Raw genomic sequence first — 57,671 nt, forward strand, 5'->3', positions numbered from 1 at the left:
GCTCGATGCGCATTTTTTGGCCTTTATTCACCTCGCCGCAACTGTCTTGTGGCTGCGCGACTGTTAACACTTCCTAGCTACCGTGCTGGGGGAAATTCCAAGCTTCCGGGCGATGTAACCGTTAGACTTCCCCTCCCCTTTCAAGGCTTGCGCTTGAGCTATTACGATAGTTGATTTAGTTGGGGCACCCAGTTTCATACCGGCGGCCTTCCTCTTGGCCAGCGCTGACTTGGTGTTTTCTGAAATCTTTATCAGGCCCTGTCAGCGATGGTGGCCAGCATCGAGACAATTATGTCGCTGAAGGGCCCGAGGCTGTCGAGGCAGGGCTCGGTGAAGGATTTGTAGTTCACACCGTGGTCGCGCAGCTTCTTCCGCTATTTGAGCGTGGGCAGGGCCCCTTCCCGGCTGAAGCGGTCGAGCCGCCAGAACACCACCAGGTCGGGCTTCTTCTGGTAGGCTTCGAGCAGCTGCTGCTTGAACTGGCTGCGGTCAGGCTTACCGCCGGATACTTCTTCGATGAAGACTTTATAGATGGTGCCGTGCTGCTCGGCGAAGCTGCGCAGCACGGCACCTGGTTTTCCGGGTCCCGGCCCTTATCATGGGTCGATACTCTGGCGTAGATAGGTACTCGCATGGGCGAAATTGCCTACCAAACCCTTGTAAGTATATTTCACTCATTTACTGAACAGAACCGAATCAGCGGAGTACCTTTCGCTAACCGTTGTATGCCTTTCCCCAACGGATAGCCTAATGAAACGCATCCTCTTCGGTGCCGGGTGCTCCGGCGTGGCCTTGGTCGGTCTTTCGGCCGTACTGGCCGCCCAAGCCCCCTCCGGCAATACCATTGCGCTGCTGGCCCTCAACCAGCCCCCCTGCGCTACCCTGACTCCGCAGTCGGTGATTCGGGCGAAGCTGGCCTACCACCTGGCCGAGACAGAGCAGTCGGCCTACGGCTTTGCCGTGTCCATCAAGTTTCAAAGCACCACGCCAGGGATGACCTTCTCTGATGGCGTACAGGGCCAAGCCACAGTTACGGCCCGTCACGACACGCTCACCTTGAGCTACCCCGTGGCCGCCATCCGGCGCAACGACCGCCTCCAACGCCCCGTGACGTGCTATTTCTATCTGCACCGCAACACCGGCCCCAGCCGTAGCACGGTCCTGGCCAAAACCACGGCCATTACTTTTCAAGAGTGCCAATAAGCTTTGAGCGCTAAACCATTCCTGATACTGAACGGCACGGGCTTAAGCCACAACCGTTTCGCTAAACCAGCTTACGGGGTCTTCAGCGGCTCTTGCGGTTTGCGGTTTGCGTTGCCAGGTTCTGACGAGGCAGTAGCAGGCGCGCCGGCACAAGCACCGAGCGCCCCCCGCTGCACCCTGACCCAGCCGATGCACGACTGGCCCTCCGGCAACTGGACCAAGCGGTGTTCGCGCAACACAAATTGATGGCGGGACTGCTCGCAACTGATAGTAGAGCCCGGGTCAGCGGTCAGCAGCAAGGTATCGCCCCGGAACCGGTAGGTCCCGCGGGTATTGATGTCGCGTTCGAGTTGACCATAAGCAAAGGTGCCGTCTTGGTAGAGGCCTAGCCAGATGCTCCCCAGCGCGGCCTCGCGGGAAGCGGCCAGGCACAAGCCCACTTTGGGCGGGTCGTCGGTGAGTTCGGAGACGGTAATCGAGGCCACAATTACCAGCGCCAAGCCCACGAAAACGAGGACCAGTTTGCGCACCACCAAGAGGAGTGTTCGCATCGGTTAGGAGATAATTTGATGGAGCAGCCCTAGGAGGCTGTGAAAATAACGCTCGGTTTACTAAGCTACTCCAGCTGGCCGGCAAAAGAGCGTTATGTTTATTTCATGAGTGCATCACCGGTTAGCCCTATCATCGTTTTCATTACGGGTGCTGTCGTCACGTCGGCGAGTTGGGATAACTGGAAGGCGTTCTTTGAGAAGGAAGGCTACACCTGCTATGTTCCCGATTGGCCCCACAAAGCAGCTCCGGCCGCCGAACTCCGTACCCACCACCCGCACTCGCCCATCGCCCAAAATGGCCTGGCCGATGTGCTGCGGGTGTATGCCGACTTCATCGCGCAGCTGCCCGCCAAGCCCATTGTCATCGGGCACTCCTTCGGCGGGCTCCTTGCGCAACTGCTCCTGCAGCAAGACGCCGTGGCCGCCGCCGTGGCCATCGAGTCGGCGCCGCCGCTGGGCGTGGTGGTGGCCAACTGGTCGCTGGTTCGGTCCGTGCTGCCGATGCTGGGCCTGTTTTCCTCCCTGAAAACGACGTTTCTGCCCACCTTCAAGCAGTGGCAGCAGGCCATTGCCAACGGCCTGCCCGTAGCCGACCAGCAGAAATACTACGACCAGCTGGCCGCGCCCGAATCCAAAAAGACCATTCGCGGCGCCCTCGGCCTGGGCGCCCGCGTCGACTTCCACCGCCCGCACGCGCCGCTACTGTTTCTGGCCGGCGGGGCCGACCGCCTCATGCCCGCTGCCCTCAACCGCGCTAACCACCGGCGTTACCGGCATCCGGCGTCCGTGACCGACTACCAGGAATTGCCCGGCCGCAGCCACGCCATGCTGGGGCAGTCCACGTGGCGCGAAGATGCCGCCTTCGTCCAGCGGTGGCTGGCTGCGCTGTCATAAGCCTGGCAGCTGCACCGGTTGAACGCGCTGCGCACGCCTCCCCGGATGGGGATACATTTCCGGTGCTGTAACCTTGAAAGGCGCTCAGGAAAACGCTACTGCCGTAAACGCGCATCGTTCAAAAACAGGAGGGAGAAAACGCGGCTTTAAAACCGTCACTACTTCTCTTTACTGTGTCGGTTACCAGAGCGTTACCGGTGGTGCCTGTCACGCCTGGCGCCGGGCAGGGTGGCATCAGGCCGGAACAGTCCAGTAAATGGTAAACGTGGTGCCCTCGCCCAAGGTGCTGGCCACGCGAATGTGGCCGCCCTGGCTCGTGACGATGCGCTGCACCAGGTAGAGGCCGACGCCCGTGCCCTCCACGTGGGTGTGCTGTCGCTCAAACAACTGAAAGATGGGCGACTGCGGGTTGGCCAGGGCCATGCCCAGGCCGTTGTCCCGCACTTCCAGCACGGGTTGTTGGTCGGCCGTCAGGTAGCTGCGCAACCCCACGTGCGGCGGCCGGTCGGGGTGGGCAAACTTCAGCGCGTTGCTGACCAGGTTGTGGATGACGGAGCGCAGATTGGCCCGCCCATACAGCAGGCCGGGCGCGGCTTCCACGTCCACGTCGAGGCGGGCCCGGAGCACCTGTGCCTGAGGCCGCAGTCCCAGCAGCACCTCTTCCAGCACGAGCGCCAGGTCCAGCACTTCGGCCGGCTCCTGTTGGGCCCGCTGCGTGCGCACCGTGGCGGCCAGGTCGTGCAGCGTGGTATCGAGCTGGCCGAGGGCTTCGTCCACCATGCCCAGAATTGCCGATTCGTCCGGGTCGGCAAAGCTGGCCGTGAATTGCAGCTCGGTGAACAGCCCGCGCAGGTTCAGGGCCGGCTGGCGCAGGTCGTGCGAGGCCGCGTAAACAAAGGTATCGAGGTCGTGGTAGGCGCGGGCCAGCTCATCATACTGCGTTTGCAGCACTTGCTGCAGGTTGTACTGGTCGTCGACATCGGTGCAGGCACCAAACCACCGCAGGCCGGTGTGGTCGGCCAGCTGGCGGGCGCGCACGAGGTGCCAGCGGTAGCTGCCGTCGTGCCGACGCATGCGGTAGGTGCCGTCGAAGGGCTCGCCCGTCGCAACGCTGTGCACCCAGCGCCGGGCCGCCAGCGCCTGTTCCTCGGGATGCAGCAGCGCCACCCAGCCGGTGGGGCCCAGCGCTTCTTTGGTGAGGCCCGCGTAGGCGGTGGTGTTGTGGTTGTAGTAGTCAATCAGGCCCTGGGCCGTGGCCGTCCAGATGAGCTCCGGAATGCTGTCGGCCAGAAAGCGCACTTCAGCCTCGCCCCGGCGCAGGGCTTCGGCCAGTTCGCGCTGGTCGTGGATTTCCGTGAGGGCCCCGTGCCAGAAAACGGGCGGCTCGGGCAGATGGACTTCGGGCAGGGCGCGGCTCAGGTGCCAGCGGTACTGCCCGTCGTAGCGGCGCAGGCGGTACTCGTGGTTCCAGCCCGTGCCGGTCTGGCGCGCCTGCTCGGCCTGGTACAGCACCTGCAGCCGGTCATCCGGGTGGATGAGCAGCGGCCAGATGGCCGTGAGGTCGGCCGTGGGCGGCTGCCCCGTGAAGCGGTACCACTGCGGGCTGGCGTAGATGCAGCGCCCCTGCGCATCCGTTGTGAAGGTGATGAGCGGGGCCGTTTCGGTCAGCACCCGCAGGCGGGCGTCCAGCCGCCGGGTGGCCAGGGCCAGCTCGTGCGCCTGCTGGCGTGCCGCTTCCTGCTCGCTCACGTCGATGGCCAGCAGCAGCAAGCCGGCCACCGGCTGGTGCTCGTCGCCGTAAGGCTCCAGGGCCAGGTCGAAATAGCGGCAGGCGGCGGTTTCATCGCCGGAAGCCGGGGCGCACATGCAGGCTTTGGCCACGTAGGGCTTGCCGGAGTGATACACCTGCTCCAGCACCTCCAGCAGCGCAGCCGGCAACGCACCGGGATGCGCTGCAATGCGCTGGCCGGCCGCGTCTGCTCCTACCAGCGCTTCAATGGCTTTATTAATGAATCCATAGCGCAGCTCGGGGCCTTCCAAAGTGGCAACGCCAGCAGGCAGGTGGCGTAACAACTGGGAAAACGGCGGGTGGGACATCGCAATGTAGACAAGCCGGAACGACTTGCGAAGGCAAATAAATAGAAGGAAAGTGACGAGCAGGCAGTCGGCTGCCGTTATGGGGCATCTTTCGTGCTGGCCTGCTGCGGAGCGTCGAAAAAAGCTTCCAGAGCCGTAGTAGTGGGCGTCCCTAACACCGCGCGCCGGACCAACTCTACCAGGAGGGCATCCGCGATGTTCATCGAGGAGGGCACCGGCGGCAGGTGGTCGGGCAAGAGGAACCCTTCCAGCGCCGCAAAGCCATTGGGCTCCAACGGATGAAAGGCCATGGACCACTCCGCAAAACTGCGGTGGGCAATCGGTTTGTCGATGAGCTTGACGACGTGTGAATGCCGGCCATCTTGGGCAATGCGCTCAAACAGCGCATTGGCAATTGCCTCCTCTCCTTCGAACAACTGGGCAATGTTGCCGTGGCTATAAAACAGAACCCCCGTAATGCCGTGCCGGGTATTATCACGGCGGGACTGGGTCAGCAGCTCCTGTAACTGGGTATCAGAGAGGGGATGGACGGCCCGGCTGAGATAGGCAATATGCTTCATCGGCGATATGTTTCGCAAGTCAACAGCTACTACTACGAAAGCAGTGCTTTACGCGCTTTGTTGGGTTTGGGGTTTTCGCCGCTTGGCCAGCCCCCTGTTCGCAGCTTGTTGGGCCGGTTTCTGGTAATTGCTCGTGCGCGTTCGGCTGGTATTGCAGCAAAACGCCCGTGCTGACGGTGCCATGGGCAACTACCGAGCGCCTGGTTTGCCAAAACGGGTGTTCAATTCAACGCCAGGCATGTTCAAGGTAGATTCTTTTTTTTAACACCCTTGCTCCCCCACGCAAAGGCTCCGAAAACGCGGTTTTCGGGGCCTTTGCGTGGGGGAGTAATTTGAACACCCGTTCTACGCCCGCATGCCGTTCTCCAGCTGTACTTGCTTGCGCTCGCTCAGGGTGTCATCCAACTCGCCCAGGTGCAGCGCCACGATGAGCCGGTCCTTCCACTCGCGCACGTCGGCCAGCTGCGCGGCTACTTCGAAGGCGGCGCCACCGGGGGCGGGGCCACGCTGCCGGCCACGGCGAAGCCCGAGTTGTCGACGAGCTTGCCGTTGGCGCCCACCGCCAGGCCCGACATCTCCAGCAACATCCTTGTGCGACACAGCACTGGCGACTATTACGAGCGCCAAGGCCACCGTATCAGCAGCCAAGGCCGCATGGGTAGCCGCTGCTTTCAGTCTGCTTAGCATTGCTGTATCTGTTTTTGCCCTTTGAAAAACAAACCAGCAGGAAGAAGCACAAGCGCGCGTTACAGTGTTGCAACCCCAGACAGAACTTTTGAAGGCAAGGAAACAGTGTCAAAGTGCTGTAAGAAAATAGTCGTTCGTTTCTTGCACTGTTAAAATGAATATTATCCGCCTGCGCAACGCCCAACCGCGCCCCGGGCCCGCTCACGGCCGACGGGCGCGCCTACCTCAGCCGCTGAGCGAAACCTGAGCTGCGGCCTCTACAGCCGCTTTTCACCCTTCCTTTCCCCATGAACCACAAGCTCCTCTCCCTGCTGCTCGCCGGCAGCCTGCTGCTCAGCACCCTGGGCTGCTCCAAAAAAGACGACCCGGCGGACCCGCCCAAGGGCACCCCCGCCAGCTACCTCAACGATGGGCAGCCGGTCGCCTGCACGGCAACGGCAGACAAGGCCACCAATTCCGGGAATGATTTCCTGACCGTAGACCTGACGACCACTCCGCAGCCGGCTGCCGGCCCCGAAAAGCTCCGGCTCCTGTACCAAAAGTTTACGTCGGAGCCCGCGTCGGCCTACCTGCTCACGCAGATGCAGCTCTTTCGCAACGACGCCATCACGGTCCTCTATAATCCGGCGGCCTACACCCTTACCACGACCAGCGGCGGCGGCTTCACCGGCACCTTCTCAAGCGGCACCTCGTACCCCAACCCCGGAATCACGGCCCACACCGTCACCGGCGGTGTTTTTACCGACTTGCACCCCTAAGCCCAACCGCGCCCCGGGCCCGCTCACGGCCGACGGGCGCGCCTACCTGCAGCCGCTGAGGGCAGTAGCAGCCGTTGCCTGGCAGTGGTTGGCAGCGTGACGCCAGGAGTATATTCACGGGTCCTTACGCAGGGGCTATCCATGGTTCCACACCGACTCCCTACGGCCCTGCTTGCCGCCGGCGCGTTTGCCCGGGTGCGTCCGTAACTCCCGCCGCGATGCCCCCTTTCGCAGCGGCCCACCGGTGGCCCGGCTGCTGGCGGGCCGCAATCCGCCCCTGCGCATATCTCGTTTGTCAGTTATGCTGGGCCATCCGCAGCCCAGGCCTTCTCACCGTCCCATGCCCATCAATCACCTGCCCACCAGCGAGAACTACGAACACAAGAAAGAGCTGCTGCGCGCCTACTATGCCGATTACGAGCGCCTGCTACAGGAGGCGCCGGAACTGGTCGGCAAGCTCCGCTTCGATTCGTTTATCAAGTTCTCCTTCGACCTGGACCGGCAGCAGCAGCTCATTGCCCGTCGCCAGGAGCGCAACTTGTGACCTGTGCCCACTGATTCCTTCTCCCCTCACCCCTCAACGATGAATCTACTGCTACTGCACGACACCCCCATCGTTTCGGTTTACTTCGATGCGCAGAACGACTGGCTGTACTCGGACTGGCGCGGCAACCTCTCGCTGGCCGACGTACAGGCCGGCTGCCTGACCATCGCCCGGTGCTTTCTTGACCGCACCTACCCGCGCATCCTCAACAGCAACGTGGACGTGACGGGCATGAGCCCCCAAGCCCCTAAGTGGCTGGCCCAGGAGTACCTGCCCCACCTGGGCCTGGCCGGCATCGAGTACCTGGCCTGGGTATGCGCCCCGAGCCTGCTGGTCAAGCACCTCACCAACGAGTCCGTGCGCCAGCTGCGCGCGCCCATGGTGGCCACCTTCGACCACCTGGCCGACGCCTACGCCTGGCTGCAGCACGCCCACCCCACCCAGCCCGGCGACGAACCCTCCGACCGCGACCCCGAGCAGCAGGCCCGGCTGGCCCGCCGCGTGGCGGCGCTCTCACAGGAGCTGGCCCACTACAACCAGGCGGCGGGCCGGCCCATGGTCCACGCCTGAGCAGGGCTGCCTGACACGTTTTCGGGCTGCTTTTCTACCTTGCGCCCATGCTCGGGCGAGAAGTGCGCCCCCACACACTGGCACCCCAAGCGCGAGGAAGTCAAGCCCGTGCCCGGCAACTTCGCCGCCGACACCAACCTCGTGCTCGAGCGCTACACCCAGGCTGCGATGGCCGCCGAACACGCCGCCATCGATACCCGCCAGCGGCTGGCCTGCTTCATCCCCCTCCTTCGACGACGACGTGTTCAAGCCGGTGGCTCTGGTGGAGAAATATGCCCCGCTGCACCTGCTCACCTGCCTGCCGGTGGGGCACGGGGCCCGCACAGTGGGCAAAAAGCCGCCGGGCACGGCAGCGGTCGCGGCCTGAGGACACTGAATTTCTCGCTTACTTGCACGCCAACCATTTCCTCTCTTTCCATGCTCACCAAGTATTCCCCCAAGCTCCTGGCCTTTCTCCTGGCGCTGCTCATCGGCGGCGGCCTCATCGCGGCCAAAGAGCCGACCGGGCCCAAGCAGTACGATTACGTTTCGCTGGTACAGCAGTACAACATCGTTTACGTCACGCAGGGCACCACCAGGTTTGAGCGGACCAAGGTTGACTCCGAGGGGGGCAGCAAATCGTACAACCTGGAGCCGCTGTTTGCAAAGGTTGGGGAGTTTGAAGCCCAGGGCTACGAACTGGTCAACAGCAATATCTTCGCCGAATCGGCGGGCCAGGGCTACTCGTATGTGCTGCTTCGCCGGCCCAAATAGCGGTATTCTGTGGCAAAACCTGTGGCACGGGTGTGCACAACGCTGCTTACCCCGGCCAAACGTCACCGCGCAAAACGGCGACTCGAGTCATTCAGGGCACTTTTAGTAGGCGTGAATAAACCGCATGACGTTCCGTCCAGACCGCAGACTTTTGCTAAAAAGGCCATTTCCAGCACGGAAATGGCCTTTTTTTATTATCCAAACAAAAAAGGGGGAAAGTTGAGCTAGAAAGGGTGGGCTCGACATGGCCCGACCATGATACACGGAGATTTACCTTCTTGATAGCCTGATTTTCCAAGCTCAGGTCGGCGAACATCTGCTTGAGCTTGCGATTGTCCTCTTCTGGGTGTTTGCGCCGGGTTGGCTCCGCTACGCTGGCCCCGGCATACTTGCTTTTCCACGCATAAAAGGTGGCTTCACCTAAGCCCTGCTCACGCACTATCCGGGCCACGGTTTGCCCGCTGGCTTGCTGTTGTAGCATGGCCACAGGCTGGGTTTCGCTGAGTCGTCCGTTTTTCATTCGTCAATCGTCAGACACTGTAATTTTCAGCATTCTCTACTCACAGCCGGCGCCCGGTTTGGGGCAGCGTACACGAAACCAATGCATCCAGCGCGCCGCGCACGGCCGGCGTGCGCGCCTATCTCAGCCGCTGACGCAACCACCGTCGCCGGGCGGCGGTCATCGTGCCATATCTTCCGCTCCTCCTTTTTCTTTCAGCCATGAGAAGTCTTTCTTTCCTGTTGCTCACCGGCGCGGGCCTGCTCGCCTCCCGGGCCCACGCCCAAACCTCGTTCAGCATCGGCCCCCGCGTGGGCCTGAACCTGGCCACCTACCACCTGACCGAACCGGAAGTGTTCGACCCGCCGCAGTACCGCGCCGGTCTCGAAGCCGGTGTGGCCAGTGCCCTGAGCCGGGGGCATTTCGCCCTCCAGGGGGCCCTGCTCTACTCCCAGAAGGGCTACAAAACGCGCACCACCGTGGATATCCGCTCGGTCAGCAACAGCTACCTCGGCACCGGTGAGGTCGAGTACGCCGAACGGCTCCACTACCTGACCCTGCCCCTGGCCCTGGCCTACACCCAGCGCAGCGATGGGCAGGGCTTCCAGGTATTTGCCGGCCCCTACGTCGGCCTGTTCCTGGCCGGCAGCTTCACCAATAGCACCACGCCCCAGAACGGGCCCAGCTCCTTCGCCAGCGGGTCGCTGACCGCAGCCCCGGAGGCGGCCTACGATTATGGCTCCTTCGTGCGCCGCTACGACGCCGGCCTGCAGGGCGGGCTGGGCTACCGCTACCAGCAGCTCCTGTTCCAGGCCGGCTACAGCCTGGGCCTGCGCAACGTATCGGCCGAAGCCTTCCAGCTCCTGCGCGCCCCCCGCTACAACCGTGCTTTCCAGGCCTCGCTCAGCTACCTGCTGGGGCCTAAAAAAGGGTAGGAAGCCGGCCAAAACTGCCTGCCGGGCGCCCTGCCCGCCGTGGGCCCGCCCGCGGCCGACGTGCGCCTGCCTCCGCCACTGATTGCCACTGCATGAAACTCCTGCGCCACCCGGCCCCCGGCCTCCTTAGTCTGCTGCTGCTGCTGCTGGCCTCGTGCCACGCGCAAGACCACGAGCCGACGCTGGTGGGGACGTGGGCTTCGCACAGCGAAACGGATTATGCGTATCCGTCGGCCAGCTTCAGGCAAGTTCCCCGCCGCTACGGCCCCACTGCCGTTATCGGCAAGTACCGCATGGTCATCACCCCCGATTCCTTTATTCATTTCAGCACCCGAGGCCCCTTTCCCCGGCGCGTAGGGGCACACTCCTACCAGCACATGGGGGCGGTCGTCTTCGTGCCGGAGAGCCAGCGGCAGTTTCAGGTGAAAATCCTGACCGCCGATACCCTGGAGCTGGTTTACGCCCGCCCTACCCCCACGGGCACCCAACTCGACTACGGCCACGTGGATACGGGCTTTACCTATACCCGCCTCCCCGCCGCCAACGCACTCGAAGCCACGGTACAGCGCTGGGCCGAACGCCTCCAGCGGTTCTATCATATCCGCTGACGCATGCCGTAGCCTTCCCATGCAGGCCGCCGTCCGTCCTTATGCTTCCCCTGATGAGTGCCGCCGGGGCCTCAATTGGCGGCGCCGGGAGCGTCTCTGTCGGGTGCCAGCGCTGCAAACGACAGGTGCTTGCTTGAAAAATATAAGCATTGGTTTGAATTGTGATTTTGAGGCGGATGCAGAAGGCCGACCTTTACATCAGCTGATTCGGCCGGCTTAGCGGCAGGGCTTCGCAAGCCCCCGGGGTCAGCGGCATCACCCCGTTGCTCATTTCCCGTCCGATGTCTTCCCCCCTGGCTACGCGGCCGGCCGATGCTGCGCCCGTTCTCAAAGGCTTCAAAGCCTTTGAGCTGAACACCTCCCGCAATCCGGTGCCGTCCTACAATCGGCTGGACTTTTACAAAGCCAGCCTCGTCACGGGCCACATCGTGGTGCAGTACGCCGGCCAGCGGCTGGAGCTGAATGGCACGCACCTGTTCTTCGCCGCCCCGCACCTGGCGTACACCACGCTGCTGCTCTCGGCCCGGGTAACGGGGTATGCCTGCCTGTTTACCGAAGCGTTTGTGCAGGCCAATGGCTGGTTTGATGGCCTGCCACGCTTCTCCTTGTTTCAGCGTGGCGGCCTGTGCGTATGCGAGTTAGCCCATGAGCAAGCAGCGTACAGCACAGGTATTTTTGAGAAAATGCTGGCGGCGCAACACACGGACTACCTGTTCAAGGGCGAGCTGGTGGGCTCGTATCTGCACCTGCTGCTGCACGAGGGGTTGCGGATTCAGCGCCGGGAAACCCGGCCGGTGCCCGCTCCTACCGCCAGCGGCAACCCGTCGCTGCTGCCCGGGTAATCCGCCACGAAAAGCCGGCGCGGTGGCGCGCGGCCTGGCCAACCCGGCGGAAGCTGTTTGAAATTTATAATAATCGGTTTGAATCGTGATTTCCAGGGGCAGCTCCTTGCCGGACCTTTGTAGTGCCCGGAGCAACCCGCTCAACGGCAGCAATAACAGGCCCTGGGCGCGCGGCCGGGGCCAACCATTGACGCGGCCCGCGAGTAGACTCACGGTGTAAACCCGGGCATTCGGGGTGCTTGAAATTCCGCATTGCTTTCAGGCACTCTTCCATGCAACCAACCAGAAAACCATGCAAACCGTCACGTTGAATAACGGCGTCGAAATGCCCCTGCTGGGCTTCGGCGTGTACCAGATTGCCGATGCCGCCGAGTGCGAAGCCAGCGTGCTGGCCGCCATCCGGGCCGGCTACCGGCTGATTGACACGGCCGCCGCCTACGGCAACGAGGAAGCCGTGGGCAACGCCATCAAAAAGAGCGGCGTGCCCCGCGAGGAGCTGTTCATCACCACCAAATTGTGGGTGGCCGATGCCAGCTACGAGGACGCCCGGCCGGCGTTTGAGCTGTCGCTGCAGAAGCTCGGGCTCGACTACCTGGACCTGTACCTCATTCACCAGCCCTTCGGCGACGTGTACGGCGCCTGGCGGGCCCTGGAAGAGCTGTACCAGGAAGGCCGCGTGCGGGCCATCGGCATCAGCAACTTCCCGCCCGACCGGGTGATGGACTTCATCGTGCATCAGAAAGTAGTGCCGGCCGTGAACCAGATTGAAACGCACCCCTTCCACCAGCAGACAGAAGCGCAGCAGTTTCTGACCGAAAACAAAGTGCAGATTGAATCGTGGGGGCCGTTTGCCGAGGGCCGGAACGGCATGTTCACCAACGAGCTGCTGGTGGGCCTGGGCCGTAAATACCAGAAGAGCGTGGCCCAGATTATCCTGCGCTGGCTCACGCAGCGCGGCGTGGTGGTGATTCCCAAGTCGGTGAGCCCAGCGCGCATCGCGGAGAACATCAACGTGTTCGACTTCGAGCTGAGCGCCGGGGATATGGCCGCCATTGCCACGCTCGACACCAAAGCCAGCGTCTTTTTCGACCACCGCGACCCGGCCATCGTGAAGTGGATTGGCGAGCGGGGGCGCAAGCCCAAAAAGTAGCCCGGCAGCTCCGCGGGAAGCGTTGCCCAGGACAAGTTTTTTTTACAAAACACCTATCATTCAACAACATGAAAAAGCGACAATTAGGCACGAGCGGCCTGGAAGTATCGGCCCTGGGCCTGGGCTGCATGGGCATGAGCCACGGCTTCGGCCCGGCCGCCGACACCAGGGAGATGATTCAGCTGATTCGGACCGCCGTGGAGCGCGGCGTGACGTTCTTCGACACGGCCGAGGTGTACGGCCCCTTCACCAACGAGCTGCTGGTGGGCGAGGCCCTGGAGCCCCTGCGCGACCAGGTGGTGATTGCCACCAAGTTCGGCTTCAACACCTCGGTGCCCGGCACGGGCGGCGGGCTCAACAGCCGGCCGGAAAATATCCGGGCCGTAGCCGAAGCTTCTTTGAAGCGCCTGCGTACCGACCGCATCGACTTGTTCTACCAGCACCGCGTGGACCCCAGCGTGCCGATTGAGGACGTGGCCGGCACGGTGCGCGACCTGATTGCCGAAGGCAAGGTGAAGCATTTCGGGCTGAGCGAAGCCGGGGTGCAGGTCATTCGGCGGGCGCACGCGGTGCAGCCGGTCACGGCGCTACAGAGCGAATACTCGCTGTTCTGGCGCGAGCCGGAAGCCGAGATTCTGCCCGTGCTCGAAGAGCTGGGCATTGGCTTCGTGCCGTTTAGCCCGCTGGGCAAGGGCTTTTTGACGGGCAAGATTGACGAGCATACGCAGTTCGACAAAACGGACTTCCGCAACACGGTGCCGCGCTTCAACCCCGAGAACCGCAAAGCCAATCAGGCGCTGGTGGATTTGCTGGGCCAGATTGCCCAGGCGAAGCAGGCCACGCCCGCCCAGATTGCCCTGGCCTGGCTGCTGGCCCAAAAGCCCTGGCTGGCGCCCATCCCCGGCACCACCAAGCTGCCCCGCCTCGAAGAAAACCTCGGGGCCGTTGACCTGGCGCTGACGGCCGACGACCTGCGCCAGATTGAGGAGGCCGCCGCCCACATCACCATTCAGGGCGACCGCTACTCCCCGGCCGCGCAGCAGATGATAAACCGCTAACGGATTGGGGCGGGGAGCGGGCAAGCCCTGGCCACTCCCCGCCCCGATTTCGATTCGAAACGCATGAAAAACGTACTTGTGCTGGGAGCGAGCGGCACCATCGCCCGCCAGGTTATCGACCTGCTGGCGAAATATGACAGCCTCGCGCTAACCCTGTTTTTGCGCAGCGCCCGCCGCCTGGGCAGCGGCAATGCCGCCAACGCCCGCGTGGTGGAAGGCGACGTGCTGCACTACGACCAGCTGCAGGCCGCCGTGGCGGGCCAGGACATCGTGTACGTGAACCTGGCCGGCGACCTGGCGCGCATGGCCCAAAACGTGGTGCGCGCCATGACCGAAGCCGGCGTGAAGCGGGTCATTTTCATCAGCTCCATCGGCATTTACGACACGCCCCTCAAGCCCGTGCTCAGGCCCTACCGCCAGGCCGCCGATGCCTTCGAAACCTCGGCCCTCGACTACACCGTGCTGCGGCCCGCCTGGTTTACGACGGCCAACGAGGTGGACTACGAAATCACCCGCAAGGGCGAGCCGGAGCGCGGCTCCGTGATTTCGCAGAAAAGCCTGGCCACGTTTATCGCGCAGCTTATCGCGTCGCCGGAGCGTTACGTGCGGGAGAGCCTGGGCATCAACAAGCCCGGCTCCTGAAGGGGCGCGGGCCAGGCCCGCCGGTAGCTGGCCAAACCTGCAGGCGGTGAAGTACCTTGCGGAAGCCCGGCGTTGGGCATTTCGCGGTTTCACGGGCCGCCCCATTCCATGCAAAACCTCTTCTCTGAGTTCTTATTTCTGGTGCTGATTATTCTGGCGCTGGTGATGGTAGCCGGCAAGCTGCGGCTGGCCTACCCCATTGTGCTGGTGCTGGGCGGGCTGGCGCTGAGCTTCACGCAGGTGTTTGCCAACATCAAGCTCGACCCGGAAATCGTGTTTCTGGTGTTTCTGCCGCCGCTGCTCTACGAGGCGGCCTGGCAGGTGTCGTGGAAGGAGTTCTGGAAGTGGCGGCGGGTGATTACCAGCTTTGCGTTTCCGGTGGTCATCATTACCTCGTGCATTGTGGCAGTGGTGGCGCACGCACTTATTCCGGGGTTCACGCTGGCGCTGGGGTTTCTGCTGGGCGGCATTGTGTCGCCGCCCGATGCCATTTCGGCTACCACCATCATGCGCAACGTGAAAGTGCCGCGCCAGATGGTGAGCATCATTGAGGGCGAAAGCCTGCTGAATGACGCGGCCTCGCTGATTGTGTTTCGGTTTGCGCTGGCGGCGGTGCTCACCGGGCAGTTTGCGTTCAGCGAAGCGGCGGGCAGCTTTTTCCTGGTTATTGGGCTGGGCACGGCCATCGGGCTGGGCATTGGCCTGGTGTTCTACGCCATTCACCGCTACCTGCCCACCACGCCCAGCATCGACACGGTGCTGACGCTGCTCACGCCCTACTGCCTCTACTACGCGGCCGAGCATTTCCACTACTCCGGCGTGCTGGCGGTGGTGAGCGGCGGCCTGCTGCTCTCCAGCAAGCGCCACACCATGCTCAGCTACCGCAGCCGCATCGAGAGCGTGGACGTGTGGTCGGTGCTGAGCTTTGTGCTCAACGGGCTGGTGTTTCTGCTCATCGGGCTGGAGCTGCCCACCATCACGCGGGAGCTCGACGGCGGCCTGGGCCCCGCCATCGGCTACGGGCTGCTTGTCTCGCTCACGCTGGTGGTGGGGCGGCTGCTGTGCTCGTTTGGGGCGGTGCTGTTCACGATGGCGGCCAGCCGCTTCATCACCGTGGCCGATGCCCGGCCGGGCTGGCGCGGGCCGCTGGTGCTGGGCTGGGCGGGCATGCGCGGGGTGGTGTCGCTGGCGGCGGCGCTGTCCATTCCGCTGCTCACGCCGCAGGGGCAGCCCTTTCCGTACCGCAACCTCATCCTGTTCATCACCTTCGTCGTCATCCTCGTGACGCTGGTTTTCCAGGGCCTCACGCTGCCCTGGCTGATTCGGAAAGCAAAGCTGGAAGACAAGTACCAGACTTTTTCGGAGCAGCAGCAGGAGCTGATTCTTCAGAAAAAGCTGGCCCTGCAGGCGCTGCGCTACGTGGATTCGACGACCGGCCCGGACGGGCAGCCCCACGGCTACCTGCAAAACCTGCGGGCGCGCCTCCAGCTCGACGCCGCGTTTTTTACCCACGAGCTGGAAACCCCGACTGGCCCGCCCGACGACACCCTGCACCACTTCCACCAGCACTACCTGGCGCTGCTCGACCAGCAGCGTACCCTGCTGCACGAGATGAACCACCGCATGGAATTCGACGAAGAAGTCATTCGCAAGTACCTGACCATTCTGGATTTGGAAGAGTATAAGCTACGTGAAAAGCAGCTGCCCCTGACCGCCGAATAGCAGGCCGCAGCGTCCCTCCCATTGTATTGCAGGCCAGACCGCCGGGCGCATCCGGCAGGTGCCTGCCGCTTTTTTTTCAACTGCCCGCCCCATGAATACCGAACCAGTAGCAGCGCCCCCGGCCCGCCTCATCGGCACCCACCAGGACCTGAGCGCCCAGGAATTGCAGCTCAAAGGCTTCAAGGCTTACGAAGTGGACACGGCCGTGAACCCCGGCCCTACTTATCGCCGCCGCGACTTCTACAAGGTGGCCCTGGTCACCAGCCACTGCTCGGTGCACTACGCCGACCGGAGCGTGGAGCTGAACGGCACCTGCCTGATGTTTGCCAACCCGCACATTCCGTATTCGATAGAGCTGCACGCCCCGCGTCTCACCGGGACGTCGTGCCTGTTCACCGAGGCATTTATGAAGGAAAACGACCGGTCGGAAAGCCTGCAGCAGTCGCCGCTGTTCAAGGTCGGCGGCACGCCCATCTTCCACCTCAGCGCCGAGCAGGCCGCCTACGCCGGCAGCATCTTCCAGAAGATTCTGGCCGAGCAGGGCACCGATTACCTGTTCAAGAATGACCTGATTCGCACCTACATCCAGCTGCTCATTCACGAGGCGCTGCGCATGCAGCCGGCCGAAACCTTCCTGCAGCACAAGAACGCCGCCTCCCGCATCACCACCCTGTTTCTGGAGCTGCTGGAGCGCCTGTTCCCCATCGAAAGCCCTTCGGCGCCGCTGCCCCTGAAAACGGCCCAGGATTTTGCGGCCCAGCTCGCCATCCACGTCAACCACCTGAACCGGGCCGTGAAGGAAGTGACCGGCCGCTCCACCACCGCCCACATTGCCGAGCGCGTCATCGGCGAAGCCAAAGCCCTGCTGCACCATACTGACTGGGACGTGGCCGCCATCGGCTACAGCCTGGGCTTTGAATACCCCTCGTATTTCAACAACTTTTTTAAGAAGCACACCGGTAGTACGCCCCTGGCTTTTCGCAAGGCCGGGTAATACGCACGCCTGCTTCGCCTATTTGATTTGCATACCTTTGCCGGATGCAAAGCACCGAAACCGTCGACCAGTTTTTTCAGCACCAGGGCAACCCGCAGCTGGAGTTTGCGCCGCAACATGTGTCGGTGGCGACAACGGGCCGCTTCAACGTGTACGACCGGGAGCAGTTCTGCAACCGCCAGATGAGCTACAGCCGGCGCGACTTTTTCAAGATTTCGCTGATGACCGGCGCGGGGCGCATCAACTACGCCAGCCGGGGCGTCTTGATTGACCGGCCGGCGCTGGTGTTCTCCAATCCGCAGGTGCCGTTTTCGTGGGAGCCGCTTTCCGAAGCGCAGGGCGGCTACTTCTGCTTGTTCACCGAGGACTTTTGGGGTGGCAGCGAGCGGGCCAGCAGTCTGCACGAGTCGCCGCTGTTCAAGGTCGGCACCGACCCGGTGGCTTTTGTGAATGAAACGCAGTTTGAGACGTTTGCCCAGCTCTACCGCAAAATGCTGCTGGAGCTGGAGTCGGGCTACGCCTACAAGCAGGATTTGCTGCGTACCTACCTCCATCTGCTCATTCACGAGGCGCTGAAAATGCAGCCCCAAACCACCTACTACCAGCACCCCAACGCGGCGGCGCGCATCGTGTCTCTGTTTCAGGAATTGCTGGAGCAGCAGTTCCCGATTGATGCCCCCGACCACGGCATGAAGCTGCGCACCCCCGGCGACTTTGCCCGCCACCTCTCGGTGCACGTCAACCACCTCAACAAAGCCGTGCGCGAGCTGACGGGCCAAACCACCGGCACCTACATCGCCGCGCGCATCGTGAGCGAGGCCAAGGCCCTGCTGCTGCACACCGATTGGAGCACGGCCGAAATTGCCTACGGCCTGGGGTTCGAGTACCCTACTTACTTCAACAACCTTTTCAGGAAACACACCGGCCTGACGCCCTCGGGCCTGCGTGCCCAACTGGCCGCTGAGGCCGGCCGCGCCAGGGCACAAACGCAGGCGATTGATTGATTTGCTTACTGAATGGATTGATTTGTGTTGGCCGGCCGGCTCCCGGCCGCAGGACCTTTGTGCTGCTTCCAACCGGAAGCTGGCACACTCTCACCACCGCCGGCTGGCCCCGCTACCCGGCAACACAGAACCAACCCATGACGGATAAAAAAGTATGGCTCATCACCGGCGCCGGCCGGGGTATGGGCGTTGATATCGCGAAGGCCGCGCTGGCAGCGGGCCACGCCGTAGTGGCCACCGGCCGCACCACCGAAAAGGTAACGCAGGCCCTGGGCGAAGCCGACAACTTGCTGGTAGTGAAGCTGGATATAACCCAGCCGGCCGATGCGACGGCCGCCGTGGCCGCCGCCATCGAGCGGTTTGGCCGTCTGGATGTACTGGTAAACAACGCGGCCAATTTTTACGCTGGCTTCTTTGAAGAGCTGAGCCCGGCGCAGATAGAAAAGCAGCTGGCTACCAGCCTTATCGGGCCGATGAACGTAACGCGGGCCGTGCTGCCGGTGATGCGCCGGCAGCGGGCGGGGCAGGTAATAACCATTTCGTCCACGGCCGGGCTGGTCGGGTTTGAGTTTGGGGCGGCCTACGCCGCGTCGAAGTTTGGGCTGGAAGGCTGGATGCAGTCCCTGCAGGCCGAGGTCGCGCCCTTTGGCATTGATGCCATCGTGGTCAATCCGGGCTTCTTCCGCACCGAGCTGCTCACCGAGGAGTCCACCAATTTCGCCGCGCCCGCCATTGCCGATTACGACGAGCGCCGGGCGGCGCAGATGCAGTTCTGGCAAGGCTACAACGGCCAGCAGTCGGGCGACCCGGCCAAGCTGGCCCAGGCCCTGCTCACCATCTCGGGCGAGGCGAAGCCACCCCGCCGCTTCCTGGCCGGGGCCGATGCCATTGGCACCGCCGAGCAGGTAGCCGCCGGGCTGCAGCAGCAGCTCGCTGCCTACCGGGAATTATCGTCGTCGCTGGCTTACGACGAGCAGCTGGCGGGCGCTGATAATTAATATTTTATAGCAAAGCTGATTCCAGCTGCGAACGCAAGCAGGGACTCAGCCGATGGCGGCCTTGTTACCCGCCCGCCACGTGCCCCCCCCGGCCGACTGACTTGCAGGCACTCGAAATGGCTGTTGCCAAGCTTGAGGAGCACGGCGGGCGGATGAGTAAAATGCAGACGCAGGTGGTGGAATAAGGACGCCACTCCCGACCTCGGCGGCGAGGATTCGCCGCACTTCAACAGCCTTGTGAGAAGCTCTCTGGATGTTTTTCGCAGGGCTGTTTGATTAGTGTAAGTATTCGTTTGAAAGCTATAACAATTGGTGAGTGGTCGGTGAAGACCTTTGAATCGGGCATCCGTAAAAAACAAATTTCCAGGCAATTCCGTGGTCTTTGGCCGCTTGAGGCCGCCCATATTCATCCTTCAAATTCTCCTTAGCATGGCCGCCGATTTATTCACTACGCCCGATACGCCCGGCGAGGCGCAGCCCGCCAACGACTCACGTCGCACCTTTATGAAGCAGGCTGGCGGCATCTTCGGCCTGGCGCTGACTTCGCCGCTGGCCGGCCAGGCCGAGCGGCTGACGACCTATTCCAAAACCATTGAGGGGGCCACCGACCTCACGCTGCGCATCAACGGTCAGGCCCGCGTGGTGCGCGCCGAGCCCCGCGTGACCCTGCTCGACGCCCTGCGCGAGCGCCTGGATTTGACGGGCACCAAGAAAGGCTGCGACCACGGCCAGTGCGGGGCCTGCACGGTGCTGGTCGACGGTCAGCGCGTGAACGCCTGCCTCACCCTGGCCGTGATGGCGCAAGGCAAGGAAATCACCACCATCGAAGGCCTGGCGAAAGGCAACGAGCTGCATCCCATGCAGGAAGCTTTCCTCAAACACGACGGCTTTCAGTGCGGCTACTGCACGCCGGGCCAGATTATGAGCGGCGTAGCCTGCGTGCAGGAAGGCCACGCCAAAACCGACGACCAGGCCCGCGAGTGGATGAGCGGCAATATCTGCCGCTGCGGGGCCTACGCCAACATCCTGGCTGCCGTGCGCGAAGTGGCGGGCAAAGCCTGAGCACTTCATCACCCTGTTTTCCCGATTACAACGATGAACGACTTCAGCTATACCCAGACCACCTCGGCCAAAGAAGCCACCAGCATCCTGAAAGACAAGCCGGCCGCCGCCTACATCGCTGGCGGTACCACGCTGCTCGACCTGATGAAAGCCAGCCTGGCGGAGCCACCCCAGCTGGTGGATATCAACCTGCTGCCCTTCACGGGTGTGGAGCAAACGGCCGACGGGCTGCGCATCGGCACGATGGAGCGCATGAGCAAGGTGGGCGAGCACCCCTTGGTGGTGCAGCAGTTTCCGGCCGTATCGCAGGCGCTGCTGCTGGCCGCCTCGCCGCAGCTGCGCAACATGGCCAGCATTGGCGGTAATCTGCTGCAGCGCACCCGCTGCGGCTATTTCCGCGACGCGGCCTTTCCGTGCAACAAGCGCGTGCCCGGCTCCGGCTGCCCCGCCATTGCGGGCGACAGCCACAACCTGGCTATCCTGGGTGTAAGCGACAGCTGCATTGCTACCGCTTACCCCGGCGACCTGGCCGTGGCGCTTACCGCCCTGGACGCCATGCTGACGCTGGAAAACGCGAAGGGAAAACAGCGCCAAGTGCCCGTGACCGGGTTTTACCTGCTACCGGGCAAAACGCCCCAGAAGGAAACCGTGCTGGAACCCGGCGAGCTGATTGTGGCCGTGACCATTCCCGTCACCGCCCACGCCCGCCGCTCGACTTATCTGAAAGTGCGCGAGCGTAGCAGCTACGCCTATGCGCTGGCCTCGGCGGCCGTGGGGCTCGATATCCAGGCCGGCATCATTCGCGCGGCGCGGGTGGCGCTGGGCGGGGTGGGCGCGCAGCCCTGGCGCTCGCACGAGGCCGAGAAAGTGCTGACCGGCGCCCCGGCCACGGAGGCCACGTTTCGGGCCGCAGCGGCGGCGGCTTTGCAGGGGGCGCAGCCGCAGGCGCACAACCGCTTCAAGGTAGAGCTGGCCCAGAACACGCTGGTGCGGGCTTTATCAGCGGTTAGCTCTTAGCTCGCGCCAGAAAAGTCAACGCCGACAATTCCAGACAACAAACCAAAAGCTACTAGCTAGCTGCTACTGGCTAACCGCTTATATATCATGGATACCGAACCCCAATTCTCCCAGACCAACGCCACGCCGGTTGCCGTCGGGCAGCCTTTGAGCCGCGTCGATGGCTTTGCCAAGGTGACCGGTCAGGCCACCTATTCGGCCGAGTACAACCGGCTGCCGGGCCTGGTGCATGCCGTGCTCCGCACCAGCGACGTGGCCCGGGGACGCGTGGTGAGTATCGACACCAGTGCGGCGCAGCGGCAGCCGGGCGTGCTGGGCATTTTCACCCACCAGAACCTGCCCAAGCTGGCCCGCGTCCCCAGCACCCCGGAAGAAAAGACGGCACTCAACGCGCCAATGGGCTTTTTCCCGATGCAGTCAGACCGGATTGAGTACGCCGGCCAGCCGGTGGCCCTCGTAGTGGCCGATACGCTGGAGCGGGCCCAGTACGCCGCCAGTCTGCTTAAAATCAACATCACGCCCGAACCCCCGGTAGCCTCCTACCTCGACCCGAAAACGACCCGCTTCGTGCCCAAAGTGGTGAAGGGCGCGCCCGGCGTGACCAAGCGTGGCGACGCGCAGGCCGCTTTTGCCAGCGCTCCGGTGCAGCTCACGGCTACTTATACCCACGCCATCAACCACCACAACCCCATGGAGCCGGGCGCGACCATCGCCCACTGGGAAGCGGCCGACCGCCTCACCGTGTACGACACGACGCAAGCCATTGCCTGGACCCAGAAAACCCTGAGCCAGATGCTGGGGCTGAAAATCGAGCAGGTGCGGGTAATCAACAAGTTTCTGGGCGGCGGCTTCGGCTGCAAGGCCTGGGTGTGGCCCCACGTGGCGCTAGCCCCGCTGGTGGCCCGCGCCGTGGGCCGGCCGGTGAAGCTGGTGCTCACCCATCCGCAGATGTTTACGGGCATGGGCCACCGCGAAGACCAGGAGCAAACCCTGCGCCTGGGGGCTACCAGGGAGGGCAAGCTGCTGGCGCTGGTGCACGAGAAAACGTCCACCACCTCGCCCTGGGACGACTACGCCGAAACCAATCACAAGATTCTGGACATGCTCTACGCCCTGCCGGCGTTCGAGTCGACCTACCACCTGGCCCACGCCAACGTGATGACGTCGACCTCAACCCGCGCCCCGGGCGAGATGCCGGGCTCCTTCGCCATCGAGTGTTCGATGGATGATTTGGCCGCCCAGCTGAACCTCGACCCCATCCAGATTCGGCTCCTTAACCACGCCGACCAGGACCCGGCCACCGGCCACCCCTGGAGTAGTAAGAGTTTGAAAGAATGCTACCAGCGTGGGGCCGAGCTATTTGGCTGGAATAAGCGCAACCCCAAAGCGGGCCAGACCCGCGACGGCAATCACTTGGTGGGCTGGGGCATGGCCACGGCCGCCTACCCCGTGCACAGCGGCAAGGGCAACGCCCGCGTGCGCCTCTACGCCGACGGCCGGGCCGTGGTGCAGGCCGGGGCCACCGACCTGGGCACGGGCACCTACACCATCAACACCCAGGTGGCAGCCGATGCGCTGGGCATTGCGCCCGAAAACGTGCGCTTTGAACTGGGCGACAGCACCCTGCCCACCACGGCGGCCTCGGGCGGCTCAATGGCCGCCGGCACGGTATCGTCGTCGGTGTACCTGGCGGCGCAGGACGTGTGGCGGCAGCTCATCCGGGTGGCCGTGGCCGATAAGAAGTCGCCCCTTTACCGCGCTCAGCCCGCCGACGTGGTGATGGAAAAAGGCCGTTTACAGCTCAAAGCGGACCCCGGCAAAGGCGAGGCCTTCGGCGAGCTGATGAAGCGGGCCGGTTTAAACGACGTGGAAGGTAGCGCCATTGGCCGCTACGGCAGCGGCTACGAGGAGGCCCGCGCCACCGATGATAAAGCGCCCCAGCACGCCATGCACGCCTTCGGGGCGCATTTTTGCGAAGTCCACGTCGACCCCGAGCTGGGCACCGTGCGCGTGACCCGTTGGGTAAGCGTAGTGGCCGGCGGCCGCATTCTGAATCCCAAAACGGCCCGCTCGCAGGTGATGGGCGGCAGCATCTTCGGCATCGGGGCGGCCCTGATGGAGCAGACCGTGCGCGACCCGAACCTGGCCCGCTACACCAACGCGGACCTGGCCAGCTACCATGTGCCCGTGAACGCCGACATTCCGGCCATGACGGTTGAATTTATCGACGAACACGACCCCTACATCAATGCTATGGGGGCCAAGGGCATTGGGGAAGTATCGGTGGTGGGCGTCACGGCGGCCGTGTCCAATGCGGTGCTTCACGCCACCGGCCGCCGCCTCCGCTCCCTGCCCATGACGCCCGATAAGGTGCTGGCTGCGCTGCGAGAGCCGGTGTAAGGCTTATTATTTGAAATGCATAAGCATCGCTTTGAAAGACCCTGATACCCAGGTGGCCCCGGCGCTAAGGAGCGCGGAAGCCGGCAGCTGACAGCACCACCGGCCAGTTCCCGGCACTGAGCAGCCGGCCGGTGGTGCATCGAGCTGACTAGCGGCCGAAATCGTCCTGCACGCGGACAATGTCGTCCTCATCGGAGGGCTGATGGGCATCGGTGTGCTGCCAGATTTCGGCCAGAATGCCCCAGCCCGCCAGGCCGACGAGGCGGTGCCGCTCGCCCTGGCGCAAGGTGATTTGCTGACCGGGTTGGTAGGTCTTTGGTTCGCCTTCGGCATCGGTGTCGCTGGTTACCACGCCCACGGGCCCCTGCACGACGCGCCAGATTTCGGCCCGGCGGTGGTGGTACTGCCACGAGAGGCGTTGCTGCGGCGCGACAATCAGGATTTTGGGGCTCAGCTTGCCGGAGATGCGCAGCTCCTCCACCGACAGACCGTCGAAATAGGCATCGGCAAACGCCTGCGCCTGCGTCTCGTCGATAACGAAAAAGCCGCCCCAGGGCCGGGTCTGGTCCTGCGTGGCAATGGTGAAGCCCTGCGCGTGCAGTTGGGCGGCGGTTTGCTGGAAAAGGCTCTGTTTAACGGATGGGTCCTCAGGCATGGTGGCGGGTAAATGATTGGAATTGAAATGAAGAAAAAACCGAGCGTTCTCGTGCGGACTATTTCGTGACCCGGAACCAGTCCACGTCGGCGTAGCCGCCAATGCGCGTTTCGGGCTGGGTGCTGGCGCAGAATACGCCCACTTTGGCGCCCGTCCATTTATCTGGCTTCGCCGTGAAGGGCTGGCCGATGGGCTGGAAGGTCCGGCCTTCGTCGGTGCTGAAACTAAAGCGGCAGGTAGCAGCGGGGCCACTGACCTGCACGCGCAGCTGCACCTCCGGGCCGGGAATGCTTTGCTCCGCCACCACCTGCTCGGCCGCGCTGCTGGGCGCATCGAGGCAGCGCATCTGAGCTACGTGGTAGCCAGCCGCATTTTTAGTGAGCGCCAGGTACGCATAGTCGTTGCCGACGATGAGCAGGCCGGCTTTTTTGCCCTGCCAGACTTCCCATTCGATGTTGAGCTTGACCTTGGCGGTAGCGGTAAAGTCAGTGGCCGGAAACTTCTCGAGCAGCAGGTTGGGCACGGGCCAGAGGTTGGCGGCCCCCTTGGGCACCGGTACGGCAAACAAGCGCAGAAAGCTGTTGCCGCGCAGCAGGGCGCTCCACGTCACTTTCGGGTTGGCCTGCCACTGCCATTGCAGTCCCAGGGTGTCGGAATTGAATTCGTCGTTTTCGGGCGGGGTGGCGATGGGGTACGGGTGCCCCACGTTGGGCTTGCGGTAGCTGAGCACGGGCTGGCCCTTGCCGTCGCCGTCGGAGTCCTCGCCAATGACGGGCCAGTCATTTTTCCAGACCATGGGCTCCAGATGCAGCACCCGCCCGTAAGCCCCGCGGTCCTGAAAGTGCAGAAACCAGTCTTCTTTGCCGTCGGGCGTATCGACCCAAGCGCCCTGGTGCGGGCCGTTGATGGCGGTGGTGCCCTGGTCCATTACGACTTTCTCCTCCCACGGCCCGTCCAGGTCCCTGGCGCGGAGCACCAGCTGCCAGCCCGTGGCCACGCCGCCCGCCGGGGCAAAAATGTAGTAGTAGCCCCCGCGCCGGTACAGCTTGGGCCCCTCCGTGGTGTGGTTATGGTCGTGCCCCGAGTAGATGTTGCGGCCCTCGTCCAGCACCTGCGTGCCATCGGGGCTGAGCCGGTTGAGGGTGAGCAGGCTGTTGACGCCCGCGCGGCTGCCGGCCCAGCCGTGCACCAGGTAAGCCCGCCCGTCGGTGTCCCAGAAGGGCGCGGGGTCAATCAGCCCCTGGCCGGCCAGCACCAGCACCGGCTTGGTCCAGGGCCCGGCGGGGTTATCGGCCTTCATCTGGTAAATGCCAAAGTCCGGGTCGCCCCAGAAGAGGTAGAACTGCCTGGCGTGGTAGCGCAGGCAGGGTGCCCACACGCCGAAACCGTGCTGGGGCACATTGAAAAAAGCTTCCGGCAGGCGCGGCAGGGCATTGCCGATGAGCTGCCAGTTCACCAGGTCGCGGGAGTGCAGAATGGGCAGGCCCGGGCAGGCGTTAAAGCTGGAGGCGGTGAGGTAGTAATCAGCGCCCACGCGCACCACGTCGGGGTCGGAGTAGTCGGCATTGAGGACTGGGTTCTGGTAGGTGCCGTTGCCCTGGTCGGCCACCCAAACCTGCGAAACAGAAGGCTTCGAGGCCCGCGCGGCAGCCGGATGAACCGCCGACGTGCTGGCCGGGCCGCCCGCCCGGCAACCGCTGAGCAATAGCGTCAGGCCCCCTACTCCTATTAAAATGGGCCGCCAGCGGGACGATTGGGCGCTCATCTAGGCCACCAGGTAAGCGGCGCCAAACACGCCCGCGCTGTCGCCCAGGCGGGGCTTGACAACCGGCGTTTCGAACACGTGGTCGAACACGTAGTGGGCTACTTTGCCCACGCCTTCGGTGTAGAGGCGGTCGACGTTGCCCACGCCCCCGCCAATAACAATGACGTCAGGGTCAATCATGTTGACAATGGTGCTCAGGGCGCGGCCGAAGAAATTGACCATGCGCTGCATCGTGTGCTCGGCCATGGTGTCCTGACCTGTCGCGGCCCGCGCCACGATTTCCTTGAGCGAGCGGGCTTCCCCGCCCAGCTCCACATAGTAGCGTTGCAGGGCGGGGCCGGAAAGAATGCTTTCGTTGCAGCCTTTTTTGCCGCAGAAGCACTGCTCGCCGTTGTGCTCGCTCAGGTAGTTGTGGCCCCACTCGCCGGCCAGGCCGTGGAAGCCGCCAAGCACCTGCCCGTTCACGACCAGCCCGCCGCCCACGCCGGTGCCCATGATGACCCCGAACACGACCTTGGCATTGGGAAACTGCTGCTTTACGACCCCCAGCCGGGTTTCGGCCAGGGCAAAGCAGTTGGCGTCGTTGGCCATTTCCACGCGGATGTCGAGCAGGCGCTCCAGGTCGGTCTTCATGGGCTGACCGTTGAGGCAGGTGGCGTTGCTGTTCTTCATCAGGCCGGTGCGCGGCACCAGCGTGCCGGGCGTGGCCAGCCCCAGACTGGAGGCCTTGTAGCCCACGGACTCTTCCATGTGCTGCACCAGTTTCTGAATCTGGGCCAGTACGTGCTGATAGCCCTTGTCGGCTTCGGTAGGCACCCGGTCGCGGAAGAGGACTTCCGGGTCCTGCGCCGATTTGAGGATGATGCCCTCGATTTTGGTGCCGCCCAGGTCGAGGCCCCAGAGTTTTTCGTCGCGCAAAAAGCTGTTCATGCGGGTGGGAATTGACCGGGTGGGCGAGGACAATGCTGGACCTGCCCGGTGGTAGGATAATTGGAATTGAAAACTACTTGCTGCTATAAGTCACTTCCAGCGGCGAGGCCAGCCGCCGGGCGTATTCGGCCAGGTATTTATCCCAATCGGCGGCCGTTTTGAACTGGCCGCTTTTGGTCCACCCAAAGCCGGCGTAGTACACCAGCTTGTTCTCTTTCGGAGTGGCCATCACCAGCAGGTGGCTTTGTTCTTTCGCTTTGGTGCGGTGGTCTTGCCAACCCTGCACCGCTTGCGGGGCCAGCACCACGCCGGTGCCCAGGAAAGCATCATCCATGGGCTCCCAGTAGCGAAACCAGCCCTGTTTGGGTTCCCCTTTCACCTCGCCCCGCACGCCCTTGGGCTCGGCGTGCAGCGTGGTGCCGATGGTGACGTTGGGCAGCGGCTTATCGGCCGAGATATGCTCCTCGAAACGAGTCAGGTTAGAGCCCAGGTCGATGCTGAGAATTTTCTTCTCGGTCACGGTGCGGCCATTGGCCTGCCAGGGCGCGTAGCTCAGCTCAAACAGCGTGCGGATGGGCCCGTTGGCCAGCGTCTTGTAGCCGGTGAAATTGCGCGAGACGTAGAGCGAATCCCGGTCCCAGATGCCGATGCCGGCGAAGCCCCGGCTGTCGCCCACGTGGTAGGGGTCGTAGCCCTCGCCGTGGTCAATGTGGTAGTAGCCCACTTCCTTCACGTTGGCGGCATACCACTTGTCGATGATGGAATAGGGCACGCGCTTCAGCCAGCAGTCCATGCCGCTGGTGAGGGTGCCGCCAGGCTGCCTGGCCACTACCAGCCGCTCGGCCTCGGGGCCGTATGTGCGGAAGGCCACCCGGTCGTTTTCCCAGGTGTAGTCGTCGGTGCGCTCGGGCACGAGGCGGGCGAAGGTGCGGTACTGGCTTTTGGGCTGCCGGGCCGCGCCGTTGGCGGCCCCGGTCACCGTGAATTTCTGGGTGGCATTGGCCTTGATGTCGGTTTGCAGCAGCAGCTCGTCGATGATGCCGTCGCCGTTGTTGTCCACGGCCTGGCTGACCAGGATTTTACCGCTGGCATCCTTCACCAGCAGGTTTTTCGCGCCGTATTTTTTGAGCAGGGCGCTGAGGCGGCTGGCGGGCAGGCTGATGGTTTCGGCCCGGCGGTCAATGCCCAGCCGGTTGCGCACCGTGAAGGTTTGGGTATCGGCGACGGGCGGCGTGGCGCTCAGCAGCGCCATGGTGAGCAGCAAACCCGTGGCGGGCACAAAGGACGTTTTAAAGCGCATGGGTGGGGAAGGTTTATGCGGACAAAGAACCCATGCCCCGCCAGCCCAACCTTTCTGACCTCTCCTGATTGCACATAATTTCTACCGGATAATGCTGAAGGTCTGCGTTACCGGAGCGGCACTTTGGAGCTTGCCGGCCGTGCCGTACTGCCAGGCTACCACGGTCACCTTCATCGGAAATTTGGCCCGGGGGGGGATTTCAGTAAAATGCAACGTGTGGCCAACCAGTTCGGCCGGGCCGTCCTGCACAAAGTATTCGACGGGGACGCCCGCATCGGAAGTGGCGGCGAGCGGCAACGATTTCAGCTGGCCGGCTTTCACATCGGCAATAGCCGGGAAGGTAATGCGCTGGGTGGCACCCTCTTTATTCACCAATGGAAAGCGTAAGTCAGCCTGTTGCACGGCGCTTTTATAGTGCTCATTGCCGGGCTGGCCCGCCAGCAGCCACACATCATTCGAGCGGCGGGGGTTGTTGAAGCCCACTTTGTTGAAGCGGATGGCCCAGGTATCGGGTCCGGTCTGTACCACTGGGCCGGTGATGCGCGAAACGGTAATGGGCCCCGTCGAATGGCCGAGCGGCGCGCCCACCGGCAGGCCGGTCCAGCGCGCCGGGTTGGGGCTGCCGGCGGGCACCGAATCCAGGTACGTGCTGCCCACCCGAAAGCTGCGGCCATCGGCCAGCGGCACAAATTTCAGGTTGACTTGCTGGTGGGTGTTGGTCTGGGGCAGGGTTTTGCCATCCTGCACGAAGCCAAGCAGCTGCGGCTTTTTGCCGCGGGTGCGGGCGTAGTACTGCTCGGTGGCACGGGCAATTTCCGGGTCGAAGTACCAGAACGATTCGGTCCTGGGGCCTTTGTAAGCCGCGAAGGGTGCGGCGGCGGCTTGCAGCGGCGCATCTTGCCGCCAGCGGTCGGCCAGCCAGCCTTGCCCGGGGTCAACGGATTTCAGCACCGGGGCTTTATCCAGCGGCATCCGGGCGGGCAGGCGCCGCTCGGCAGCTTTGCGGATGAACAGCGTCAAGTAATTCACCAGCTCATCGGAAACGTCGAAATGGCCGTGGCCGGCATCAGCCAGCAGGGAAATGGGCGCGGCCGGATGCGCGGCCCGGTAGGCCAGCGCGGGCGCGAGGCGGGTTTCCAGCCACTCGTACTCGCCCATCACCATGAGGCCGGGCACCCCGTCGAGGGTGCGGCTGCCCCAGTCCGGGTTGGGCCGGCCGCTGCCGGTGAGGGTGGTCAGCGGCGCGTCGCCCTTGAGGGAAATGGCCGCCAGCGTGCGGCCGGGATTCCAGGCGGCGAAGTTCCACGGGTAGCTAGCCAGCGCCGAGTGGCCGACAGGCACCACCGGCGCAAAAGCCAATTCCGAATACCCCGAAACCGCCGCCAGCGTCCGCATCATGCCCTCAAACTGCTCACCGGCCCCTTTCGGAAAGTCGAACGTGACGCTGAGGGCCGGCGTGACCCACACCTCCGCGATGCCCAGCTTCGCCAGCTCGGCCCGGAACTTCGGGTGCTCAAACAAGGGCTCTTCCAGCATATTATGTTGGCCAACAACCACCGCCCGTACCTCCTTGCAGTGCGGCGGAATCCAGAGAAAAGCCCGCGCGGGCTCATTGGTTTCGGGCGAAACCACGTTGGCCACCGGGGCCGACCACTGCCACACCTGGGCGCGGGCCGGGAGGACTCCGGCGACCCAAAGCAGCAGAAACAATAGCCGCCCGGTGCTGGGAAAGAGCGTTTTCATCAGCGTGTTTTATGTGAGTCAGGAATGGAAAAGCCGGGCGTTAATGCAGCTCCAGCTTCGCATCGGTGGTGGTGGGCAGTTCAAACGTGGCCGTGGGCTGCCCCTTTATTTTCTTTACTTTCCCCGAATAGCTTACCCCATTTAGCACCAGCGTATGTGCGGAGCCTCGCAGGGTGAGCGAAACGGGCTGGTCAGCGTTCAGGTGCCAGCCGTCGGCCTGCTGGTAGAAGGCCGCGGTGGCCAATCCGTTGCGGGCCGCCAGGGTGTTCACCCCTTTGCTTACCTCGCGGCCATGCCCAAGCAGTAAGCTGACGATTTCAGTGTCATTAAAGCTCACCACGGCATAGTCAGCCTGCGCCGTCATGTCGTCTTGGGTGACTACGGTGCTGCCGGTGTTGGAGAAAATGTAGTCCTGCCGGCCGGCCACGGTTTCCACTTTCAGGCCCACAAAATCAGCGCCCGCGCCGCCGGGCTGGAAGCCGCTGGTGCTTTTGATGGTGCGCGGCGCATCGGTCGCGGCCGACTCGTACACCACGGCAAAGGGTCGCGTCCAGGCCTGGCCGCGCTGGCGAACCACGATGGTGGGCAGCGGCAGCTCCTCGATGTCGTGGGGCAGCATGTTGTCGCGGCCGTAGGCGGTGGACTTGGGCGACTTCATGGTGAAGATTTCGCGCTCCGGCGCACCTTGCAGCCACATGTGCAGCTGGCGGGCAGGCTGGTTGGGCACGGCCAGGCGAAAGGTGGCGGCCACGTCGCTGGTCGTCAGTACCGACTTTTTATCGTACAGGTAATCGAGCGCGAACAGGCTGCCTTCGGCAAAAGCCAGCTGGGCGGTGGGCTGCAAGGCCAGGGCCTTGCCACCGGCCTCGCCAACGGTCAGCTCCTGGCCCAGGCCGTGGAAGAAGTAGTCGTGAAACTTGTCGCCGCCCTGCACCTTCTTCGAGCGGAAGATATCCACGTAGTAGCCCGTCGAGTCGCCGGTGCGGATGATGCCCATCTGGCGGCGCTGGTCCGATTGGGTTTCGGGCTCCCGAAACAGCACGTCGGAGTAGGTGAACGGGCCGTAGGTCGGCGTGGTCCCGGCCTGGCTGATGGGCGGGTACACGCCCTGCACCGCGAAGCCGTGGTTGCTCTTCATCACCGGGTAGGCCGAAATGCCGTCCACCATCACCGTATTGTGGGCCGGAAACTGGGAGTAGTATTCGGCGTAATCGGGCTGAAAGTAGGTGGTGCCGATGCCGCCCTCGGGGGCCAGCACCACGCCCTGGCCGTAGAGCTCCATGGCAATGCCGTTGGCGTGGGCGTGGTTGCCCATCGAGCCGGCCTGCGAGATGAGCAGGCCGTGGCGCGGGCTGTTGGGGTTGAGGCGCTGCACCAGCCAGCTCACGTTGGGCGAGTAGAAGGTGGGCGTCACGAAGTCGCCGGGCCGAGCGGCCGGAATGTCGTCGCGCAGCACCGTGGCCGAGGCAAACAGCGCCGCCACGCCGCTGCCGCCCCCGCCGTGCCCGGCCGCCTGGCCGGTGAGCTGCCGGGTGGTTTTCAGCAGGCTGGTGAACTGGCGCTCCTGCTCGGGCTTGTGGAAATGCTGGGCGTTGGCCACCATGTTCAGCATCGATTCGGTGGGCAGGGGGCCGTAGTGCGTGTCGCCGAAGCCCACGATGTTGCCGTTGGGAAAGGCGTATTGGGCCGTCGCCAGCACGGCTTTGGGAATTAAGGGAATCTGGGCGGCCAGGTCGATGTGCAGCAGCTCATCGAACAGCTTCACGAAGTCGGTGAAGTCCTTCACCACGTTCACCGAGTAGCCGGGGCACTCGGCCCAGAGGCCGGATTTAGCGTCAAACCCCTTCCGAATCAGCTCGGTCAGGCCCCATTGGCGGGTGCTGGTCTGGTTGATAATCTGGTCGAGGTAGTAGTGGCTGCCGTGGCCGTTGGCGTACTTGTCGTCGTCGTCGAGCACCACCGCAATCTGCGACACGAAGCGGGCCTCAAACAGGTCCCAGTTGTTGAAGGGCACGCCGTTTTTGATGATGAGGTCGGCCCATTTCTGCAGGGCCGCATCGTACAGCGGTTTTTTCGGGGCGGCGTGCTGCACCACGTAGTCGTGGAGAAAATCGTAGGCCGGCACCAGCTCGGAAAGCACGTCTTCGTGAATGACCTCGAAAGACGTGAGGCCCACCAGCGTCTGTATGTGGCTGTGGCTCAAATCAACCGGTTCCTGGCGGTAATAAATGCCGGTGAGGTAGGTATCGAGCACGTCGTAGGCAAAGCGGGCGTACTTCTCCTCACCGGTGTACCAGTAGAGGAAGGCCGATTGCTGGGCCAGCGCCATGATGTTGCGGTTGATGCCTTCCACGATGCGGGCCGCCTTGGCCGGGTCGGTCCACTCCCACTGCTTGGTGGTGGCGTTCTGCAGATACAGGCCGCGCGCATCGTCCAGGTAGGGCTTCACGTCCTCAATGGCGGGCGTCCGATACACTGTTACCGCATCGCGGGTGCCGGTGAAGCGCACGGTGGGTGCGGGCGCGGCCGGCCCACCCGCGTGGTCGAATACCGGGCCTTTCACATAGACCTCGGTGGCCCTGGTTTTCCAGTACATCTGGAGGCGCGAGACTATCCACGTCGGGTCGGTCTGGTGGCGCGTCACGTACGGGTCCACTTTGGCCTTGATGCTGTTGTAGCTGCGCTGTGCTTCGGGCTGCGTGGCCAGGCGCTGGCGCAGCTGGTCCTTGCCGGCCGCGTTGGTCAGCAGGCGCGGGTGGCCGGCGGGCAGGGTGGCCGGCAGCTGCACGGTTTGGGCCAGGGCAACGGCGGGCAGCAGCGCAGCCAGCAGTCCGTAGCGTAGTTGGCGAATAAAAAAGGCCATCGTGAACTGATTAATTCGTCCTGGAAAACGGTCTGGCGGGTAGCGCGCCGCTTTTTTTGCCCACCGCCTGCCGGGCCATCGTGGCCAGCACCGCGCTGCTCAAAAAGGAGTTGAACCCCGCCTTGTTGGCCACCGCCGGCTCGACGTGGGTCAGAAAAATGCCGTAGATGCCGGTTTTCTTGTCGAGCCAGGGGTAGGCCCCGGCCCAGCTGGGGCTGCTCAGCAGCGTGGCGCGGCCGTGGGCGTCCAGCTCCTCGCGCCACTCGCCCAGGCCATAGATGCCGGGGTAGGAAGTGCCGCGCACCTTCGCTACAAACTCGCCGGGCTGCACCGCGGCGGTGCCCACCTGGTCGGCCTGCATCTCGGCCAGGGCTTGAGCCGAGAGCACGCGCCGGCCGTTGTACAGGCCATTCTGGCTCAGCATTTCCAGGAAGTGGGCATAGTCGGCCACGGTGCTGCGGGCCCCGCCCCCGAGCATGGGGCTGTGCCCACCGCCCAAATCCACGGGCGTGAAATGCGTGCTGGTCATGCCCAGCGGCCGGGCTATTTTCGCCTGGAACAGCGTTTCCCAGTCCTGGCCCGTGGCCAGCTCGGCCATGCGGCCGGCCACCTGCATGGCCAGGCCGCCGTAGCGGAAGCGGGTGCCCGGCGCATCTTTGATGGGCAGCGGCTGGATGTTTTTAACGGATTCAGTAAGGGTCTGGTAGTCGTCGCGCGGGTTGCCTGTGGGCTGGTAGTCGGGGTAGCCGGCGGTGTGCGAGAGCAACAGGCGCAGGGTGGCCTGACCCTTGGCGTCGGTCCAGTCGGGCAGGTATTTCACCACTTTGTCGTCCCAGCGCAGCTTGCCCTCGTCTACCACGGCGGCAATGGTGGCGGCGGCCAGCCACTTGCCGGCCGAGGCAATGTAGACCACGGTTTCGGGCGTGTAGCTGCCGTAGAATTGCTCGTGCAGCACCCGGCCGGGCCGGGCCACCAGCAGGCCCGCGCCGGGGTAGTAGCCCTTCGTCACCCAAGTCTGAATCAGCGCATCCATGGGCGCAAACGCAGCGGCCGAAACGGGTGGTGCCGCGCGGACTTTTGGCGTTTGGGCGGGCGCCGGGCCGGCCACGCCGAAGAGGACCAGCAGTAGGAAGGCGACTCGTTTCCCCAAGCCCGAATGAGTGGTGGTCATAGGGCTCAGGGTTTGAACGAGATACCTTCGGTGAATTCACCGGCCCGGATGTTGCCGGCGGCCGCATTGGTCACGGGCCTGCCGTTGAGGCGCAGGTTTTCGAAGCGCACGTTGCGCACCTGGCCGGTTGCGCTCAGCCCCTGCAGCACCGAGGGATTGGCCCCGCTGCCGGTGTAACTGATGTTTTTGAACAGGATGTTCTCGACGTGACGGCCCGGCCCGGTGTTGTATTTGGCGTTGTACACGGCGCGCAGGTTCAGCAGCTGGCCTTCCTCGAAGTCCTCGATGCGGATGTTCTCGTAGCGCACGTCGCGCACCAGGTTCTGGTCGCCGCAGGTGATGGCCAGGCAGCCCTGGTAGTTGGGGTCGTCCTCGTCGTGCTCCAGAATGTCGATGTTCCGGAAAGTGATGCGCTCGATGGTATCGCCCACGATGCTGGTATCGCCGTGCAGGCCGATGTTGGTGGGGTGCGCCACGTCGGCCCAGAGCGTGGCGTTCTGCACGGTGATGTTGCGGGCGTTGCCGTAAAAATTCCAGCGGTGGCCGTAGAGGGCAATGCAATCGTCGGACGTGCGCAGAAACACGTCGTCCACCAGCACGTCGGAGCAGCTCATCAGGTCGATGCCGTCGCTCCAGGGCTTGGCGCTGAAGGACTTCAGGTTGCGAATGGTGAGGCCACGCGACTCGCCGCCATATACCGTGTAGTGCTGCGGATTGCGCACGATGATGCCGTCGATGGTCACGTTTTTGGAGAAGGTTACTTCTACCCCGCGCTCGGCTTGGTCGATGATGCCGCGCCCGATGATGCGCACGTTTTCGGCATGGTCTACCAGCAGCTTGGCCCGCAGCACGGCCCCGCCGGCCAGGTACACCGTGGTGTTGCTCGGCACGTGGATGACGCTGCCCGGCTGGTCGGGCGGCGTGTGGATGCCCGGCCCGAAATACATCACGTGCGGGTCCTTGGGGTCGGGCTTATCCGTTTCCAGCGCGTTGGCAAAAACGTGCAGGTTCTGCAGCTTGTCGCCGTTGAATTCTACCGATACCTTGCGGGGCTGGGGCAGCGTGAAGTACACCGTGTTGCCCTCCAGGCGCGGTTTAATGCCGTAGGAAAGCGGCCGGATGCGGACCTGCTGGGCACTGCCGTTGTTTTTGCGCACGGCCACTTCCATCGGGCCGCCCATGTCGAAGGTGACCATGGACGCATCGCGCACCTTGTCCAAATCAACCTGTACGTTGTACTCGAACAGGTCCTGCCAGTCGCCGCCGGGCGGGCGCACGCGCACCGTGTAGTCGTCGTTATGCTGGGTGTAGAGGACGCCATTCGGCACCGGATGGATAATCAGCGAGCCCGCCGTTTGGGCCGTTACTGATTTTAGCAGCAGGAGCAACGCAAAACAAAGCGCAAAACGCATGGGCGGGTGGGTTCAGCGAGAATGAGGAAGTAGCATACCGGCAGCGAATCATTAGGTGCCAGTAACGCGACGAAATAACACCCTGCTTATTCGCCAAGCCTCCTGAACCTACCTGACGGGATGTAGCGCGGACTTACCATGAAAAAGCTACCTGGTGGGCAGAGAAAGCAGCACTGCCAAACAGGACCTCTCAAGCCAAAAAATGCTCTCGCGGAAAGTTTACGAAACTCATCTGCCTGGCGCGTTTCGTAAACTCTGATTCGTAGACGGGTTTCGTAAACTCACCAAGTGCCGCAGTAGCCTGCACGCACCCTGTGGCGGGCTGTTGCTCGTGGTTTGCCGAAAGGAGGGTTAGATTACATAAAAAAAGGGAGGTAGCTCAGTGCAGTGCCTGGCCTACCTCCCCGGTCATTGGGTGCTGCTAATAAATAGCCACCGCTTTTTGCTCCCATTAGCCCCGTTAGTATCGGTCTTGGTCGGAGTTCGGTGTCATCGGATACTTGAAGGGCGTGACCCCATTCACCGAGATACCGCCGTGCTGGAAGCTGCTCGTCAATTTTTGCTGCATGGTGGTGAACATGGCCGGGGGCGTCGAGAGCTGGTCCAGCGAGGCGAGTTCCTCGGCCGACAGGCGCACGTCCAGGGCCGCAACATTGGCCTCCAGCTGGTCGAGCCGGCGGGCGCCGATGATGGTCGAGGTCACGCCCGGCCGGCTATTCACCCAGGCCAGGGCAATGGCGGCGGAGTTCGTGTGATGCGCTTCGGCCAGCTCGGCCAGGCGGTCGATGATGGCAAAGGCCCGCTCATCGAGCAGCGACACCGTGCCCATCATTTCGCCGCGGCTGCCGCCGACCTGTCCGGCGTTGGTGCGGGTAAATTTGCCCGACAACAGCCCCGACTTGAGCGGCGACCAGGGCGTGACCCCGATGCCCAGCGCCTGGGCCATGGGCAGCAGCTCGTCTTCCACGGTGCGCTCCAGCAGCGAGTACTCAATCTGCAGCCCCACGAACGGCGTCCAGTCCTTGAGCTGGGCCATCGTGTGGGCCTGTGCCACCTGCCAGGCCGGCGTATCGGACACGCCGATGTAGCGCACCTTGCCGCTGCTGACCAGGTTGTTGAGCGCCTTCATGGTTTCTTCCACCGGCGTGTTCCAGTCCCAGTGGTGAATCCAGTACAGGTCGATGTAGTCGGTTTGCAGCCGGCGTAGCGACTGCTCACACTGCTCGATGAGCGCCTTGGTGCCGTTGCCGCCGCCGTTGGGGTCGCCGGGGTACAGGTTATTGGCAAACTTGGTCCCGATGACCATTCGGTCACGCTGAGAAGACTCGCGGCCGATAGCATCGCCGATAATCTTCTCCGAATGCCCGTTGTTGTAAGCGTTGGAGGTGTCGAGAAAATTGCCGCCCAGTTCCCGGTACCGGGCCAGGATGGCGGCCGACTCCTGCGGCGAGGAGCCCATGCCCCAGTCTTCGCCAAAGGTCATGGCGCCCAGGCACAGCGGGCTCACCCGCAAGCCGGACCGGCCCAGGGTTACATACGAATTGAGTGACATCTGAAATATGTTAAAAGTGGGTAGTTGCCGCGCACGGCGTATTCGAGCGGGACTACTCGTGAATCTTCATCTCGCCAATCCACTTGACCATGTTGGGGTCGCGGCCGTCGAAGAACACGCTGGCTTTCGTATCAAGCGTGGCAATAGCTTCCATATCCTCCGCACTCAGTTCGAAATCGAAAATGGCGAAGTTCTCGGCCATGCGCTCGGGACGCACCGACTTGGGGATGGCCACCACGCCGCGCTGCGTGAGCCAGCGCAGCACCACCTGCGCCACCGTCTTGTGGTACTTGTCGGCAATGCCCTGCAGCAGTTCGTTGGTGAACAAATCGTTCTTGCCCTCCGCAAACGGGCCCCAAGCCTCTATCTGCACGCCGTTGTCGACCATGAACTGCTGCTCGGCTACCTGCTGGTGAAAGGGGTGGGTTTCTACCTGATTCACGGCCGGCTTCACTGCCTGGTGCACGATAAAGTCCATGAGGCGGTCGGGCGGGAAGTTGCTCACGCCGATGGCCTTGATGCGGCCTTCGCGGTACAGCTCTTCCAAGGCGCGCCAGGCACCGTACACGTCGCCGTAGGGCTGGTGCAGCAGGTAGAGGTCGAGGTAGTCCAGGCCCAGCTTTTGCAGCGAAGTCTCAAACGCCGCTTTGGCCCCCTCGTAGCTGGCATCCTGCACCCACAGCTTGGTGGTGATGAACAGCTCCTCGCGCGCTACGCCGCTGCGCTTAATGGCTTTGCCCACGGCTTCCTCGTTCATGTACGAGGCGGCCGTGTCAATCAGCCGGTAGCCGGCCTCAATGGCAGCCACGACGCTGTTTTCGCATTCAAGGGGGTCGGGTACTTGGAAGACGCCGAACCCCAGCAGGGGCATTTCAACGCCGTTGTTCAAGGTGATTTTTTCCATGGTGGTGGTGGTGTCTAGGCGTCCTTCCCGGTGCCGTAATGCGTGGGAAAACGCGGGTGATTATTTACTCCACAAAGGTCCCGCGCTGCCGGCCGTGCCTTTCTACCCGAATTACGGATTGTTCTACCCAGATTACCGATACCGGGCGGCGGGGTAGGCTTCGCCGGTGGTCGACCATACTTTTGAGGAAATAAACTACCCGACCGAGATGAAAAGCATCAACAGCATCAACAGCGTCAGCGACTACAACGCGCTGGCGGGCCAGCCCACCTGGCACCCCCTGGTCAGCGTGCTGGACTTTTCCGCCTCGCCGCCCACCAGCCACCCCGAGGCCGCCTCGTTCCACCTGGGACTGTATGCCGTCTTCCTCAAACAGGATAAGCACTGCGACATCCGCTACGGCCGCAACCACTACGATTACCAGGAGGGCACGCTCGTCTTCATGGCCCCCGGCCAGGTGGTGGGCATGGACGAGCGGCCGGACGAATACCAGCCCAGCGGCCATGCCCTGCTGTTCCACCCGGACCTGCTGCGCGGCACCGCCCTGGGCCAGCACATGAAGGAGTACGGGTTCTTTTCCTACGCCGTGCACGAGGCCTTGCACCTCTCCGCGCAGGAGCAGGAAATCGTGCTGGAGTGCTTTCGCAAAATCGACTACGAGCTGCGCCATGCCCTCGACAAGCACAGCAAGCGGCTGATAGTGTCCAACATCGAGCTGTTTCTCAACTACTGCGTGCGGTTCTACGACCGGCAGTTCCTCACCCGCGACCAGGTCAATACCAGCGTGCTGGAAAAATTCGAGCACCTGCTGGATGCCTATTTTCAATCGGACGCGCCGCAGCTGAGCGGCCTGCCCAGCGTGGCCTTTGTGGCCGATAAGCTGAACCTGTCGGCCAACTACTTTGGCGACCTGGTAAAGCGAGAAACCGGCAAAACGGCCCAGGAATACATTCAGCTCAAGCTGATTGCCGTGGCCAAGGAGAAAATCTTTAACCCCGGAAAAACAATCAACGAGGTAGCATATGAATTGGGGTTCAAATACCCCCAGCACTTCACGCGCTTCTTCAAGCAGCAGGTGGGCGCCTCCCCCAACGAATACCGCCGGTCACTTAACTAGCATGATGGTTCACTCAAACGGTATAATTGGTAAACGTGCTATATTTTACATTTTCTAACATGGCTCCTACCTCACCTTGTACAGCCGCGCCCCAAACAAGGCGATGAATGCGTAGCAGATGATGGGCAGATAGTAGGCCGCCGCGATGTCGTGGTTGGCGATTTTGCCCATCAGATAGGGGAACACCGCGCCGCCCGCCACGGCCATCACGAGGATGGACGAGGCCTGCTGCGTGTGCGGCCCCAGCTCCTTGATGCCCAGTGAGAAAATAGTGGGAAACATGATGCTGAAGAAGAAATTAATCAGCAGCAGCGCAATGAACGAGGGCCAGCCCCAGCTCTGCGCCACGATGAGGCACATGAGCACGTTGGCCAGCGCGAAGGCGGCCAGCAGTTTGTTGGGCGCGATGTAGCGCATGAGGAAGGTGCCCACGAAGCGCCCGCTCATCATCATCACCATAAACAGGGAAAAGTAGCTGGCCGCAGTGGCGTCGGACAGGTGCATCTTTTCCACGCCGTAGTTGATGAAATAGGCCCAGGTGCCGCCCTGCGCCGCCACGTTGAGGAACTGCGCGAGCCAGGCCCAGCGGAAGTGGCGGTGCTGGAACAACGGCTTGGCTTCGGGCACGCTTTCGGCCGTGCCGCTGTAGAAGCCGGCTTCCGTTTCGGCGGGCGCCGGGGCCGCGTGGGCGTCCTGCAAGGCGGGCACTTTGATGAAGGAGAAGGCCACGGCGATGGCCACAATCACGCTGCCGATGACGATGTACAGACTTTTAACCGAGGTTAAATCTCCGTCGATGTGCTTACCGCTCAGAATGAAATAGCTGCCGATGAGCGGCCCCACCACCGCCCCAAGGCCGTTGAAGGACTGCGCAAAATTCAGGCGCTGGTCGCTGGTGTCCTGCGGCCCGAGCGCGGCCATGAACGGATGCGCCACGGCCTCCAGCGTAGCCAGCCCGCAGGCCAGCACGAACAGCGCCGCCCGGAAAAACCCGAACGAGCTGGCATTGGCGGCCGGCACGAACAGGAAGGCCCCGAGGGCGTACAACCCCAAACCCAGCAGCACGCCGTTCTTGTAGCCGAAGCGCTTCATGAACAGGCCGGCCGGGATGCCCATCACGGCGTAGGCCCCGAAGATAGAAAACTGCACCAGCCCCGAATCGGCCTTGCTCACCTGCAGCACGTTCTGGAAGTGCTTGTTGAGTACGTCGCCCATCGTGATGGCAATGGCCCAGAGCATAAACAGCGACGAGACGAAAACGAGCGTCGGGATGTATTTACGCTCCGTAAACGGCGCGGCTGTCTTGGCCAGGGGCGCAGCGGGGGAAGTCACGGCTGATTGCATAATCGGATGGGTTTTAAAAGGCGGCGGAAGGGTGAATTAAAGTTGTTTTTTGATGGCGGCAAGTACGCGGGCCGGCAGAAGCAAACCGGCTTCCAGTCGCGCGGCGTTTTTGCCGAGGGCGTATCCGGTGCTGAACGCCAATGTACTACCCCGGGGCAGGGCCGCCCAATGATAGCGCAAGCAGACAGAGTAAGGCAAATAACCCGCCTGCCCGGCTGCCGAACCTCCTGAACTCTCCTGATGACTTTGCAAGCGCAGTGGAAGGCCGCTCAACGCCCGGTCGATTCGGAGCGAACCGTCCGCCCCTGCCGGGTTTCGCTGATGCTTACCCGCACCGTTTTGCCATCGCCTTCCAACTCCCCAATGCGGATGGTTTGCACGCGGCCGTCGGCCAGCTCCACGCGCAGCTCATCGGCACTAATTGCGGTAGCCGATTTTACCATGGCCTTGTTTTCATACGGCTCCAGAACCGTCAGAAACCGCGCCTGGAGGCCGGTGGCGCGGCTTGCGTAGATTTTTCGGCGGGCAGCTTCGGGCCCAAAGGGGAAGTCGCCGCCCAGCGTGGCCCGGAAACGCACGGCGTTCTGGCCCGCTAACGGGATGCGGATGATTGCCGGCGCCCTGGCATCCTGCGGCTGCGTGGGGAGGGCATTGGCAGGCACGGTACCCGCAATCTTAATGGGGCCGCCGTAGTAATCCTGGCCGGCGGTGGCGGGCTTTTCGACGTTCTGCGCGGTAGCTAAATCGGTGAGGGGAATGTCCCGGCCATCGGCCGTTACTAGGCGGGCGTTGGCCCAGAACAGTGCTTTTTTCTGGCTGTTGCCGTCGGAGCTCACCTGAAGCAAAAGCTCTTTCAGGCCGGCTACTGATACGTCGATTTCCTGCTGGCCCAGAATCCAGATGCCGGTTTCGCCCTGGGCCAGGGGCTGGCCGTCGCCCTGCACCTCGTAGCGCACCCACTGCTGGCAGTTGTGGTTTTCGGCGGGCATGGCCACCATCAGTTCCTGCTGCCGGGGCCAGAGCGCATGCACGTCCATTTTGAGCGGGCCGGGTTCGTTGAAGTATTGCAGCGTACCCGAGTTGTCGGCCTGCGGGCCGTAGTCGAACTGAAACCTGGCGATTGATGGGGCGGTGGCGCGGTACCAGTCGGCATCGGTGACGACCTGGGCCGCGCTGTGCGGGTCGGAACGGTACTGGGCATCGTGGCGCAGGAGTTTTTTGCCGGGCGCGTTCAGGCTTAAAAAGCCCTTCATCTGCAATAGGTTGTCGAAGGTGTGGAACTTCGTGCCTTTCAGGTAGTCGGCCATCACCACGTAGTCGTCGGTGACGACGAGCAGCCGCCGCTGAAGAACCGGCTCGCTGAAGGGGCCCTGCTTGCCGTAGCCCCGGTCGGTGACGGGCGGCAGGGTCTGGCGGTTCTTGCGCATCTGGTCGGGCACCGAGTCGGTGGCGAAGTAGCGCATGCCCAGGTAGGGCGCGTCCGACCAGCGGGCGTTGGTTTCCTGAACTGCCACCTGCATCATCGGGCCCGAATGAAACAGGAGTTGCGTGGAGGGCACGGCTTCCTGCTGCATCTGGTCCACGACCACCATGTTGTGGTTCACCGAGGTCTGCACGTAGTACTTGTACATGAAGTTCGGGTAGCCCCACCAGATGGCCTCGGGGTTCCAGAAGCTGCGGCCGTAGCGGGTGAGGTTGTCGAGCGACACCCTATCGAAATGGCCGTGAAAGCCGCCCTGCGTGCCGATTTTGAGTACCGCCTGAATCTGCTCGCGCGGCGGCCGACCAGCCGTTTGGGAGCGCAGCAGCGCGTAGCCGATGTTCTCGGCAAAAGCAGATTTTTGGTAGCTCGTGGGCGTTTCAGCGGGCAGCTCGGGCACGCCGTAGAGCAAATCGCGCTGGCCCGCCTGCTTGATGATGGTGGCGTAGGCCGAGTCGCGGTACACGTAGTAGGGCAGTTCCAGGCGGTAGCCGCCCACCTTTTCCTCGTGCCCGTCGTTCATGCCGAAGGCAATGCCCCGGTAGTCCGATACGGGCACAATGGCATCCCAGAAATGCTTTAGCGAACGGGTGTTGCGCCGCTGCGGGCCCCACTTTTCGAACGAGACGCCGTAGGGTGGATTGAGCCCCCAGGGCATGACCATGGCGGAGCGGGAATAGTCGGCGGGCACTTCCAAATGCACCAAGTCGATGCCCCAGGGCTGGGCGGCGAGGGCGGCCTGCGTGAGCTCATAGGCCACCCAGAGGTTGTAGCTGGTGCTCACCTCCCACCACCAGCCATCGTCCATCACGCCCTTGCTCAGGAAATCGGTGAAGCCCGCCGGGCCGTGGATGTAGCGGTCGGCCGCGGCTAAGTCGCCCAGGGCCAGCGCGCTGAACAGGCAGGCCATTGATTGGGCGGTGGACCAGTTGCCCATGTTGCCAATGGTCAGCTCCGGCTCGAACGTTTCCATGTAAAGCCGCAGGGTATGATTGATGGCCTGCTTGTCGGCCGCGCTCAGCACCCCGGCATCCAGAATGGCATCGTAGGAATACGCCATCTTCTGAAAGTTGTCGCCCTCCTGCGGGCCGCCCTTGTCGGTGCCGGCGAAACCAGCCGGGTAGCCCGTTTTCTCATCGGCCAGTCGGCGCAGGAATAGCGCTACTTTCTCCGCGTACTTCTTGTCGCGCGTCAGCTGCCAGGCGTAGGCTGCGGCGGGCAAAAACTGAATGAAATTCTGCTCGGGGAAGACGTAAGTGTGCTTTTCGGCGGCCACGTAGTTGTTCGGCGGCAGCGCCGCCAGCGGCACCTGCCAGTCGTCGGCCAGCTTCAGGTAGCGGGCCTGTTCGGCCCTGGCCCAGTCGTATTGGAGGATTTTGGCGCGCACCTCGTCCCAGCGGGCGGCGGTGTGCAGCAGGCAGGGCCGAGCCACTTCCCGCGCCGTGATGAACTCTACGGCGGGTTCCACCACGCCATCGTTAGCCGAAAGCTGCAAGCGCTGGGGCTCATGCCCGCCCGCTGGCACGCCCTCGCGGGGCACCGCTACCGTCACCATGCACCTGGCCGCGGCCCCCGGCATCAGCCACAATCGGGCCGGCTCCACCGTGGGCGTCATCACCTCAAAGCCTTCTTTGGCGAAGCTCAGGGCTACGTTTTGCGGACTGTCGGTGCAGTTAGTCAGCGTCACTTCGTAGCGCGCTGTTTGCCCTGGCTCCGCCGCCTGCCCGCGCACGGGGGCTTGCGCGGCGATGTGCAGGGCGCGGGTCAGGCGCACGTTGCGCAGGCGGATTTCGCCGGGGCTGCCGGTGTCGGTCAGCTGGCCGTCCAGGCGCACGCCCTGGATAAACCGGAGCATGGCCACCTGCCGGTTGGGTACGTCGAGCAGCGCCCACGGAACGGTCACGCGCCGCCAGCCGCCGTTGCCGCCCGGCACCGTTATCGTCGCGTGGGTTTCGGGCAGGTAGTTCTGCCGCAGCGGGCTGGGTGGAGTGAAGAGCGTGGCGCGCAATTCCAGGCGGCGGCCTTTGGGCACCCACACTTCCACCTGCAGGCCGTAGAAGTTGCGCCAGTCGCGGGTGCCGTCGTGCTCGGCCCGGAAGCCGTGGTTATACCAGCCTTTCGGGCCGGCCGGGTACTGGAATACGGTCGTGCCGGGCAGTTTCAGCGTGGCTGCTTTCCCGGTGGCCGGGGCCAGGCCCGTCCAGTCGGCAAGCGTAGCGGTGCCCACGGGCTCCCAGGCGGTGGTCGCGGGGCGCACCAGCATTGCGTTGAGTGCCTGCGCTCTTAGGAACGCCGGCGAAATCAATCCCAGGCAGAGGGCAAAAGCCAGCACACGCTGAGCTGCGGTACGCATTAGCAGGCAATAGGTCATGGACACAGAATAGCAGGGCCTTAGAAGCCTCCGCAAGGTATTCTCCGGCCCTGCCCGCAGGCTTCATGAACCCACCTGATGCCGCCGGCGGCTATTCTACAATGGAAAAAGTCTGCTCCACGGGTTCAGCCGTCTGCACCTTGGCACCGGTGCTGCGGCCCCGCTGCCAAGCCACCACCGTTACGTTCAGCGGCAATTTAGTGCGTGGCGGCAGCCGGGTGAAGCGCAGCGTATTACCGCTTACCTCGGCCGGGCCTTCGCGCACGTAGTAGCGCACCGGCAGCCCGGCGTCGGAAGTGGCGGCCAGGCGCACCGTGGCTTTACGCATACGGGAGGCCTTCACATCGACCGGCTTCGGGAAGGTGATTCGTTGCGTGCTGCCCTCCGTCAGCCGCAGGGGCACGGGCATTTGGGACTGCTGCACGGCGGGCTTGTAGGTGGCGTCGCCGGGGTGGGTGGCGGTGAGCCACAGCTCGTATTGCCGCAGGTTGGCCCCGAGGCCGCGCCGGAGGCGGAAAGCGAAGGTATCGGCGCTGACCTTTTCAAACGGCCCGGTGATGCGGTCGATAACTACGGGCCCGCTGGCGGCATGCCCCAGGGGCGTGCCGACCGGAAGCCCCGTCCAGGCCGCCAGCCGGCTGCTCCCGGCGGGCACCGTGTCGAGAAAAGTGCCGCGCAACACGAACGTCAGCTCATCGGCCAGCGGCTGAAATGACAGGTCAATCTGCTGGTGGGTATTGCGCTGGACGGCGGGTCGACCGTTTTGCAAATAGCTCATCAGCTGGGGCTTTAGATTCCGGTATTTTGCGCCGTAGGCTTCGGTAGCGCGGGCGTGCTCTTCGTCGAAAAACCAAAAAGCCTGCGTGGGGTCGCCGGTGTAGCGACCAACCGGCGCGGCGGGGGCACTGGGGCCGTGGGTGGGGGACCATTTTTCCAGCAGCCAGCCCGTTTTGGTGGGGTCGATGGGCCGCAGGACGGGCACTTGATTGGCCGGCGTGTTTTTGGGTAGCCGGTAGTGCGCGGCTTTCCTGATGTAGAAGGCCAGGTAGGCCGATTTCGCCCTGGTGGTGGCAAAGTGGCCTTCGCCGGGGCAGGCGAGCATGCTCAGCGGCATCAGCGGGTGCTGCTGGCGCTCGCGCAGGCCCTCGGCCGACCAGGTGGCAGCAGCCTCGTACTCGCCCATCGTTTCGAGGCTGGGAATGTGGTCGATGGTGCGTGGGCCCCAGATATCGGGCGCAAAGGACGGGTGGCGAAAGTACGGCCACTGCCCGCTCACCGACACGCAGGCCAGCACCCGCTGCGGGGCCCAGGCCGCGAGGTAGTAAGGCGCGCTCGCCGCCGCCGAATGGCCCATTGGCACCAGCGGCGCCAGCGCCAGCTCCTGGTAGCCCGATTCGGCCGCTAAGTCCTTGAGCAAGCCGGTCAGGCTGGCCCCGGCCCCCTGGTCGAAGTTGAACAACAGATTGAAGGCGGGCGACACCCAGATTTCAGCAAAGCCAATAGCGCCCATTTCCCGCCGGAACAGCGGGTCTTCCAGAATGGAGATTTCCTCCATGTTGTGCTGGGCAAACACCACGCCGCGCACCCGCTGGCAGGTGGGCGGAATCCAGAGAAAAGCCCGCGCCGGCCCCGCCTTGTCCGTCCCGCCGACCACCGGAACCGACCATTGCCACTCTTGTGCGTAGCCCGGTCTGGCCACTCCCCAGAAACTCAGCAACAGGAATAAGCGCAGGAAGTAAGCCAGCGGTAAGCGGTTCACGACAAGCATTTTATACGGTATAACAAAGCACGGAAAGCACTATTGCCGCAGGTCCCAGTACACCACGTACCGCTCGCGCTGGGCCTTGTAGTAGGGCACCAGCCGGATGCCGCCGGCCGCCGTAGCCGCCGTGGTCTGGAAGGTGAGCGGCTGGCCGGCCACCGGCTTGAGCCAGTCCGTGACGCTGCCGCTGCTGGTGTTGAGGGTGTGCACGAGGCCGGCGGGGACGTGGTAGTCGTAGCCGTAGTACTGGTAGGGGTCGGCGGGGTCGTGGTAGGGGGCGGTGCCGGTCATGCCTTCGGTGCCCATTTCGCCGGCCAGCAGGATGGGGCCGTAGGCGAAAGCTGCTTTCCGGGGGTTGTCGGGGGTGGCCACCACGCGCAGGGCCATGGGATAGGTTAGCTCGATTTTATCGCCGTTTTTCCAGGTGCGGGCCACGGTTATATAGCTGCCGGGCTGCTGCTTCACGGCCACGGTTTTGCCGTTCACTTTCAGCGTCACGCCGTTGGTGGCCCAGGCCGGGTAGCGCAGGTGCAGGGGCATGGCCAGCGGCTTTTTCGTCTCGATGGTGAGGCGGGTGGTTTCTTCCTCGGGGTAGCGGGTGGTTTGCAGCACTTTCACGCCGCGCTCGGCCCAGCTCAGCTCCGAGGGAATGAACAGGTTGACGTACAAATCCTGGGTGCCGTGGTAGTAGATGGCCTCGCCGTACTTGGAGTGGCTTTCGAAGCCCGAGCCCACGCAGCACCAGAACGACTGGTCGGGCGTGCTGTAGAGGCGGTAGGCGCCGGGCAGCATGGGCGAGAAATAGGAAACCATGCCCGTTTTAGGGTCCTGCTGGCCCAGAATGTGGTTGTAGAGCGCCTGCTCGTAGTAGTCGGCGTACTTCGCCTCGGGGTTCCAGGTGAAAAGGTGCCGCGTCAGCTTGAGCATGTTGTAGGTGTTGCAGGTTTCGCCGGTGTTGCCGGTGAGGTGCTCCGAGATTTTGCCGGGCTCGAAGAAATGCTCCTTGTCGCTGTTGCCGCCGTGGGCGTAGGTGTGGTGCTGCACCACGTCGTCCCAGAAAAAAGTGGCGGCCAGCTTGTCTTTGGGGTCGGCGGTCAGCTCGTAGGCGCGGGCCTCGCCCACCAGCTTGGGGATGACGGTGTTGGCGTGCATCTTATCCAGCTTGTCCTGGCCCTGCTCCAGTGGTTCGAGCACGGCTTTGTGGTAGAACATCTCGGCCAGCTTGAGGTGCTGCGGGTCGCCGGTGATGGCGTAGAGGTTGTAAAAGGCATCGTTCATGCCGCCGAACTCGTTGCGCAGCATCTTGGCCAGCTGCTCTTGGCTGAGCGGCGAGAGTTTTTGATAGGCCCAGGCAGCCATACCCTTTTCCACGTCCAGGGCCTGCTGGTTGCCGGTCTGCCAATAGGTATCGGTGAGGCCGGCGAAGATTTTGTGCAGCGTGTACCACGGGGCCCACACGCTGGTGCCGGCAATGTTGCGGTCGATGTAGTTCTGTGGGTAGGCGCTCAGGTAGCCACCCTGGTTCAGGGCGGTTTGCACGGTGGCCAGGCCGGCTACCAGGCTGTCGCTCTTCAGCTTGAAAGCCGCGTTGCCCGTAGAGGCGTACTGAAACGCCAGGCCCGACAGGATGTGGCCGATGCTGTGGCCGCGCAGCTCCATGTCCAGCGCTTCCCAGCCGCCCAGGGGCTTGGGCATCTTGGTGGGGCTGTTTTTTTGGTCGGTCAGCAGGCCGGCATTCACCCGGAAGCTGTGCAGCAGGCGGGCCACCGGCAGCGAGAGCAGCCACTGGCCCTCGCGGTCCATGTTGTCCTTGAAAGGGCTGGCCAGCAGCCGCACATCGCTCAGGTTGAAGCTGTAGGCCTTGATGGGCGCGCGTACGGCCACGGCCGTTTGCTCCCTGGTCTGGCCGGGGTACTGGGCCCGGGCCGCGATGGGCAGCAGGCCGAGGGCCAGGCACAGGCCGAATTTCAATTGTGAAATGCGCGGCTTCATCAGGTGACGGTTCATGCGGTTAAATGGCTGGGATGGGTGGGCACTAGCGGGTTTTGCTCACGGCGAACAGCGGCTTGCCCTGCTGAAGCTTTTGCAGGCGCAGCAGGGCTTCGAGGTAGTAGTAGTCGGCGTAGTTGATGCTCACGTCCAGCTCGGTGCCGTTGGGGCGGTGGCCGGTGGAGTGCAGCAGGAAGGCATTGTTGATGCTCTGGTACTGGTACTGGTCGGAGGAAAGCGTGGTCAGCATCTGCTCGGCCTGCTGGCGGTATTTCAGTCCCAATGCTTTATCCTTGACCAGGGTCGAGAGTTCCAGCAGGCCCGAGGCCACGATGGCCGCCGCCGAGGCATCCCTGGTCACGTTTGGAATCTTGGGGTCGTCGAAGTCCCAGAACGGAACCTGGTCGGCGGGCAGGCGCTTGATAAAGATGTCGGCCGATTTGCAGGCCCGGGCCAGAAATTCGGGCTCCCGGCTCTCGCGGTAGCTCATGGTGAAGCCGTAGATGGCCCAGGCCTGGCCCCGGGCCCACATGGAGTTGTCGGCGTAGCCCTGATGGGTTACGCCCTTGATAAACTGGCCGGTTTTGTCGTCATAAACGGCAACGTGGTACGACGAGCCATCGGGCCGAAACTGGTGCTGACTGGTCACGCGGGCGTGGCTCACGGCCATATCGTAAAAGCGCCGCCCCCCGCCGTTCTTCGCCGCCCAGAACAGCAGCTCCAGGTTTATCATGTTGTCCATGATGGTGTTGTGGGGCCAGCCCATCTGCTTCACCATGCGCGGCCACGAGAGAATGGTGCCGACTTTGGGGTTGTAGAGCGTGGCCAGCGAGTCGGCGGCGCGCAGCAGCACCTGCCGGTAAGCCGGGTCTTTGGTGAGGCGCCAGCCGTTGCCGTAGCTGCAATAGAACATGAAGCCCAGGTCGTGGTCCACGGTTTTGTGGTTGAGCACGGGGGCCAAATCCTGCGTGAAGCCCTGGGCTTTTGCTTTCCAGTACGCCGTGGGCTGGCTTTCGTACAGGTACCACAGGATGCCGGGCCAGAAACCGCTGGTCCAGTCCTCGCGGGTCACGTACTGCCACTGCTTTCGGCCCAGCGGAATGCGACGCGGAATGCTGTCGAAAGAGGGCACCAGTTGGGCCGCTTTGCGGGCCTGGCCGGCGCAGTACGCCAGCTGCCTGGCCACATCCAATCGAGAAGAGCGCACCTGGGCCGAAGCCGGCCGGGGGATGCTGACCCCCAATCCACCGCCGACTAGCACGGGGAATATGAAACTGAAAAGGAGGCGGGACTTTGACATAAAATCGAATAAGAACAGTGTGAAAATCGGCCAGCGGCCGGCCCTACCTGGCTTTCCAGCCCGTCACCGCCACGTTATCGAAGCGAACGGTGGTGCTGACGGTCGTGAGCCGCGAGCAGGCCGCCAACCCCACGTATACATCCTGCGACAGGCCGGAGCTGATGCTTCCCACTGGCGTCCACGCCTTGCCATCGGCCGAAACAGCCCCCGTGACGGTGCCTCCCTTGCGCTCCAGCCGCAGCCAGTAGTAGCCCACCAGCCGGCCAAATGTTACAAGCGGCTCGGCCAGCGGCGCGCTGGTTTGGCGCACCACCGTGGGGCTGCCCGCGGCCGCCCGGCTCACTAGGCTTACGGCCCAGCGCGGCAGCTCAATCTCCCCGGTTTTCTGGGGTGTAAGCAGTAGGGCAACGTGCGGCGCGTCGGCCGTCAGGCCTTGGCGCAGCATCAGCCCGAACTGCGAAAACTGTGAGCTTACCTGGGGCACGAACCGCGCCACCAGCACGCCATCGCCCCGCAGCGGCACGTACGCCAGCTGAAACTGGTCGCTGGTGCTGTCGATGCGGCTCCCCGCCCCTTCCAGCCGGAACTCCTGCCCATCGTAAAAAGTCGAGCCCGCCACCTCAACCGGGCCGACATCCTGCTGTTTCCAGGGCGTGGGCAAGCCGGCGCTGGCGCCCGTTTCGTAGGCATCCCCGCTTTCGCCCAGGGCATTGCCGGCGCTGACGGTGTAGTAATACAGCGTGCCGGCTTTGGCTGATTTATCGGTGTAAGCTGCCGTTGCCACGCGCTGAGCAATGACGGCATAGGGTCCGCCTTTTTTAGTGCCACGCTTCACCGTGTAGTCGGTAGCGCCCACGGCCGCCACCCAGGTAAGGGCAGTACCCGTAGGCAGGCCTTTTGCCACCAGCCCGCCCGGCGCAGCCGGCTTGGCAGGAGGCGCGCCGGGCTTTTCGGCAGGGCGGGTGTAGAAGAGCGTGCCGAAACCGGGATGGTCGGCGCCCGGCTTGCCGGGGCCTTCGGGGCGCAGCTTCTCGGCCGCTTGCTGGGTGTAGGGCGCGGCCAGGCCCCGCCGATGCACATAGTGGTTGTACACCTGCTCGTAGAGGGGGCGCAGCTGGCCGCGCGCGATGGTCGAAATCTTCTGGTGGAAGTACTTGCCGGTGCGGTCGAGGGTGGTCACGAAGGGCATATCGTCGTTGCCCAGGTTGTACTTGGCGGCGTACTCGAAGCCCTTGAGCAGGCGGTTGTCGGCGTAGCCGTAGAGGTCGAGGCCCTGATGCCAGGCCATTTCGCTGCATTCGGCCAGCATGCCGATGCCCAGTTGGGCGTGGGCCTGGTCGCGGCCGCTTTCCTGGCCCTGGCCGGTGGCGTTGATGACGTAGTGCGTGAGGCGGCCGTCGCCCCAGCCGTTCACGTAGTAGCGCAGGGCGTCTTCGTACACCGCCCGGTCGTTGCAGAAAATACCGATGGCCATCACCGTTTTCAGGGCCGCCGCCTCCCAGTTGCCGTTGGCAAACGGCGCGTACTCGCGTAGCACGGGGTAGATGACCTGCCGGAAATGGCGCTCGGTTTTCTGAATATCCGACTCGGCACAACCAGCTTTAGAGTAGCGCAGCAGCTCGGCCGCCTGCACCATCTTGAACGGTCCGAGGCCGGCCATGAGCACGGCATCGCGGCCGGTTATCGACGTAAGCGTACCCGACCAGGCATTGACCAGGGCAATGGCTTTATCGGCGTAGGCGTGGTCGCCGGTCAGGCACCACATTAGCGCATTCTGGTGGGCGGCGTTGGCGTCGGCGTCGTAGTCGCCCGCGCCCACGGTGGGGTTGCGGCTCACCGTGGCCAGCGGGCCCTTGGCCGCGTAGCTGGCCTGCGAGGCTTCGTTTTGCCGAAACACTTCGTAGCCGCTGAACGTGGGTTCCTCGTGGGCCGCGATGGCGCGCTTCATGCGCGCAATGTCTTCCTGGCTGTGCAGCAGGCCGGGATGCACAAAGCCCTGGGCCCGCACGGCGGCCGGGCCGGCCAGCGCCAGCAGCAGGGCCAGCGCGGAGAGTTGCAGGAGGTTTCTCATTTGATTTCTTCCAGCATAATGGCCTGCCCGCCCGCCGCCTGCAGGCTTACGGGTAGCGTGTCGCCCTGCCGGGCTTTCAGCGTGCGGCGGGCAATGCCGCCCTGGCCATCGTCCTCAAAAATGGTGGCGGTGTAGGCGGTGTTTTTTTGCAAAAAGTCGAGCTTCAGCCGCCCCGACCAGGGTTGCAGGCCGGCCGCGCTGCCCACAAACCAGGTGCTGCCCGCGCGCCGCGCCACGCTGATATTCCGGCCGATTTCACCAGTCAAATAGTGCGTTTCGTTCCACACCGTGGGCACGTACTTGAAGAACTCAATTTCGGAGTCGTTGGTGTAGTCCAGCGGCCTGCCGTACCAGAACAGCGCCTGCAAGGGGCTGAAATACACCACCGTGAGCGCCAGCTGCTGGGCCTTGCTCACCTTCAGGTTTTTGCCGAAGCTGTTCTTCGGATTGGGGTAGCAGTAGGTAAAATCAGCCGGGCCGGCCAGGTAGCGCGTGAACGGCAGCGTGGTGGTGTGGAAGGCGTCGGGACTGTTCTCGTCGCCCCGAATGCCTTCCTGCGTGAACAGCGCCGGGTAGGTACGGCTCAGGCCCGTGGGCTTGTAGTTGTCGTGAATGTTGAGCACCAGTCCCGCGTCGTTCACCTTCCTGATGGCCCCGGCCAGCCACGTCAGGCCCTGCTGCGAAAGCCCGTCCACGAAGCCGAATTTCAGCCCGGCCACGCCCCATTGCTTGTACAGCGGCAGAATGGTATCGAGGTGGTTTTGCAGCCCGATGTAGTTGACGTACAGCAGCACGCCGATGCCCTTGGCCTTGCCGTAGGCAATGACTTTGGGCAGGTCGATGGCCGGAATCACCACGGCCGGGTCCGAGGTCAGCGCCCGCTCCGGGCCGTACCAGCCGGCATCGAACAGGATGTAGCGCATGCGCAGGCGCTCGGCCAGGTCGATGCAGTCGAGGCCGCTCTGGGTGTTGAGCTGGGCGCGCATCACCTTGCCCGGCTGCAGCCCGGCCGGCACGCCGCCCGGCGCGGCCGGGTTTAGCCGCAGGTTAAGGTCGCTGAACTGGTGCAGCCCGATGGCCGATTTCGCGCAGCTGATGGTGCGCCAGGGCGACTGAAAGGGCAGCGTCACGGCTACTTCCTTGTCGTGCACGAAGGCCACAGCCAGGCTGTGCGGCGCGGTGCCCCGGCCCAGCTCGGCCTTGGTGTAGCCGTCGTTGCCGGCTTCGCCAATGCTCAGGTAGTACCGAGGACCCGCCAGCGTGGCCGGAAAATCGCAGGTGCCGGCCAGCGAGTCGAGCTTCGCAGGGGTGAACACCGACTCCTGGTGGTACTGATAAATGGTGTAGGCGTCGGCCAGGTTAAACTCCGTGTTTTCCCTGGTCAGCCGCGCCGGGCTGGGCAGGCCCGCCGGCGCGGGCAGCACATAGCGCAGGGCCACGCTGCCATCGTACACGCGGGCCAGCACGTGAAACGGCACCGGGCCCGATTGCAGGCTCAAATCCAGCTCCCGGTACTGGTTGCCGATGGTGTCGTTTTCGCCCAGTGGCCAGGCAAATGGCTCGTTCACGGCCTTTTGGCTTGCGCCATGCACGGTGGTTGTGGTGCCGGCCGCCGTGCCGTTCAGCTCAAAGCCCAACGCCGACCAGCGCACCACCTCGCGCCCGCCCGTCAGGGTGCGGTACCGCAGGTGGCCTCCGGCGTCCACGGCCACTTCGAGCCGGGTTTGCTTGTCGGGCGAGGTAGCCTGGTAGGTTTTGGGCGTCTGGGCTCCGGCGGCCAGCGGGCCGGCCAGCAGCAAAACCGGCAGCGCGGCAAAGCGAATATTCATGCGTTTGGGAAAAGTCGATTATTTGGCCGGCGTCAGCCAGATGGCCTGCCCACCCGAAGGCAGCAGCTTCACGTCGAGCACCTGGCCGGCCTTCACCTTGATGCGCTTGATGCCGACTTTGGTGCGCGTGGTCAGGCTGGGGTCGTCGGCGTAGATGGAGGCGGTGAAGGCCTGGCCCTTCGGCAGGAAGTTGAGGGGCAGCTTGAGGGTGCGGCCGTCGTTGTTGGTGAGCGTGCCCACGAACCAATCCTGGCCCTTGCGCCGGGCCACGGTCACGTACTGGCCGATTTCGCCCTGCACCACGCGGGTCTCGTCCCAGGTGGTGGGCACTTTTTCGAAGAACTCCACCTCCGGCTCGCCCTGGTAGGCGCTGGGCTTGTCGTACCAGAACAGCGTCTGGATGGGGCTGTAATTGACCGCCGCCAGCGCCAGCTGGTGGGCGTGGGTGGTCTTGAGGCGCTTGTCGTAGTAGCAGATGGTGTAGTCGCCGGCCCCCGCGATAAAGCGGGTGAAGGGCAGCACCGTGTTGTGGGTGGCATCCGGAAATTCCTCGTTGCCGCGAATGCCCTCCTGGGTCATCACGTTGGGGTAGGTGCGGCTGGTGCCGGTGGGCCGGTATTCGTCGTGGATGTTTACCATCAGGTCGTTGTCCATGGCTACCTGCACGGCCTCAGTGAGCCAGGTGGTCCAGCGGTGCGAGCCTACCTGCACGAAGCCGAACTTGATGCCCTTCACGCCCCACTTCTTATAGAGCGGGGCCAGCTCACGCATCTGGGCCAGCAGGCCCTGCTGGTTCACGTAGAGCCACACCCCAATGCCCTTGTCCTTGCCGTACTGAATGACGGCCGGCATGTCGATGGGTGCCACCACCTTGGTCACATCCGAAGAAAACGAAAACGCCGGCCCGTACCACTTCCAATCGAAGAGGATGTACTGCAGGCCGTGGGCGGCGGCAAAGTCGATGTCGTCCTTCGCGCCCTGCGTGGTCAGGGTCATCTCCCGGATGATTTTGCCGGGTTTAATCCAGCTCGTGTCCTTGAGCTTGGTGGGCGGGTTCAGGTTCAGCAGCAGGTCGTTGTGCTCCAGCAGGTCGCCGGGCCTCTCCCCTACCAGCACCGCCCGCCAGGGCGTGCCGACGGGCGAAATCAGGTCCGCGCTTTCGTACATCGTCGTCACCACCGTGTTGGGCTTGGTGGGGCTGAGCTTGAACTTGGTCATGGCGTAGTCGGTCAGGCCGGCTTCGCAGAGGCTGGCGTAGAGGCCGTTGGGCAGCGCCACGGTCAGCGGGCGCTCCGAAGGCTCTGGCCAGTTGCGGAGCGACAGCATCTCGTACTTGCCCTGCGCCCAGGCGGTATAGCAGGCCCTGGTGTCGGCGGGCAGCGTGAACTCGTCGTTTTCGGCCATCACCCGGTAGTAGATGCCTTTCGGGTGCTCGGGAAAGAAGTAGCGGAAGGCCACGCCCTCGTCATAAGCCCGCATTTGCAGGCTCACGCGGTAGTCGGGGTTGTCGTCTTTGGCCAGCTGGATTTCCGCCTGGTTGTAGTGGTCCCGAATCTGGCTGCGCTCGCCGTACACGGGCGTCCAGGTGGTGTCTTTGCTAGCGGTGAGCACCTTTTGCACGGCCAGGTTCTCGCTCCAGTCGGCGTGCTGGTCCACGGGCAGGGCCATGGCGTGCTCAAATACGTGGTTGTCCACCTGAATGTCCAGCCCCGATTCCAGCACTACCGGCTTGCCGCCAAACTCGACGTGGTAGTACAGATGGCGCTTGCCGGGCGCGGTTTCGCGCTGGTATACCGTCATCGTCAGCTTGCCATTGGGCGAGTGTAGCACGGTGGAGGTGCCGGGCAAGGTGGCGGTCTGGGCCTGAGCTTCCAGGGTCAGCAGCCCAGCCAGCAGCAGCGGAACGGCGCCTCGCAGCCAGGGCGCCATACGGTTGGTCAAAATCATGGGGGTGGGAAAAGTCAAGGCAACGAAGCTAGGGGCATCCCGCCCGTAAGCCCTCCTGAACCCCCCTGACGACCATATTTCCCACTCCGCGCGGCCAGGACCAGGATAAGGAGTGGCAGCTTTGAATGCAGAACGCCCGCTGTACTAGCGGGCGTTCTGGTCGGTAATACTGAGGAAAAGCGCTGCTTATGGACGTTGCGCCCGGCGCTGTCGCAGTTTCTTCAGGCCCAGCCCGACGCCAGCGGCAAGGAGCAGCGAAGCACCGCCATCGACGGGTACGCCCGTGGGGTTAGCACCGGGGCCGGGGGCGGGGCCACCCGTGTCTGGCTGTGCGTGAGCTGGTTGCTGGCCCGTCAAGCTGAGGCTGATAGCCACTAGTGCCATGCGAAGGGGAACGATGCCGAACAAATTACCGGCAGCAGACAGCAAGTGTCTCCTAATCCAATGCTTCATATAGAATACGGTTAATTACTGACAAATCAGGCGCTTGGTCACAATACCGGCGCTGGTTTCAAGCCGTACGCTGTACACGCCCATCGCCAGGCCGGTGAGTGGCAGCGTGCGCAAGGCTGCCCCGGCCGGCAGTACCCGGCTCACCACCAGTTGGCCCAGTGCGTTGAGCACCGTGGCGCGTAAGCTCTCGTGCTGCAAGCTGGCTGGCAGGCTCAGCTGCACCTCGCCGTGGGCTGGATTTGGAAATAGCGCTACTTGCTGGCTCAAGGCCACCGAAGCCGTACCTAGCGCCTTCTGCGGACCAAACAGCAGCTCGAAGCGGCCGGTAGCAGTGGCACCCGCTGCTACCGCGAAACTGTAGCTGGTGCCAGCCGCCAGGGGCGTGAGGTTACCCGTGAGGAGGTCATGCAGGCTTACACTGCCCGGCTGGTTGAGCAACTGCTCAGCACGTAGCGTATAGGTGCCCGGCTGGGTCACGCTCACGCCCAGCGGCACAACTGCCGCTTGCGTGCCAGGCAAAGGCAGGCCATTAATACTCAGCTTATCGGCACCAGCTACCGAGTAGACATTGACTGCTCCCATGCCGGAATTTAGCAGCTTGGCCGCATCGTAGCGGGCGTCGAAGCTGGCCGTGGCGCCCTGCTCGAAGTACACGTAGGCGTCATCGGTCGAGGTGCCTGCGCCGCTTAGCTGCAATTGCACCAGGGGGCGGGTTTCGGTCGGGCGCTGGAAAGCGGTTTGGGGGCCGAAAGTGGTGGCCCGGTTGGCATTGCTTAGCGCCAGCACGGGGCTGGTGCCGGGCACGGTGGCCCGCAGGAAGAAGCCCTGGCCGGCCGGAATCAGCTCCGACGTACCCACATTGTTGACGAAGGAGCGGTAGGAGCTCCCGTACTGCGAGTTGCTGGTATTCAGATAAACTGCCCCTCCCACGCCGGCCGGCACGGTCACGGTGTTCCAGTCGAGCGGAGCCGGATAAGGATTGCCGAGGAAGTTCCAGCCGGCCTCGCTGGGCGCGCCGCAATTCAGGGTCAGGTTGAGCGGGCCGTTGTTGAAGGTGCCCACGAAGTCGACCAGCGCCGTGGCGGGCAGGTTCACGGTGTAGCCCTGGCCCACCACCAGCGGGGTGGCGGTGCTGGCGGGGGCCACCCAGCCGGCATCAAACGTGTTGGCGGCGGCCGTCACCCGGCTTTGGTCGTAGCTGTACACGGTTGGGAATACGCCGCTGTTGGCGGCCAGCGGCGTGAAGTTGGCGGTGGCCAGGTCGGCCACGGTTGTGCTTTGCACCGGCGACGAGTAGTGGCGGTAGCCCAGGCCGGTGGGGTTGGTGCCCGTGCCGGTAGCGGGGTTGGGCGTGGGGTCGATGTAGCGCTGCATGGTACCCGCGCCCACCACGCTGGCGCTGCCATTGTTCACAAGCAGGGCCGTGCCCGTGGCATCCGAAAGCAGGGTCAGGGGCTGGCCGTTGGTGGTGAGGTTGCCATTCAGCGTCAGCACCTGGCTGATGCTGGCCGGGCTGCTGAGGGCAGCCCCGGCGGCACCTACCGTCAGGTTTTGGAAGGTGGTGGGGGCGCTGCCGCCAATGGTCTGGGTAGCAGCGCCGGCCAGCGCCACGGGGCCGGTCAGGGTGCCGCCGTTGTTGGTGAGGTCGCCGGTCAGGGTCAGGGCGGCGCTGGTAGTCAGGGCGGCACCGCTGCCCAGGGTCAGGCTGCGCATGGCCTGGGCGGTGCTGGCCGTGGGCTGCTGGGGGGCGGTGCCGGGAATGGTCACGTCGATGCTGGCCGTGGGCACGGCGGCGGGCGACCAGTTGGTGGCCACGCTCGCATCGTTGCTGGTGGTACCCAGCCAGGTGGCGCGGTTGTTCACAATGTCATTCAGCTCGGCCAGGCTGCGCGCGGTTTTCACCCAGTCCACGGTGTAGCTGGTTTCGCCCGAGCTGATGTCGGCCACCTTAAACTGGAAGGTCGATAGCGCGGTCGGGGCCGTGGTCGACAAGAAGGTTGGCCCGGCGCCGAAGCCTACCAGCCGCAGGTCGTAGTAGTACACATCGGTGCCGATGCGGCCGGTCCAGCGGTTCGCCCCGTTGCCGTAGGAGCCCAGGTTGGTGTCCAGGGTCACGTTCACGACGGCCGGCTTGGTCATCTTGATGGCCACGAACGGGAAGTTGG

At 63.6% G+C, this 57,671-nt stretch carries 46 protein-coding genes (1 of these 46 running past the window's edge); 20 read left to right on the forward strand and 26 right to left on the reverse strand.

Annotation, left to right across the window (positions count from 1 at the left end; translation table 11 throughout):
* Window positions 1–374: 374 nt before the first annotated feature.
* A complete protein-coding gene (locus ACYVHT_RS18120) occupies window positions 375–566 on the reverse strand; it encodes a recombinase family protein (RefSeq protein ID WP_460555174.1) in 192 nt (63 codons plus the stop codon).
* A 184-nt stretch (window positions 567–750) separates the two neighbouring features.
* On the opposite strand from ACYVHT_RS18120, the gene ACYVHT_RS18125 reads away from it, so the two are divergent.
* The gene (locus ACYVHT_RS18125; protein WP_460555177.1) at window positions 751–1,203 is read left to right on the forward strand and encodes a hypothetical protein; all 453 of its coding nucleotides are present in this window, start codon (window positions 751–753) and stop codon (window positions 1,201–1,203) included.
* 71 nt (window positions 1,204–1,274) lie between these two features.
* Here ACYVHT_RS18125 and ACYVHT_RS18130 read toward each other — a convergent pair whose 3' ends face one another.
* On the reverse strand, window positions 1,275–1,754 hold the full coding sequence (locus ACYVHT_RS18130; protein WP_460555180.1) for a hypothetical protein: 480 nt from the start codon (window positions 1,752–1,754) through the stop codon (window positions 1,275–1,277).
* Between the two features lie 105 nt (window positions 1,755–1,859).
* On the opposite strand from ACYVHT_RS18130, the gene ACYVHT_RS18135 reads away from it, so the two are divergent.
* A complete protein-coding gene (locus tag ACYVHT_RS18135; protein WP_460555183.1) occupies window positions 1,860–2,648 on the forward strand; it encodes an alpha/beta hydrolase in 789 nt (262 codons plus the stop codon).
* A gap of 234 nt (window positions 2,649–2,882) precedes the next feature.
* Here the strand turns inward: ACYVHT_RS18135 and ACYVHT_RS18140 are convergent, their stop codons facing one another.
* The 3 genes from ACYVHT_RS18140 to ACYVHT_RS18150 all read right to left on the reverse strand — a co-directional run bounded on the left by ACYVHT_RS18140 (window position 2,883) and on the right by ACYVHT_RS18150 (window position 5,910).
* Window positions 2,883–4,721 carry a sensor histidine kinase gene (locus ACYVHT_RS18140; protein ID WP_460555186.1) on the reverse strand — a complete coding sequence of 613 codons (1,839 nt, stop codon included), beginning with the start codon at window positions 4,719–4,721 and terminating at the stop codon, window positions 2,883–2,885.
* A gap of 101 nt (window positions 4,722–4,822) precedes the next feature.
* Window positions 4,823–5,305 (reverse strand): BLUF domain-containing protein, encoded by a 483-nt coding sequence (locus ACYVHT_RS18145; protein WP_460555189.1) that lies wholly within the window; start codon window positions 5,303–5,305, stop codon window positions 4,823–4,825.
* 470 nt (window positions 5,306–5,775) lie between these two features.
* Window positions 5,776–5,910, reverse strand: a complete 135-nt coding sequence (locus ACYVHT_RS18150) for a hypothetical protein (RefSeq protein ID WP_460555192.1) — start codon at window positions 5,908–5,910, stop codon at window positions 5,776–5,778.
* A gap of 369 nt (window positions 5,911–6,279) precedes the next feature.
* Between ACYVHT_RS18150 and ACYVHT_RS18155 the strand changes: the two genes are divergently transcribed.
* The 4 genes from ACYVHT_RS18155 (at window position 6,280) to ACYVHT_RS18170 (ending at window position 8,617) form a co-directional block, all read left to right on the forward strand.
* Window positions 6,280–6,750, forward strand: a complete 471-nt coding sequence (locus tag ACYVHT_RS18155; protein WP_460555195.1) for a hypothetical protein — start codon at window positions 6,280–6,282, stop codon at window positions 6,748–6,750.
* Window positions 6,751–7,090: 340 nt separating this feature from the next.
* A complete protein-coding gene (locus tag ACYVHT_RS18160; protein ID WP_460555198.1) occupies window positions 7,091–7,294 on the forward strand; it encodes a hypothetical protein in 204 nt (67 codons plus the stop codon).
* Window positions 7,295–7,333: 39 nt separating this feature from the next.
* A complete protein-coding gene (locus tag ACYVHT_RS18165; protein WP_460555201.1) occupies window positions 7,334–7,864 on the forward strand; it encodes a hypothetical protein in 531 nt (176 codons plus the stop codon).
* Window positions 7,865–8,281: 417 nt separating this feature from the next.
* Window positions 8,282–8,617 (forward strand): hypothetical protein, encoded by a 336-nt coding sequence (locus ACYVHT_RS18170; RefSeq protein WP_460555204.1) that lies wholly within the window; start codon window positions 8,282–8,284, stop codon window positions 8,615–8,617.
* Between the two features lie 154 nt (window positions 8,618–8,771).
* On the opposite strand, the gene ACYVHT_RS18175 is transcribed toward ACYVHT_RS18170, so the two are convergent.
* Window positions 8,772–9,137, reverse strand: a complete 366-nt coding sequence (locus ACYVHT_RS18175) for a transposase (protein ID WP_460555207.1) — start codon at window positions 9,135–9,137, stop codon at window positions 8,772–8,774.
* A gap of 200 nt (window positions 9,138–9,337) precedes the next feature.
* Here ACYVHT_RS18175 and ACYVHT_RS18180 point away from each other — a divergent pair, with 200 nt between their 5' ends.
* From ACYVHT_RS18180 to ACYVHT_RS18240, 13 genes are all read left to right on the forward strand, one after another.
* Window positions 9,338–10,051 carry a porin family protein gene (locus ACYVHT_RS18180; protein ID WP_460555210.1) on the forward strand — a complete coding sequence of 238 codons (714 nt, stop codon included), beginning with the start codon at window positions 9,338–9,340 and terminating at the stop codon, window positions 10,049–10,051.
* A 92-nt stretch (window positions 10,052–10,143) separates the two neighbouring features.
* Window positions 10,144–10,659, forward strand: coding sequence for a hypothetical protein (locus ACYVHT_RS18185; RefSeq protein WP_460555213.1), 516 nt, complete (start codon window positions 10,144–10,146; stop codon window positions 10,657–10,659).
* 281 nt (window positions 10,660–10,940) lie between these two features.
* Entirely contained in the window at window positions 10,941–11,501 is a 561-nt protein-coding gene (locus ACYVHT_RS18190; protein WP_460555216.1) for a hypothetical protein, read from the forward strand.
* 292 nt (window positions 11,502–11,793) lie between these two features.
* Window positions 11,794–12,651: an aldo/keto reductase gene (locus tag ACYVHT_RS18195; RefSeq protein WP_460555219.1), complete on the forward strand. Its 858-nt coding sequence runs from the start codon at window positions 11,794–11,796 to the stop codon at window positions 12,649–12,651.
* 68 nt (window positions 12,652–12,719) lie between these two features.
* The gene (locus ACYVHT_RS18200) at window positions 12,720–13,709 is read left to right on the forward strand and encodes an aldo/keto reductase (RefSeq protein ID WP_460555222.1); all 990 of its coding nucleotides are present in this window, start codon (window positions 12,720–12,722) and stop codon (window positions 13,707–13,709) included.
* Window positions 13,710–13,772: 63 nt separating this feature from the next.
* Entirely contained in the window at window positions 13,773–14,351 is a 579-nt protein-coding gene (locus ACYVHT_RS18205; protein WP_460555225.1) for a Rossmann-fold NAD(P)-binding domain-containing protein, read from the forward strand.
* Window positions 14,352–14,459: 108 nt separating this feature from the next.
* On the forward strand, window positions 14,460–16,073 hold the full coding sequence (locus ACYVHT_RS18210; RefSeq protein WP_460555227.1) for a cation:proton antiporter: 1,614 nt from the start codon (window positions 14,460–14,462) through the stop codon (window positions 16,071–16,073).
* A 91-nt stretch (window positions 16,074–16,164) separates the two neighbouring features.
* Window positions 16,165–17,067 (forward strand): helix-turn-helix domain-containing protein, encoded by a 903-nt coding sequence (locus ACYVHT_RS18215; RefSeq protein ID WP_460555230.1) that lies wholly within the window; start codon window positions 16,165–16,167, stop codon window positions 17,065–17,067.
* A gap of 44 nt (window positions 17,068–17,111) precedes the next feature.
* Window positions 17,112–18,071 carry a helix-turn-helix domain-containing protein gene (locus tag ACYVHT_RS18220; RefSeq protein WP_460555233.1) on the forward strand — a complete coding sequence of 320 codons (960 nt, stop codon included), beginning with the start codon at window positions 17,112–17,114 and terminating at the stop codon, window positions 18,069–18,071.
* Window positions 18,072–18,208: 137 nt separating this feature from the next.
* Window positions 18,209–19,069 (forward strand): SDR family oxidoreductase, encoded by an 861-nt coding sequence (locus tag ACYVHT_RS18225; protein WP_460555236.1) that lies wholly within the window; start codon window positions 18,209–18,211, stop codon window positions 19,067–19,069.
* Between the two features lie 429 nt (window positions 19,070–19,498).
* Complete coding sequence (locus ACYVHT_RS18230; RefSeq protein WP_460555238.1) at window positions 19,499–20,131, forward strand: (2Fe-2S)-binding protein; 633 nt, start codon at window positions 19,499–19,501, stop codon at window positions 20,129–20,131.
* A 33-nt stretch (window positions 20,132–20,164) separates the two neighbouring features.
* Entirely contained in the window at window positions 20,165–21,148 is a 984-nt protein-coding gene (locus tag ACYVHT_RS18235; RefSeq protein WP_460555240.1) for an FAD binding domain-containing protein, read from the forward strand.
* Window positions 21,149–21,235: 87 nt separating this feature from the next.
* Window positions 21,236–23,548 (forward strand): xanthine dehydrogenase family protein molybdopterin-binding subunit, encoded by a 2,313-nt coding sequence (locus ACYVHT_RS18240; protein ID WP_460555243.1) that lies wholly within the window; start codon window positions 21,236–21,238, stop codon window positions 23,546–23,548.
* Window positions 23,549–23,696: 148 nt separating this feature from the next.
* Here the strand turns inward: ACYVHT_RS18240 and ACYVHT_RS18245 are convergent, their stop codons facing one another.
* From ACYVHT_RS18245 to ACYVHT_RS18290, 10 genes are all read right to left on the reverse strand, one after another.
* Window positions 23,697–24,203, reverse strand: a complete 507-nt coding sequence (locus ACYVHT_RS18245) for a cupin domain-containing protein (RefSeq protein ID WP_460555246.1) — start codon at window positions 24,201–24,203, stop codon at window positions 23,697–23,699.
* Window positions 24,204–24,261: 58 nt separating this feature from the next.
* The gene (locus ACYVHT_RS18250; RefSeq protein WP_460555249.1) at window positions 24,262–25,968 is read right to left on the reverse strand and encodes a glycoside hydrolase family 43 protein; all 1,707 of its coding nucleotides are present in this window, start codon (window positions 25,966–25,968) and stop codon (window positions 24,262–24,264) included.
* Window positions 25,969–26,898: an ROK family protein gene (locus ACYVHT_RS18255; protein ID WP_460555252.1), complete on the reverse strand. Its 930-nt coding sequence runs from the start codon at window positions 26,896–26,898 to the stop codon at window positions 25,969–25,971.
* 73 nt (window positions 26,899–26,971) lie between these two features.
* Window positions 26,972–28,198 (reverse strand): DUF4861 domain-containing protein, encoded by a 1,227-nt coding sequence (locus ACYVHT_RS18260; RefSeq protein WP_460555254.1) that lies wholly within the window; start codon window positions 28,196–28,198, stop codon window positions 26,972–26,974.
* An 81-nt stretch (window positions 28,199–28,279) separates the two neighbouring features.
* Entirely contained in the window at window positions 28,280–29,941 is a 1,662-nt protein-coding gene (locus ACYVHT_RS18265; protein WP_460555257.1) for a hypothetical protein, read from the reverse strand.
* 40 nt (window positions 29,942–29,981) lie between these two features.
* A complete protein-coding gene (locus tag ACYVHT_RS18270) occupies window positions 29,982–32,804 on the reverse strand; it encodes a heparinase II/III family protein (RefSeq protein WP_460555260.1) in 2,823 nt (940 codons plus the stop codon).
* Between the two features lie 10 nt (window positions 32,805–32,814).
* On the reverse strand, window positions 32,815–33,975 hold the full coding sequence (locus ACYVHT_RS18275) for a serine hydrolase domain-containing protein (RefSeq protein ID WP_460555263.1): 1,161 nt from the start codon (window positions 33,973–33,975) through the stop codon (window positions 32,815–32,817).
* 5 nt (window positions 33,976–33,980) lie between these two features.
* Window positions 33,981–35,387, reverse strand: a complete 1,407-nt coding sequence (locus ACYVHT_RS18280) for a glycoside hydrolase family protein (protein WP_460555266.1) — start codon at window positions 35,385–35,387, stop codon at window positions 33,981–33,983.
* Window positions 35,388–35,847: 460 nt separating this feature from the next.
* Window positions 35,848–36,939: an aldo/keto reductase gene (locus ACYVHT_RS18285; RefSeq protein ID WP_460555269.1), complete on the reverse strand. Its 1,092-nt coding sequence runs from the start codon at window positions 36,937–36,939 to the stop codon at window positions 35,848–35,850.
* A 52-nt stretch (window positions 36,940–36,991) separates the two neighbouring features.
* Window positions 36,992–37,843: an aldo/keto reductase gene (locus tag ACYVHT_RS18290; protein WP_460555272.1), complete on the reverse strand. Its 852-nt coding sequence runs from the start codon at window positions 37,841–37,843 to the stop codon at window positions 36,992–36,994.
* Window positions 37,844–38,051: 208 nt separating this feature from the next.
* On the opposite strand from ACYVHT_RS18290, the gene ACYVHT_RS18295 reads away from it, so the two are divergent.
* Window positions 38,052–38,960 (forward strand): helix-turn-helix domain-containing protein, encoded by a 909-nt coding sequence (locus tag ACYVHT_RS18295; protein ID WP_460555327.1) that lies wholly within the window; start codon window positions 38,052–38,054, stop codon window positions 38,958–38,960.
* A gap of 66 nt (window positions 38,961–39,026) precedes the next feature.
* Here ACYVHT_RS18295 and fucP read toward each other — a convergent pair whose 3' ends face one another.
* The 10 genes from fucP to ACYVHT_RS18345 all read right to left on the reverse strand — a co-directional run.
* Window positions 39,027–40,292: an L-fucose:H+ symporter permease gene (gene fucP, locus ACYVHT_RS18300; RefSeq protein WP_460555275.1), complete on the reverse strand. Its 1,266-nt coding sequence runs from the start codon at window positions 40,290–40,292 to the stop codon at window positions 39,027–39,029.
* A gap of 281 nt (window positions 40,293–40,573) precedes the next feature.
* Window positions 40,574–44,137, reverse strand: a complete 3,564-nt coding sequence (locus ACYVHT_RS18305; RefSeq protein WP_460555278.1) for a COG1470 family protein — start codon at window positions 44,135–44,137, stop codon at window positions 40,574–40,576.
* Between the two features lie 109 nt (window positions 44,138–44,246).
* The gene (locus ACYVHT_RS18310; RefSeq protein ID WP_460555281.1) at window positions 44,247–45,914 is read right to left on the reverse strand and encodes a hypothetical protein; all 1,668 of its coding nucleotides are present in this window, start codon (window positions 45,912–45,914) and stop codon (window positions 44,247–44,249) included.
* A 39-nt stretch (window positions 45,915–45,953) separates the two neighbouring features.
* A complete protein-coding gene (locus tag ACYVHT_RS18315; protein WP_460555284.1) occupies window positions 45,954–47,924 on the reverse strand; it encodes a glycoside hydrolase family 127 protein in 1,971 nt (656 codons plus the stop codon).
* 28 nt (window positions 47,925–47,952) lie between these two features.
* Complete coding sequence (locus tag ACYVHT_RS18320) at window positions 47,953–49,167, reverse strand: glycoside hydrolase family 88 protein (RefSeq protein ID WP_460555287.1); 1,215 nt, start codon at window positions 49,165–49,167, stop codon at window positions 47,953–47,955.
* A gap of 82 nt (window positions 49,168–49,249) precedes the next feature.
* Window positions 49,250–51,277 (reverse strand): alginate lyase family protein, encoded by a 2,028-nt coding sequence (locus ACYVHT_RS18325; RefSeq protein ID WP_460555290.1) that lies wholly within the window; start codon window positions 51,275–51,277, stop codon window positions 49,250–49,252.
* Window positions 51,274–53,106 carry a glycoside hydrolase family 97 protein gene (locus ACYVHT_RS18330; RefSeq protein WP_460555293.1) on the reverse strand — a complete coding sequence of 611 codons (1,833 nt, stop codon included), beginning with the start codon at window positions 53,104–53,106 and terminating at the stop codon, window positions 51,274–51,276. Before ACYVHT_RS18330 ends, ACYVHT_RS18325 begins: the two co-directional genes overlap by 4 nt.
* An 18-nt stretch (window positions 53,107–53,124) precedes the next feature.
* A complete protein-coding gene (locus tag ACYVHT_RS18335; RefSeq protein ID WP_460555296.1) occupies window positions 53,125–55,053 on the reverse strand; it encodes a glycoside hydrolase family 97 protein in 1,929 nt (642 codons plus the stop codon).
* A gap of 186 nt (window positions 55,054–55,239) precedes the next feature.
* Entirely contained in the window at window positions 55,240–55,506 is a 267-nt protein-coding gene (locus ACYVHT_RS18340; RefSeq protein WP_460555299.1) for a PID-CTERM protein-sorting domain-containing protein, read from the reverse strand.
* A 15-nt stretch (window positions 55,507–55,521) separates the two neighbouring features.
* On the reverse strand, window positions 55,522–57,671 hold the 3' portion of the coding sequence (locus ACYVHT_RS18345) for a DUF4979 domain-containing protein (protein ID WP_460555302.1). Its footprint extends 1,975 nt past the window's final position; 2,150 of the gene's 4,125 nt are visible here — the last part of the coding sequence; its start codon lies off the right edge, out of view; it ends in the stop codon at window positions 55,522–55,524.

Source organism: Hymenobacter daeguensis (assembly GCF_054780555.1).

What these genes read in the sequence shown, in the direction of transcription:
- ACYVHT_RS18240 (WP_460555243.1), top strand. Translation starts at nt 21,236, where the DNA reads ATGGATACCGAACCCCAATTCTCCCAGACCAACGCCACGCCGGTTGCC.
- ACYVHT_RS18200 (WP_460555222.1), top strand. Translation starts at nt 12,720, where the DNA reads ATGAAAAAGCGACAATTAGGCACGAGCGGCCTGGAAGTATCGGCCCTG.
- ACYVHT_RS18135 (WP_460555183.1), top strand. Translation starts at nt 1,860, where the DNA reads ATGAGTGCATCACCGGTTAGCCCTATCATCGTTTTCATTACGGGTGCT.
- ACYVHT_RS18285 (WP_460555269.1), bottom strand. Translation starts at nt 36,939, where the DNA reads ATGTCACTCAATTCGTATGTAACCCTGGGCCGGTCCGGCTTGCGGGTG.
- ACYVHT_RS18245 (WP_460555246.1), bottom strand. Translation starts at nt 24,203, where the DNA reads ATGCCTGAGGACCCATCCGTTAAACAGAGCCTTTTCCAGCAAACCGCC.
- ACYVHT_RS18170 (WP_460555204.1), top strand. Translation starts at nt 8,282, where the DNA reads ATGCTCACCAAGTATTCCCCCAAGCTCCTGGCCTTTCTCCTGGCGCTG.
- ACYVHT_RS18255 (WP_460555252.1), bottom strand. Translation starts at nt 26,898, where the DNA reads ATGAACAGCTTTTTGCGCGACGAAAAACTCTGGGGCCTCGACCTGGGC.
- ACYVHT_RS18155 (WP_460555195.1), top strand. Translation starts at nt 6,280, where the DNA reads ATGAACCACAAGCTCCTCTCCCTGCTGCTCGCCGGCAGCCTGCTGCTC.
- ACYVHT_RS18340 (WP_460555299.1), bottom strand. Translation starts at nt 55,506, where the DNA reads ATGAAGCATTGGATTAGGAGACACTTGCTGTCTGCTGCCGGTAATTTG.
- ACYVHT_RS18275 (WP_460555263.1), bottom strand. Translation starts at nt 33,975, where the DNA reads ATGACCACCACTCATTCGGGCTTGGGGAAACGAGTCGCCTTCCTACTG.
- ACYVHT_RS18325 (WP_460555290.1), bottom strand. Translation starts at nt 51,277, where the DNA reads ATGAGAAACCTCCTGCAACTCTCCGCGCTGGCCCTGCTGCTGGCGCTG.
- ACYVHT_RS18185 (WP_460555213.1), top strand. Translation starts at nt 10,144, where the DNA reads ATGAAACTCCTGCGCCACCCGGCCCCCGGCCTCCTTAGTCTGCTGCTG.
- ACYVHT_RS18230 (WP_460555238.1), top strand. Translation starts at nt 19,499, where the DNA reads ATGGCCGCCGATTTATTCACTACGCCCGATACGCCCGGCGAGGCGCAG.
- ACYVHT_RS18175 (WP_460555207.1), bottom strand. Translation starts at nt 9,137, where the DNA reads ATGAAAAACGGACGACTCAGCGAAACCCAGCCTGTGGCCATGCTACAA.
- ACYVHT_RS18210 (WP_460555227.1), top strand. Translation starts at nt 14,460, where the DNA reads ATGCAAAACCTCTTCTCTGAGTTCTTATTTCTGGTGCTGATTATTCTG.
- ACYVHT_RS18145 (WP_460555189.1), bottom strand. Translation starts at nt 5,305, where the DNA reads ATGAAGCATATTGCCTATCTCAGCCGGGCCGTCCATCCCCTCTCTGAT.
- ACYVHT_RS18125 (WP_460555177.1), top strand. Translation starts at nt 751, where the DNA reads ATGAAACGCATCCTCTTCGGTGCCGGGTGCTCCGGCGTGGCCTTGGTC.
- ACYVHT_RS18315 (WP_460555284.1), bottom strand. Translation starts at nt 47,924, where the DNA reads ATGAACCGTCACCTGATGAAGCCGCGCATTTCACAATTGAAATTCGGC.
- ACYVHT_RS18270 (WP_460555260.1), bottom strand. Translation starts at nt 32,804, where the DNA reads ATGGCCTTTTTTATTCGCCAACTACGCTACGGACTGCTGGCTGCGCTG.
- ACYVHT_RS18305 (WP_460555278.1), bottom strand. Translation starts at nt 44,137, where the DNA reads ATGCGTACCGCAGCTCAGCGTGTGCTGGCTTTTGCCCTCTGCCTGGGA.
- ACYVHT_RS18130 (WP_460555180.1), bottom strand. Translation starts at nt 1,754, where the DNA reads ATGCGAACACTCCTCTTGGTGGTGCGCAAACTGGTCCTCGTTTTCGTG.
- ACYVHT_RS18335 (WP_460555296.1), bottom strand. Translation starts at nt 55,053, where the DNA reads ATGATTTTGACCAACCGTATGGCGCCCTGGCTGCGAGGCGCCGTTCCG.
- ACYVHT_RS18180 (WP_460555210.1), top strand. Translation starts at nt 9,338, where the DNA reads ATGAGAAGTCTTTCTTTCCTGTTGCTCACCGGCGCGGGCCTGCTCGCC.
- ACYVHT_RS18250 (WP_460555249.1), bottom strand. Translation starts at nt 25,968, where the DNA reads ATGAGCGCCCAATCGTCCCGCTGGCGGCCCATTTTAATAGGAGTAGGG.
- ACYVHT_RS18160 (WP_460555198.1), top strand. Translation starts at nt 7,091, where the DNA reads ATGCCCATCAATCACCTGCCCACCAGCGAGAACTACGAACACAAGAAA.
- ACYVHT_RS18290 (WP_460555272.1), bottom strand. Translation starts at nt 37,843, where the DNA reads ATGGAAAAAATCACCTTGAACAACGGCGTTGAAATGCCCCTGCTGGGG.
- ACYVHT_RS18280 (WP_460555266.1), bottom strand. Translation starts at nt 35,387, where the DNA reads ATGCGTTTTGCGCTTTGTTTTGCGTTGCTCCTGCTGCTAAAATCAGTA.
- ACYVHT_RS18330 (WP_460555293.1), bottom strand. Translation starts at nt 53,106, where the DNA reads ATGAATATTCGCTTTGCCGCGCTGCCGGTTTTGCTGCTGGCCGGCCCG.
- ACYVHT_RS18215 (WP_460555230.1), top strand. Translation starts at nt 16,165, where the DNA reads ATGAATACCGAACCAGTAGCAGCGCCCCCGGCCCGCCTCATCGGCACC.
- ACYVHT_RS18225 (WP_460555236.1), top strand. Translation starts at nt 18,209, where the DNA reads ATGACGGATAAAAAAGTATGGCTCATCACCGGCGCCGGCCGGGGTATG.
- ACYVHT_RS18235 (WP_460555240.1), top strand. Translation starts at nt 20,165, where the DNA reads ATGAACGACTTCAGCTATACCCAGACCACCTCGGCCAAAGAAGCCACC.
- ACYVHT_RS18190 (WP_460555216.1), top strand. Translation starts at nt 10,941, where the DNA reads ATGTCTTCCCCCCTGGCTACGCGGCCGGCCGATGCTGCGCCCGTTCTC.
- ACYVHT_RS18165 (WP_460555201.1), top strand. Translation starts at nt 7,334, where the DNA reads ATGAATCTACTGCTACTGCACGACACCCCCATCGTTTCGGTTTACTTC.
- ACYVHT_RS18265 (WP_460555257.1), bottom strand. Translation starts at nt 29,941, where the DNA reads ATGAAAACGCTCTTTCCCAGCACCGGGCGGCTATTGTTTCTGCTGCTT.
- ACYVHT_RS18260 (WP_460555254.1), bottom strand. Translation starts at nt 28,198, where the DNA reads ATGCGCTTTAAAACGTCCTTTGTGCCCGCCACGGGTTTGCTGCTCACC.
- ACYVHT_RS18220 (WP_460555233.1), top strand. Translation starts at nt 17,112, where the DNA reads ATGCAAAGCACCGAAACCGTCGACCAGTTTTTTCAGCACCAGGGCAAC.
- ACYVHT_RS18195 (WP_460555219.1), top strand. Translation starts at nt 11,794, where the DNA reads ATGCAAACCGTCACGTTGAATAACGGCGTCGAAATGCCCCTGCTGGGC.
- ACYVHT_RS18295 (WP_460555327.1), top strand. Translation starts at nt 38,052, where the DNA reads ATGAAAAGCATCAACAGCATCAACAGCGTCAGCGACTACAACGCGCTG.
- ACYVHT_RS18205 (WP_460555225.1), top strand. Translation starts at nt 13,773, where the DNA reads ATGAAAAACGTACTTGTGCTGGGAGCGAGCGGCACCATCGCCCGCCAG.